We start from the raw sequence: 57,671 nt of genomic DNA, 5'->3' as shown, positions 1-57,671 counted from the left end.
CGGCGAACTGGGCCTCGCGAATGGTCTCCTCGGCATGGGCGAGCTGCTCCTGCTCGCGCTCCAGGGTCGCCAGCTCGTCGTCCCCCAGGGCCAGGGCGTCCAGCTCTTCGACCTGATAGCGCAGCAGCTGCCGCCGGGCCTGCACTTCGTCGCCGCTCTCGGCCAGCCGCTTGAGCCGGCGGCGGGCGGCCTGCCAGCTGCGGAAGGTCTCGGCCAGCTCGGTCACCGCCGTGCGCTGGCCGGCGAAGTCGTCGAGCAGGCGCAGGTGAGTCTCCTCCCGCAACAGCGCCTGATGGGCGTGCTGGCCGTGAATCTCCACCAGGTGCTCGCCCAGGGCCTTGAGGTCGACGATGGTCGCCGGCTGACCGTTGATCCATGCCTTGGAGCGGCCGGCCGCGGTCACCACGCGGCGCAGCAGGCAATCGTCGGCGGGCAGTTCGCGTTCCGTGAGCCAGGCGCGGGCGGCCGGCAGTGCGGCGATATCGAAGCGGGCGCTGAGGTCGGCACGCTCGCAACCGTGGCGAATGCTGCCGGCATCGGCGCGTTCGCCCAGGCACAGCCCCAGGGCGCCGAGCAGGATCGACTTGCCGGCCCCGGTCTCGCCGGTAATGGCGGTCATGCCGCCGGCAAGCTCCAGGTCGAGGCGTTCGACGATGGCATAGTCTCGAATGGCAAGCTGAGTCAGCATCTTTCCCTCCCGGCGCCTTGGCTCTCGACTGCTCGTTGAGACAGTTCATTGCAGACAGTTCATTGCAGATGGCTCGTCACGACAGCTGGTCTGAGCAGCAGGCTGGATATTCATACACCTTTAGTGAGTTTTTATACAGTAGACCACCGGCTCTCTCAATGCACATGTCAATTCCTTGGGTGTTTTTTCTTGAGATTTTCGTCGTGGCCCCCATATAGGCGGCAGATTGCGATGCTATCGCCAACCCGAATCATGTTCGGCCCGCGGGGCCGATTCACCGTTTCAGGAGATGTTCATGGCTAAAGAACCCCAGACCCCGCTGGACGACGAGCTGGCAAGGCGCGAGGAAGAGGCCGAACCGCAGCCCGTGGAGGGTGAGCTCGAAGGCGAGGCCATCGAGGCGGCCGACGAGGCCGAGGCGCTGGCCGAGCAGGCCGAAGCGGGCGACAACCCCGAGGCCGAGATGCTGGCCGCCCAGGTCGCGGAGCTCGAGGAGAGCCTGGCCGAGGCCAAGGACCAGGTGTTGCGCACGGCAGCCGAGGCGCAGAACGTGCGTCGTCGCGCCGAGCAGGAGGCCGAGAAGGCGCGCAAGTTCGCCCTCGAGCGCTTCGTCAAGGAGCTGCTGCCGGTGGTCGACAGCCTGGAGAAGGCGCTGGAGGCCATGGGCGAGGACGCCAGCGAGGCCCACCGCGAGGGCGTGGCCATGACCCTGAAGATGCAGCACGACGTGCTGGGCAAGTTCGGCGTAGAGGCGGTCGACCCGCAGGGCGAGCCCTTCGACCCCCAGTACCACGAGGCCATGGCCATGGTGCCCAACCCCGAGCTCGAGCCCAACAGCGTGATGGAAGTGATGCAGAAGGGCTACGTGCTCAACGGACGCCTGGTGCGCCCGGCCATGGTGGTGGTCAGCCAGGCTGCCGGTTGAGTTAGCACATCGGAAACGGGGGCAGGACTTGAAAAAGCAGACACTGCCCCCCAGATAGACGACAACCCCGCGGCAAGCGCCGCAGAGACGAATTCAAGCAACGACTTTTCGAGGATTTCCTATGGGACGCATCATCGGTATTGACCTGGGGACCACCAACTCCTGTGTGGCCGTGCTCGACGGCGACAGCGCCAAGGTGATCGAGAACGCCGAAGGTACTCGCACCACGCCTTCCATCATCGCCTACACCGATGATGGCGAGATCCTGGTGGGGCAGTCGGCCAAGCGCCAGGCGGTCACCAACCCCGAGAATACCCTGTACGCCATCAAGCGCCTGATCGGCCGTCGCTTCAAGGACGACGTCGTCCAGAAGGACATCAAGATGGTGCCCTACGGCATCGTCGAGGCCGACAACGGCGACGCCTGGGTGGAAGTGAAGGGCAAGAAGCTGGCACCGCCGCAGGTCAGCGCCGAAGTGCTGAAGAAGATGAAGAAGACCGCGGAAGACTACCTGGGTGAGGAAGTCACCGAGGCGGTCATCACCGTGCCGGCCTACTTCAACGACAGCCAGCGCCAGGCCACCAAGGATGCCGGCCGCATCGCCGGCCTCGAGGTCAAGCGCATCATCAACGAGCCCACGGCGGCGGCGCTGGCCTACGGCATGGACAAGTCGCGTGGCGACAAGACCATCGCGGTCTACGACCTGGGCGGCGGTACCTTCGATATCTCCATCATCGAAGTGGCCGACGTCGACGGCGAGACCCAGTTCGAGGTGCTGGCCACCAACGGCGACACCTTCCTGGGTGGCGAAGACTTCGACATGCACCTGATCAACTACCTGGTGGATCAGTTCAAGTCCGACAGCGGTATCGACCTCTCCGGTGACAACCTGGCCATGCAGCGCCTCAAGGAAGCCGCCGAGAAGGCCAAGATCGAGCTCTCCAGCGCCCAGCAGACCGACGTCAACCTGCCCTACATCACCGCTGACAACACCGGTCCCAAGCACCTCAACGTCAAGGTGACCCGGGCCAAGCTCGAGTCGCTGGTAGAAGATCTGGTGCAGCGCTCCATGGGCCCGTGCAAGACCGCCCTGGCCGATGCCGGCCTGTCCGCTTCCGAGATCGACGACGTGATCCTGGTCGGCGGTCAGACCCGCATGCCCATGGTGCAGAAGAAGGTCGCCGACTTCTTCGGCAAGGAAGCCCGCAAGGACGTCAACCCGGACGAGGCCGTGGCTGTTGGCGCGGCGATCCAGGGCGGCGTACTGGGCGGCGACGTCAAGGACGTGCTGCTGCTCGACGTCACCCCGCTGACGCTCGGCATCGAGACCCTGGGCGGCGTGATGACCCCGCTGATCGAGAAGAACACCACCATCCCGACCAAGAAGACCCAGACCTTCTCGACCGCGGATGACAACCAGACCGCCGTGACCATCCACGTGCTGCAGGGTGAGCGCAAGCAGGCGGGCGGCAACAAGTCGCTGGGCCGCTTCGACCTGGCCGATATTCCGCCGGCGCCGCGTGGCGTGCCGCAGATCGAGGTCGCCTTCGACCTGGACGCCAACGGCATCCTCAACGTGTCCGCCAAGGACAAGGCCACCGGCAAGGAGCAGTCGATCGTGATCAAGGCCTCCAGCGGCTTGACCGACGACGAGATCGAGCAGATGGTGCGCGACGCCGAGGCCCATGCCGACGAGGACAAGAAGTTCGAGGAGCTGGTGGCGCTGCGCAACCAGGCCGACGGCATGGTCCACGCCTCGCGCAAGACCCTGGAAGAGGCCGGCGACAAGGCCAGCGACGAAGAGAAGCAGGCCATCGAGACCGCCATCGGCGACCTGGAAGAGGCGCTGAAGGGCGACGACAAGGACGACATCCAGGCCAAGCTGGACAAGCTGACCGAAGCCTCCGGCAACCTGGCCCAGAAGATGTACGCCGAGCAGGCCGAGGCAGCCCAGCAGGGCGGTGGTGACGGCGGCGAAGATGCCGGCAAGCCGGACGAGGACGTGGTCGACGCCGAGTACGAAGAAGTCAACGACGACCAGAAGAAGCCGTAATCGTCGAAGGTATGCCACGGCCGACGGCAGCGCGGGGGGATGACTCCCGCGTTGCCGTTTCCGCGGATCAGGCGATAACTGCCTAGACCAGGAGGCGCATGGACCCATGTCCAAACGCGATTATTACGAAGTGCTCGGCGTCGAGCGCGGGGCCGACACGAAAGATATCAAGAAGGCCTACCGACGCCTGGCACAGAAATACCATCCGGACCGCAATCCGGATGACGAAAGCTCGGCCGAGCGGTTTCGGGAAGTCTCCGAAGCCTACGAGATCCTGAGCGACGGCGAGAAGCGTGCCGCCTACGACCAGTTCGGCCATGCCGGCGTCGACGGCCAGGCCGGCGGCTTCGGTGCCGGTGGTTTCGGCGGCGGCGCGGGAGCCGGCGGCTTCAGCGATATCTTCGGCGACGTGTTCGGCGACATCTTCGGCGGTGGCGGCGGCCGGCGCAGCCCCCATGCGCCGCAGCGGGGCAGCGACCTGCGCTACAACCTGGAGCTGGACCTGGAGAGCGCGGTTTCCGGCACCACCGTCGATATCCGCGTGCCGCGCCACGTGGAGTGCGACCGCTGCGACGGCCAAGGTGCCGAGCCGGGCTCCAGCAAGGAGACCTGCCCCACCTGTAACGGCCACGGCCAGGTGCGCATGCAGCAGGGCTTCTTCGCCGTGCAGCAGACCTGCCCCACCTGCCACGGCAGCGGCGTGCACATCAAGGTGCCCTGCCACAAGTGCCACGGCGAAGGCCGCGTGCGCGAGACCCGCACCCTGTCGGTGAAGATCCCGGCCGGCGTGGATACCGGCGATCGCATCCGGCTCAACGGCGAGGGTGAGTCCGGCGTCAACGGCGGGCCCCCGGGCGATCTCTACGTGCAGGTGGCGATCAAGCCGCACCATATCTTCCAGCGCGACGGCAAGCACCTGCACTGCGACGTGCCGATCAACTTCATCGACGCCGCCCTCGGCGGCGAGCTGGAAGTGCCGACGCTGGACGGCCGGGTGAAGCTCAAGATCCCCGCCGAGACCCAGACCGGCCGGCTGTTCCGCCTGCGCGGCAAGGGCGTCAAGCCGGTACGCGGCGGCCCTCCCGGCGACCTGCTGTGCAAGGTGGTGGTCGAGACACCGGTCAACCTCAACGATGAGCAGAAGGACCTGCTGCGCCAGCTCCAGGAGAGCCTGGGGGGCACCAACAGCGCCCACCACTCGCCCAAGAAGAGCGGCTTCTTCGACGGCGTGAAGAAGTTCTTCGAGGACATGAAGCCGTAAGGCTTCCGGCTACAGCTCGGCAGACCAGGCCCCGGCCTCCGCAAGGAGCCGGGGTCTTGTTTTTCCAGCAGGCTCATCGAGTGGGGGCGTCGAGTCGATGCTCCATTTTGTGGAACACTGCGTTCGCCAGGCTCGGGGCTGGCATTGCCTACCCGGATCGTCCTAGTCTAGGCGTTCAATCGAAAACGAATGGAGGTCGTCATGCCGATGTCGCGAACGGAGATCGCTACCGAGTCAGCTGCGAAGCTGATGAACCGGCTGTGCAAGCACTGGGCGCACAAGCTGGAGGTGGAGCAGGGCGAGACCGAGAGCCGGGTGGTCTTCGAGGAGGGCTCCTGCCTGATGCAGGCCGAGCCGGGCAAGCTGGTGGTGGCCCTCGAGGCGCTGGAAGAGGAGAGCCTCGATCGCCTGGAGGGCGTGCTGGATGCCCACCTTCAGCGCATGGCGGGTGATGAGGAGCTGGTCATCGTCTGGGAAAATTGAACGTCCCGGTGTCGCCCCGGGCCGCCCACCTGGGCATGCTGCTGTGGGCGGTGCTGGTGGGGCTGTCGTTTCCCGCCGTCGAGCTGATGAGCCAGCTACCGCCGCTGTCGCTGACCGCGCTGCGCTTCGCCATCGCCTGCGCGGGGCTCTGGTGGCTGGCGCGTCGTGCGGCCGATTTCCTGCCCTCCTGGCGGCTACTGCCCCTCTACAGCCTGATGGGCCTCTGCCTGGCCGGCTTCTTCGGCGCCATGTTCTGGGCGGCGCATCATGCCACGGCGCTCTCCATGTCGACGCTCTACGTCACCGTGCCGCTGCTGGCCTTCCTGCTGGGGCTGGGCTTTCGCGTCGAACGGCTGACCTGGCAGCTGCCGGCGATCCTTGCGCTGGGCGCCATGGGGGCGCTGGGGCTGGCCGTTGCCGAGTCGATGGGGCATGGCGAAGGGCTCCAGTTCGGCATCGGCGAGGCGGTGTTCTTCCTCGGCTGTGTCTCCTCGGCACTCTACCCGGTGCTGAGCAAGTGGGGGCTCGGCCATGGCTGGCTGCCGGAAGCGGCCTCGGTGCGCACCTTCTGGAGCCTGGGAATGGGCGGGGTATGGATCGGCCTGCTGGGGCTGGTCATCGAGCCCGCCGCCGAGCTCATGTCGATGCGCTGGCAGGATCTGCTGCTGGTGACCTACCTGGGGCTCTTCTCCAGTGCCCTGACCTTCTGGCTGATGCAGCGCGCCACCTCGGCGTTGACCCCCGGTGCCGTCACCGCCTACGGCTACCTGGTGCCCTTCGTCTCCATGTTGCTGCTGTTCGTCACCGTACCCGAGCAGATCGGCTGGCAGTGGCTGCCGGGCAGTGCCCTGGTGCTTGCCGCCATCGGCATGCTGTTGCGCCAGAATGGCCCGCGCGACACTGGCTAGTCGCCGTCTTCCTCGCCTTCGTCCCACGGCCCAGGCTCGCTGCCGGGAGTGGCGGCCAGGCGCGGGAAGTGCCGGCGAATCTCTTTGTAGAGCTCGCCCACGTCGTCGACGTGACGGCGCGAAAAGTGAAATGGCACCAACTGGCCAACCTCGGCTGCGGCGGCGATCTCGCCGCAGGCGCGGGCGGTCAGGTGGCCGGTGCGTTGGGCCTGTTCTCGCTGCTCCTCACGGAACGAGGCCTCGCAGAACAGTACCCCGGCGCCGCGGGCAAGGCGCAGCAGGCGCTCGCGATTATCGGGCGTGTCGCCGAAGTCGGTGGCATAGACCAGGCGCTGGCCCGGCTGCGAGAACAATAGCTGTTCGGCAAGCTCGGGGGCCGGGCGGCGGCTACCATCGGGCAGGACGATTTCGCTCTCATCGTCGCTGGTCAGTACGCGCTGCTTGAGTTCGCCGAGCCACGGGCCGGGCGACCAGCCGTGCGCTTCCAGGCGCTCCTTGCGTACCTTGACCTGCACGTCCGGCTCGTAAGCGAAGGCCAGCACCGGCGTGCCGTGGTCCAGCGTGACGGCGCGCACGCGAAACCCTGGCTCCGCGTGGAGCACGCCATCTTCGACGTCCCTGGGGGAGAGCGCCTTCATCGACTGGCCGGCTGCCAGGCGATAGTGGGCCAGGCGCTCGCCGTGCAGCTCGTAGACCTCGAAGCGGGGCGCCTTTTCCTCGACCCGATCCCACAGTATGCCTCGCATCAACCCGTCCAGGTGGCCGGCGAGCCCGGGTGGCCCATACATCCGGCACGGTGGATAGTCGCCAATGCGCGAGCGCAGCAGCCACAGGAAGCCGCCGATGTGGTCGAAGTGGGCGTGGCTGATGAAGACATCGCTGACCTGGTGGGCCAGCCGTGCCGGCAGCCGGCCGGGGTCGCCCAGGTCGAACAGCAGACTGCGCTTGCGATGACGCAGGCGCAGATGCAGTAGCGGGTCGCCGAACACGCCGTTGACCAGGGTCGCGCGTACCCCATCGAGGCGCAGAGTCGGCCGCGGGCCGTCGACGGCTTCCTGTAAAGGCAGCCTCAAGGATGGCTCGTCGGGTGTTGCTGGGTAAGAGGCACGATAGGGGCGCGCCGTGCCGAGATGGCCCTCGGGGTAGCGCATGGCGTCACGTATCACCAGGGTGCGCGGGGTGTCGCCCAGTGGCGGAGTCAGCAACTTGAGCCGTTTACCTTCCAGCGCAAGCAATTCACCCATGGCCAGGGTGCGGCCGGTAGCGTCGAGCAGGCCGACCTGGCGCCTGTGCCAGGCGGCGGCGACGTCGTGCGGTGGCGGTGTGCCGACGATGGCCAGGCCGACAAGATCGATTTCCTGAGCAGTGGCAGCGGCCAAATAGGTGTCCCATGCCTCGGTACGCCGCTGGGTGCGAAGCTGGCGCCCCGGATGGCGCGCCAGCGGGGCGGCAGACAACCCCAGCGTTTCCAGGCCCAGCGCCATGCGTTCCGGCGCGTAAGGATCGGGCTCGTTTCCCGGCGCCAGCCGCACCAAGGCACTGGCGTGGCTGGCGCTGACGAGTGCTGCAAGCAGCTCGGCGCCGCCGATGCCGCGTTCCACACCCGGCGTATCGACGATCAGCAGGCCGGTCTCGACGCGCCCGGCCAGCCGGCGTACCGCCTCGGCCAGCGGCAGGCGGAAGCGCGCGCTGTCCAGGGAGGCCAGTGCCTCGATGGCCTCCAGGTGCCAGTCGCCGCCTACGCCAAGCTGCGGGTCCCAGCGCCCAAGGCACACGGCGCCGGGTGGGCCGAAGCCGGGTAGTCCGGGGTCGGCGCTGAGGCAATGACACACCTCGCCGCGCTCGACCAGGCGGGCGGCCACGGACCGGGCAAGGGTCGTCTTGCCGCTGCCGGACGGGCCGGTCAGCAGTATGCAGGGGTGGCGGCGCAGCAGGTCGAGCAGGGCGGTTTCATTGGCGGAGCCGGGCGGTATCGGGGTCGGCATGGTGTTCCTTGCATCGTATCGTCATGTCCAGTGTGGGCGATCCTGCCGCCGCTACCCAAGCATCGGTCCAGGCGGGGCATGCTCTGGTATACTCCCTGTCATCTTCAACTTACCGATTTCGCAGGAGTCCGCATGACCCGTATCGCCATCGTCGGCGTCGCCGGCCGCATGGGCCGCACCCTGGTCAACGCCGTGCAGCAGGATGCCGGAGCCACCCTGGCCGGCGGTATCGTCGAGCCGGGCAGTTCGCTGGCCGGTGCCGATATCGGCGAGCTGGCGGGCGTCGGCAGGCTGGGGGTGACGGCGGTGGACTCCCTCGAGGCCATCGTCGATGAATTCGACGTGCTGATCGACTTCACCAGCCCGCAGGTGACGCTGGCCAACCTGGCGTTCTGCGCCAAGCACGGCAAGCGGATCGTCATCGGCACCACCGGGCTCTCCGACGAGGAGCTGGCCGCGCTCGACGCCTACCGTGACAGGCTCCCGCTGGTCTTCGCGCCCAACATGAGCGTCGGGGTCAACCTGACGCTGAAGCTGCTGGAAACTGCGGCCCGGGCACTGGGCGACGAGGGCTACGACATCGAGGTGATCGAGGCGCACCATCGCCACAAGGTGGATTCCCCCTCGGGCACCGCGCTGAAGATGGGCGAGGTGGTGGCCGAGAGCCTCGGCCGCACGCTCAAGGAGCACGGCGTCTTCGCCCGCGAGGGCCAGTGCGGGCCGCGCACGGACAAGGAAATCGGCTTCGCCACGGTGCGTGCCGGGGATATCGTCGGCGAGCACACGGTGATGTTCGCCACCGAGGGCGAGCGCATCGAGATCACCCACAAGGCGTCGAGCCGCATGACCTTCGCCAAGGGTGCGGTACGCGCGGCGCGCTGGGTGGCCGACCGGCCCAATGGGCGGTATGACATGCAGGATGTGTTGGGGCTCTGAGTTGCCTCGGGGCTTTCCCGAGGGCAGGCCTGCGAGGAGGCGCTGTGAACCCATCCTTGGGCGCTACCGATGCCATCCATGGCATCGGACCTCCTCTCCAGCCTGCCCTCGGCGACCCTGAGGTGCGGCGGCATACAACACTTTTGGGGCAGTAAGGGGTGGTCGAAGTGAGGAGAATCCTGTAATATCCCCAAAATTTTGGCCGGGCGCCTGAAAATAGCAGTCACCACTGCGCGCTTGTTGCGTTTGCCAGCCCCCGAAGAATATGACAACAAGCGGGATGAAACCGGTTCTTTTATCGGCTTCGTCCCGCTTTTTTACGAGCCGAATCTGTCGCAGCGACGATAGCCGCGGAGCCTGCGCCCCTCAGGCTCCCACAGCATGGGAGGACCTTGTCTTGAACAGCCCCGCATTGAACAAACCCGCGATACTGGCCCTGGAAGATGGCAGTCTCTTTCACGGCACGGCCATCGGTGCCGATGGACAGACCAGCGGTGAGGTGGTGTTCAATACGGCCATGACCGGCTATCAGGAAATCCTCACCGATCCCTCCTATACCCGGCAGATCGTCACCCTCACCTATCCCCACATCGGCAATACCGGCGTCAACGCCGAGGATGTGGAGTCCGGCGCCATCGCCGCGGCGGGCCTGGTGATCCGCGACCTGCCGCTGATCGCCAGCAATTTCCGCTCCGAACAGTCGCTCTCCGACTACCTGAAGAGCCAGAACGTGCTGGGCATCGCCGATATCGATACCCGGCGGTTGACCCGCATCCTGCGCGACAAGGGCGCCCAGAACGGGGCGATCCTGGCCGGCGACCTGGCCTCCGGCGAAGACGCCGTCGAGCGCGCCCTGGCGGCGGCCCGGGAGTTTCCCGGCCTCAAGGGCATGGACCTGGCCAAGGTGGTTTCCTGCCAGGCTCCCTACGAGTGGACCGAGGGCGAATGGACCCTGGGCGAAGGCTATGCCGATACCGCCGCCTCCGAGGGAAGAGCCGAGCGGCCCTTCCACGTGGTCGCCTACGACTACGGGGTGAAGCGCAACATCCTGCGCATGCTGGCCAGCCGCGGCTGCCGCCTGACCGTGGTGCCGGCCCAGACCCCCGCCGCCGAGGTGCTGGCCATGAACCCGGACGGTGTCTTCCTGGCCAACGGCCCCGGTGACCCCGAGCCCTGCGACTACGCCATCAAGGCGATCGGCGAGATCCTCGAGACCGATATCCCGGTATTCGGCATCTGCCTGGGCCATCAGCTGCTGGCGCTGGCCAGCGGAGCGAAGACGGTGAAGATGGGGCTCGGCCACCATGGCGCCAACCATCCGGTGCAGGACCTCGACACCGGCCATGTGATGATCACCAGCCAGAACCACGGCTTCGCCGCCGAGGAGTCGACCCTGCCGGCCAACCTGCGTGCCACCCACCGTTCGCTGTTCGACGGTTCGCTGCAGGGCATCGAGCGCACCGACCGCCCGGCCTTCAGCTTCCAGGGCCACCCCGAGGCGAGCCCCGGCCCCAAGGACGTGTCGCCGCTGTTCGACCGTTTCGTCGCCATGATGAAGGAGCGCCTCGCCACGCGCTGAATGAATCTGCCCGGTCAGGCCCCAGGGCCCCGCCGGGCATCGAACGCTTCAGCGGACTCTGCGAGAGCCGCCTCACTCGTTAGCCATCAATTTTCGCGGGAACCGTCATGCCCAAACGTACCGACATACAGAGCATCCTCATCATCGGCGCCGGCCCCATCGTCATCGGCCAGGCGTGCGAGTTCGACTATTCCGGCGCCCAGGCCTGCAAGGCGCTGCGCGAGGAGGGCTACCGGGTCATCCTGGTCAACTCCAACCCGGCCACCATCATGACCGACCCGGCCATGGCCGATGCCACCTATATCGAGCCGATCACCTGGCAGACGGTGGAGAAGATCATCGCCGCCGAGCGCCCCGATGCCCTGCTGCCGACCATGGGTGGCCAGACGGCGCTCAACTGTGCGCTGCAGCTCGACGAGCACGGTGTGCTCGAGAAGTATGGCGTGGAGATGATCGGTGCCAACGCCGACGCCATCAACAAGGCCGAGGACCGCGACCTCTTCGACAAGGCGATGAAGAACATCGGCCTGGCGTGCCCCAAGGCCAAGGTGGCGCACTCCATGGCAGAGGCCTGGGAGATCCAGGCCGAGCTGGGCTTTCCCACCATCATCCGCCCCTCCTACACCATGGGCGGCTCCGGCGGTGGCGTGGCCTACAACAAGGAGGAGTTCGAGGAGATCTGCACCCGCGGCTTCGAGCTCTCCAACAACCATGAGCTGCTGATCGACGAGTCGTTGCTGGGGTGGAAGGAGTACGAGATGGAGGTCGTTCGGGACAAGAACGACAACTGCATCATCGTCTGCGCCATCGAGAACTTCGACCCCATGGGCGTGCACACCGGTGACTCCATCACCGTGGCCCCGGCCCAGACGCTGACCGACAAGGAATACCAGATCATGCGCGACGCATCGCTTGCGGTGCTGCGCGAGATCGGCGTCGAGACCGGCGGCTCCAACGTGCAGTTCGGCGTCGACCCCAGGACCGGGCGCATGGTGATCATCGAGATGAACCCGCGGGTGTCGCGCTCCTCGGCGCTGGCCTCCAAGGCCACCGGCTTCCCGATCGCCAAGATCGCCGCCAAGCTGGCCGTCGGCTATACTCTGGACGAGCTGCAGAACGACATCACCGGCGGGCGCACCCCGGCCTCCTTCGAGCCGGCCATCGATTATGTCGTCACCAAGATTCCGCGCTTCACCTTCGAGAAGTTCCCCCAGGCCAACGACCGCCTGACCACGCAGATGAAGTCGGTGGGCGAGGTCATGGCCATCGGTCGCACCTTCCAGGAGTCGCTGCAGAAGGCACTGCGTGGCCTGGAGACCGGCAATGACGGGCTCGATCCCAAGTTTCCTGAGTGCAAGGCCGGCGAGTTCACCGACGATGCCATGGCGCATATCAAGGGCGAGCTGCAGGCCGCCGGCGCCGAGCGCATCTTCTTCATCGCCGACGCCATGCGCGCCGGCATGAGTGTCGACGAGATCTTCACCCTGACCAATATCGATCCCTGGTTCCTGGTGCAGATCGAGGAGCTGGTTCGCATCGAGCAGGAGGTGAGCAAGCGTTCACTGTCCGACTTCACCCCCCGCGAGCTGTTCGGCCTCAAGCGCAAGGGCTTCAGTGATGCCCGCCTGGCGAGCCTGCTGGGCGTCGCCGAGAAGGAGTTCCGCAAGACCCGCCAGAAGGCCGGCATCCGCCCGGTCTACAAGCGGGTGGACACCTGTTCGGCGGAGTTCGTCTCGGACACCGCCTACATGTACTCCACCTACGAGGAGGAGTGCGAGGCCGAGGTTTCGGATCGCCAGAAGATCATGGTGCTGGGCGGCGGGCCCAACCGTATCGGCCAGGGCATCGAGTTCGACTACTGCTGCGTCCACGCCGCCTTCGCCATGCATGACGACGGCTATGAGACCATCATGGTCAACTGCAACCCGGAGACCGTCTCCACCGACTACGACACCTCCGACCGCCTCTACTTCGAGCCGGTGACCCTGGAGGACGTGCTGGAGATCGCCGACAAGGAGAAGCCGGTCGGGGTGATCGTGCAGTTCGGCGGCCAGACACCGCTCAAGCTGGCCCGTGAGCTCGAGGCCGCCGGGGTGCCGATCATCGGCACCACGCCTGACGCCATCGACCGTGCCGAGGACCGCGAGCGCTTCCAGCAGATGATCGAGAAGCTGGGCCTCAAGCAGCCGCCCAACGCCACCGCGCGCAGCTTCGACGAGGCCTTCGCCAAGGCCGAGGCGATCGGCTACCCGCTGGTGGTGCGCCCCAGCTACGTGCTGGGCGGCCGGGCCATGGAGATCGTCTACGACGCCTCCGAGCTCGAGAACTACATGACCCACGCGGTGAAGGTCTCCAACGACTCGCCGGTGCTGCTCGATCACTTCCTCAATGCCGCCATCGAGATCGATATCGACGCCGTCTCCGACGGCCACCAGGTGGTGATCGGCGGCATCATGCAGCACATCGAGCAGGCCGGCGTGCACTCCGGCGACTCCGCCTGCGCGCTGCCCCCCTACTCGCTGCCCGCCGAGGTGCAGGACGAGATGCGCGAGCAGGTCAAGAAGATGGCCGTGGAGCTCGGCGTGGTGGGCCTGATGAACGTGCAGCTTGCCTGGCAGGACGGCGAGATCTACGTCATCGAGGTCAACCCCCGCGCCTCGCGTACCGTGCCCTTCGTCTCCAAGTGCATCGGCATCTCCCTGGCGCAGATCGCCGCCCGCTGCATGGCCGGCAAGACCCTGGCCGAACAGGGCTTCGAGCGCGAGATCGTGCCGCACTTCTATAGCGTCAAGGAGGCGGTGTTCCCGTTCAACAAGTTCCCCGGTGTCGACCCCATCCTGTCGCCGGAGATGAAGTCCACCGGCGAGGTGATGGGCAGTGGCGATACCTTCGCCGAGGCCTTCTACAAGGCGCAGCTGGGCGCCGGCGAAGCGATTCCCGCCCTCACGGGGGAGCGCAAGGCGTTCCTCTCGGTGCGCGATCCGGACAAGTCGGGTGTTATCGAGGTGGCGCGTTCTCTGCTAGCATTAGGGTTCGGCCTGGTCGCCACTCGTGGCACCGCTGCGGCACTCGAAGCGGCAGGCCTCCCGTTCGACATCGTCAACAAGGTCTATGAAGGCCGGCCGCATATCGTCGATCTGCTCAAGAACGACGAAATCGCCTATATCGTCAATACCACCGAGGGCCGTCAGGCGATCAATGACTCCTCGGTGATCCGTCGTACCGCGCTCGCTCGCAAGGTGCCCTATGCCACGACCCTGGCAGGGGCCAGTGCCGTTTGCATGGCGCTCGAATATGGCGATGGCATTACGGTACGTCGGTTACAGGAACTGCATGCAGGAGCTACGCAATGAACAAGGTCCCCATGACCGTTGCCGGCGAGGCACGCCTGCGCAAGGAGCTGGAGTATCTCAAGGGCGAGGCGCGTCCCAAGGTGATCGCCGATATCGCCGATGCCCGCGAGCATGGCGATCTCAAGGAAAATGCCGAATACCACGCCGCCCGCGAGCAGCAGGGCTTCATCGAGGGACGCATCAAGGAGATCGAGAGCAAGCTCTCGGCGGCCCAGGTGATCGATGTCATGAAGCTGCCGCAGACCGGCAAGGTGATCTTCGGCGTCACCGTCGAGCTGATCAACCTCAACAATGACGAGACGGTGACCTACCAGATCGTTGGCGAGGACGAGGCCGAGATCAAGGCCGGCAAGATCTCGGTGACCTCACCCATTGCCCGTGCCCTGATCGGCAAGGAGGAGGGCGACGTGGTGGTGGTGAACACCCCGGGTGGCGAAGTGGAATACGAGATTGCCGGCGTCGAGCACCGCTGAGCCGGCGAAAAGCGAACAACCCCCGGCGACGCGGGTCGCGGGGGTTGTCAAGGGCTGCTGGTTGCAGCCCTGCATGCGGCTCGGCTTCAGTGACGGCCGTGGTGGCCCTCGAAGCGCTTGACGTTGGAGAGCTTGGGGTTGCCCTTGGGGTTGGCCCGATAGAGCAGCGCCATCTTGCCGATGGTCTGGACCCGCTCGGCACGACTCGCCGCGAGCAGCGCCTCCAGCGCGGCGGCGCGATCGTCGCGTTCGGCCAGGGCCAGCTTGACCTTGATCAGCTCGTGGTCGCTGAGCGCGCGATCGAGTTCGGCCAGCAGCCCCTCGGATACGCCGTTCTCGGATACCGTTACCACCGGGGTGAGGTGGTGGCCGATACTGCGAAATGCTTTCTTTTGTGCCTGTGACAAGCTCATGGTATGTTGCGTCTTCCCGGTTGCGCTCAGCGCACCATGGTACGGTGAAACGCGCCTCGACGAAAGCAATCAAGCGCTTCTCGGCGGCCCACCGACTCGCTTCGCACCTTGCCGATTCAGGCATGGGCCTGCTGGCTTTACAGATTCCTACTTCAAACGATGTCTCAAGGTGATGCCGTGGCTCGTTCCACTTCCTCCTCGCGTGGCAACGCGCCCAGCGCCAATGGCGGCGACAAGCGTGCTCCGGGCAAGACCGGTGGTGCCAGCAGGACCAGCAAGGGCTGGCTGAAGGAGCACTTCGACGATCGTTTCGTCCAGCAGAGCTGGCAGGATGGCTACCGCAGCCGGGCCAGCTACAAGTTGCTGGCGCTGAACGAGAAGGATCGTCTGTTCAGGCCGGGCATGGCGGTGATCGACCTGGGTGCGGCACCGGGCGGTTGGAGCCAGGTGGCCGCCGAGAAGGTGGGCCCCGAAGGCGTGGTGATCGCCTCGGACATCCTGGAGATGGACGCCCTTGCCGGCGTCGACTTCATTCAGGGCGATTTCACCGAGGAATCGGTGCTCGAGGCGATACTCGCGACCCTGGGCGATCGTCCGGTGGACCTTGTGATGTCCGACATGGCCCCCAATATGAGTGGTATGGCGGCCATCGATCAGCCCCAGGCCATGTACCTGGTCGAGCTGGCGCTCGACCTGGCTCGGCAGACGCTGAAGCCCCAGGGGCGTTTCCTGGCCAAGGTGTTCCAGGGCGAAGGCTTCGACGCCTATCTCAAGGAGCTGCGCAGCAGCTTCGGCCGGGTGGTGACACGCAAGCCAGAGGCCTCGCGCGCTCGTTCGCGGGAGGTGTACCTGCTGGCGGAAGGATTTCGCGGCTGAGCCCCGGCTCGGTCACAATGATAGTCAAAGACTAACGGCGCAATGGCCGGACAGGGCTGCTCAACTATGTCACAGTATGGGCAGACATAGCCCCCACGGCTGGGCGGAACACGCCCCGCAGTGCGTGGTCTTACAAACAGGCGTTTCGGCCGACAGATGCTTGCAACGAGGGTAGGCCCTTGAACGATATGGCAAAGAACCTGATTCTGTGGTTGGTTATCGCCGCAGTATTACTGACGGTATTCAACAACTTCACCGTCGATACCGCACCACAGACGATGAACTACTCTCAGTTCGTCCAACAGGTGCAGAACCAGCAGGTCCGTAGCGTGACCATCGATGGTCACACGATCACCGGTGAGCGCCAGGATGGTTCTGAATTCCAGACCATTCGCCCCTCGGCGGAAGACCCGCGGCTGATGGACGACCTGTTGTCCAACAACGTCACCGTGGTGGGCAAGGAGCCGCAGCAGCAGAGCCTGTGGACGCGGCTGCTGATCGCCAGCTTCCCGATTCTGCTGATACTCGCCATCTTCATGTTCTTCATGCGTCAGATGCAGGGTGGCGGCGGCGGCAAGGGCGGGCCGATGAGCTTCGGCAAGTCCAAGGCCAAGCTGCTTTCCCAGGATCAGATCAAGACCACCTTCGCCGATGTGGCCGGGTGCGACGAGGCCAAGGAGGAGGTCGAGGAGCTGGTCGACTTCCTGCGCGACCCCTCCAAGTTCCAGCGCCTGGGCGGCACCATTCCCCGTGGCGTGCTGATGGTCGGCCCACCGGGTACCGGTAAGACGCTGCTCGCCAAGTCCATCGCCGGCGAGGCCAAGGTGCCGTTCTTCTCCATCTCCGGCTCCGACTTCGTCGAGATGTTCGTCGGCGTGGGTGCGTCCCGCGTACGCGACATGTTCGAGCAGGCCAAGAAGCAGGCGCCCTGCATCATCTTCATCGACGAGATCGATGCCGTGGGTCGTTCGCGCGGCGCCGGCATGGGCGGTGGTAACGACGAGCGCGAGCAGACCCTGAACCAGCTGCTGGTGGAAATGGACGGCTTCGAGGCCAACGAGGGCGTCATCGTCATCGCCGCCACCAACCGCCCCGACGTGCTCGACCCGGCGCTGCTGCGCCCGGGGCGCTTCGACCGCCAGGTGGTGGTGGGGCTGCCGGACATTCGCGGCCGCGAGCATATCCTCAACGTACACCTGCGCAAGGTGCCGCTGGGCGACGACGTCAAGCCGTCGCTGATCGCCCGTGGCACGCCCGGCTTCTCCGGCGCCGACCTGGCCAACCTGGTCAACGAGGCGGCACTGTTCGCCGCGCGCCGCAACAAGCGCCTGGTGAGCATGGAAGAGCTGGAGCTGGCGAAGGACAAGATCATGATGGGCGCCGAGCGCAAGTCCATGGTCATGACCGACAAGGAGAAGCTCAACACCGCCTATCACGAGTCGGGCCACGCCATCATCGGCCTGGTGATGCCGGAGCACGACCCGGTCTACAAGGTCACCATCATCCCCCGCGGCCGAGCGCTTGGCGTGACCATGTTCCTGCCCGAGGCGGATCGCTACAGCCTGTCGCGCCAGCAGATCCTCAGCCAGATCTGCTCGCTGTTCGGCGGCCGTATCGCCGAGGAGATGACGCTGGGCCCCAACGGCGTGACCACCGGGGCGTCCAACGACATCAAGCGCGCCACCGAGCTGGCCCACAACATGGTGGCCAAGTGGGGTCTCTCCGAGGAGATGGGCCCGATCATGTACGACGAGGACGAGTCCCACCAGTTCCTCGGCGGCCCCGGCCAGGGCGGCAAGCTCAAGTCCGGCGAGACCACCTCGCGCCTCGACAAGGAGGTGCGCAAGATCATCGACGAGTGCTACGCCAAGGCGCAGCAGATCCTCGAGGAGAATCGCGACAAGCTCGACGCCATGGCCGATGCGCTGATGCTCTACGAGACCATCGATGCCGACCAGCTCCGCGATATCATGGAAGGCCGCGCGCCGAGGCCGCCCAAGGACTGGGAGGATGGCGATTCCGGTACCGGTGCGCCGGTAACCGGCGAGACGCCGCCCCGCAGCGAAGAGCCGGAGTCCGAGGCGGTCGGGCCCACCGATGGTGGCAGCGGTGGCGACAGCAGTGGTGATGGTGGCGACAGTGGCGATGAGGATGAGGACGACGAGCCGCGTCGTCGCCCCTCCGACCCGCTGGGTGGCCCGGCCGGGTCCTGATATCGACCCATCGCAGGCAGGCGCCCCTCCGGGGCGCCTTTGCCATGCGGGGCAACCGTTTTGTCAGCATGCCGCCACAGGACCGACTGCATGATGGAAACCGTTTCACCGACCTGGCTGCCCTGCGGGCGTCATCGTCTCGACCTCTCCTACCCCCGCGTCATGGGGATTCTCAATGTCACTCCCGACTCCTTCTCCGACGGCGGCCAGCACACCGTCATCGACGATGCCGTGCGGCATGCCGAGCGTATGCTGGCGGAGGGGGCGGCGATCATCGACGTGGGCGGCGAGTCCACCCGCCCGGGCTCCCAGGCGGTCTCCACCCAGCAGGAACTGGACCGGGTAATGCCGGTGGTCGAGCGGCTGGTCCGCGAACTCGACGCCCTGGTGTCGGTGGATACCAGCAGCCCCGAGGTGATGCGCGAGACCGCCGCCCTGGGTGCCGGCATGATCAACGATGTGCGCGCCCTGCAGCGTGAGGGCGCCATCGAGGCGGCCCTGGGCACCGGCCTGCCGGTCTGTCTCATGCACATGCAGGGCGAGCCGCGGGACATGCAGCACTCCCCTCGCTATGATGTGGCGGTGGAGGCGTCGGTCGGCGATTTCCTGGCGTCGCGCATCGCCGCCTGCGAAGCGGCCGGGCTGCGCCGTGAGCGCCTGCTGCTCGACCCGGGATTCGGCTTCGGCAAGAGCGTCGAGCACAACCTGCGCCTGCTCAACCGCTTGGAGACGCTGACGAAGCAGGGGCTCCCGCTGATGGTGGGGATGTCGCGCAAGAGCATGATTGGCAAGGTGCTTGGCCGGCCGGTGGAGGAGCGCCTGTCGGGCGGCCTGGCGCTGGCGTCAATGGCCGTCGAGCGCGGCGCAAGTATTCTGCGTGTCCATGACGTTGGCCCAGTCCTGGATGCGGTAAACATGACATGGGCCGTGCTTAGGGAAGGCTGCGAGCATGACTAGACGCTATTTTGGTACCGACGGGATTCGGGGCACGGTGGGTGAATATCCGATAACCGCCGACTTCATGCTGAAACTGGGATGGGCCATGGGGCGCGTGCTGGCCCGGGACAACGGGCGCGCTCGCGTGCTGATCGGCAAGGACACCCGTATCTCGGGTTACATGTTCGAGTCGGCGCTGGAGGCGGGGCTTTCGGCGGCGGGTGTCGACGTGGCCCTGCTCGGTCCGATGCCCACGCCGGGGATCGCCTATCTGACACGGACCTTCCGGGCCGATGCCGGTATCGTGATTTCGGCGTCGCACAATCCCTTTGCCGACAACGGCATCAAGTTCTTCTCCACCGAAGGCACCAAGCTGGCCGACGACATCGAGGAGCGCATCGAGGCGATGCTCGACGAGCCGCTCACCACCGTGGCAGCCGACCGCCTGGGCAAGGCCGTGCGCATCGACGATGCCGCCGGCCGCTATATCGAGTTCTGCAAGTCCACGATTCCCCACCGGGTCAGCCTGCATGGGCTGAAGATCGTGCTGGACTGCGCCCATGGGGCGACCTATCACATTGCCCCCAGCGTCTTCCGTGAGCTGGGTGCCGAGATCAGCCTGGTGGGGGCGAGCCCCGACGGGCTCAATATCAACCGCGACGTGGGTTCCACTTACCCGGCCACGCTGCGTGCCGCGGTGATCCAGCAGGGCGCCGACCTGGGCATCGCCTTCGATGGCGACGGCGACCGGGTGTTGATGGTCGATGCCGACGGGCGCGAGATCGATGGCGACGACATCCTCTACCTGATCGCCCGGGACCGGCATGAGCGCGGGCAGCTCAACGGGGGCGTGGTGGGTACCCTGATGACCAACTTCGGGCTGGCCATGTCGCTGGAGGCGATGGGCGTTCCCTTCGAGCGCGCCAAGGTGGGCGACCGCTACGTGGTGGAGCGTCTGGTTGCCAACGGCTGGCATCTGGGCGGGGAGTCGTCCGGCCATATCGTCTGTGCCGACGTGCAGAGCACCGGTGACGGCATCGTGTCGGCGTTGCAGGTGCTGGCGATCATGGTCTGCGAGGACAAGCCGCTCAAGAGCCTGCTGTCGGGGCTGGAGAAGGTGCCCCAGGTGCTGGTCAATGTGCGCCTGACGCCGGGCAGCGATGCCAAGGCGCTGATGGCGAGTTCGGCGGTCAAGGATGCGGTGGCCGCCATGGAGGCGGAGCTGGGCGACGAGGGGCGTGTATTGCTGCGTCCGTCGGGCACCGAGCCGCTGATTCGCGTGATGGTCGAAGGCCGAGCGCATCTCGATGTAGAGGGCATGGCTCGGCGCCTGGCCGCCGACGTCGAGCAGCAGCTGGGTTGACCAGTGCGCCTGGTGGTTGTCTTGGCTCGACGCCTCCTATACCATTTCGCACCACTTTGAAAGAGGACGCAGCATGCGAACGCCGCTGATCGCCGGGAACTGGAAGATGAACGGTTCGGCCTCTCTGGTCGAGGATTTCGGCCGGGCCTTTCCCCGTACCGTGCTCCCGGCGTCGCTGGATGTGGTCATACTGCCGCCCTTCCCCTATCTGGACATGGCGCAGCGGGCCTTTGCCGATACCTCGCTCGAGCTGGGTGCACAGACCCTCAACCCCCTGCATTCCGGTGCTCGTACGGGCGAGGTGAGTGGTCAGATGCTGCGGGAGTTCGGCGTGAAGTACGCGCTGGTGGGGCACTCCGAGCGTCGCCAGCTCTATCGCGAGAACGACGAGGCCGTGCATGACCGGTTGCTGGCGGCGCTGAGCGTCGACATTACCCCGATCCTCTGCGTGGGCGAGAGCCTCGAGGAGCGGGACGCGGGTCGCACCATGGATGTGGTGCTGGGCCAGGTGGGCTACGTGATGGCGCGCCTCGAGCCCGAGCAGCGTCCTCGGGTGGTCATCGCCTATGAGCCCGTCTGGGCGATCGGCACCGGACGCACGGCGACGCCCGGGCAGGCCCAGGAGGTGATGGCCGGGATTCGCCAGTATCAGGCCAGCTTCGATCGCGAGCTGGCGACAGGTATGCGATTGCTCTACGGCGGCAGCATGAACGCAAGCAACGCGGCTGAGCTGCTGGCCCAGCCCGACATCGACGGCGGCCTGGTGGGCGGTGCTTCGCTCAAGGTCGACGATTTTCTAGCCATTTGTCAGTCAGCAGGTTGAATCCATGCAAGTTGCCATTCTCATGATCCATGTGGTGATCGCCATCGCCCTGGTCGTCCTCATCCTGCTACAGCAGGGCAAGGGCGCCGAAGCCGGTGCCGCCTTCGGTGGCGGTGCCTCCCAGACCGTATTCGGCTCGCGGGGCAGCGGCGGCTTCCTGTCGCGTGCCACGGCCGTGCTGGCGTTCACCTTCTTCGCCACCTCGCTGGCCCTGGCCTGGTACGCGACACAGGCCCAGGCGCCGGAAGTCGGCATTCCCGATTCTCGCCTGATCGAGCAGCAGAACGGCGTGCCGACCCTTGACGACGACGCCCGTGACGTGGATAATACCGCGCCAGTGCTGGAAGAAAGCAACGACTAAGGTTGAGGCTCCAGTCATCAAGAAAGCCGAAGTGGTGGAATTGGTAGACACGCTATCTTGAGGGGGTAGTGACCGTAAGGTCGTGCGGGTTCAAGTCCCGCCTTCGGCACCATCTGAAACGCCGTGATCCAAGTAAGCAGCAGGGGATTGCGAAACGACAGAAGCAGGATTGGCACCAGGAAGGTTGTAAGAAGGAGGGTTGTAAGCGCCATTGCAGCTTGACTCAAGCGCATCAGGCACCTACAATCGCCGACCTGGAATGTTGCGGGGTGGAGCAGTCTGGTAGCTCGTCGGGCTCATAACCCGAAGGTCATCGGTTCAAATCCGGTCCCCGCTACCATCTTCCGGTCAGCTGTCTTGCGAGGCAGTCATGAGCGCCGAAGTGGTACTACAGGTTTCTTGTGAAAGGCCCCTTCCTGTGAAGGGGCTTTTTGTTAGCAGCTTACTGTCGGTCCAGGCCGACCGCGCTTATCCGAGCAACGCCAATCAGCCACCTAGCTTTCCTGTTTACTCCCGGCCAGGTGCCTGATGCAACGGCTGTAGGAGCTTTCTCTGTGGCACTCAAGGACGCTGCGCTGTATGCGCTGATCGAGCCGGTGGTCACCGCCATGGGATTCGAGCTCTGGGGTATCGACTATCGCCCCCAGGGCAAGCATTCCCGTCTTGTGATCTACATTGATCATGCCGAGGGTGTGAGCGTGGGCAACTGCGCTGATATCAGTCGCCAGATCAGCGCCGTACTCGACGTGGAAGATCCCATACCGGGTGAATATAGCCTGGAGGTGTCGTCGCCGGGAATGGACCGGCCGCTCTTCACCCTCGACCACTTCGCTCGCTATGCGGGGCACCAGGTGGCGCTGAAGCTGCGGATACCCTTCGATGGGCGACGCAAGTTCCAGGGGCTGCTGGCCGGCATCGAGGAGGATGAGGTGCTGTTGCAGCAGGACGGCGAAGAGTATTGCTTTCCCATCGAAAGCATCGACCAGGCACGAGTGGTGCCCCGGTTCGAAGACTGAGGTCGATGCATATGGACAGGTTTTCTGGCGAGGCAAAGGCATGAGTAAAGAAATTCTGACGGTCGTCGATGCGATCTCCAATGAAAAAGGCGTGCCCCGCGACGTGATCTTCGAGGCCGTCGAGGCGGCCCTGGCCAGTGCATCCCGCAAGCGCTTCGAGGGCCGGGAAGTCAACGTGCGCGTTCATATCGACCGCTACACTGGCGAGTACGAGACGTTTCGACGCTGGGAAGTGGTGGAAGACGACGAGTTCGAGAATCCCGACGCCGAGATCAAGGAGTCCTTCGCCGAGCGTCGCGACCCGCCGCTCAAGCGGGGTGACGTGGTCGAGGAGCAGATCGAGAATGCCGCCTTCGGTCGTATCGCCGCCCAGACCGCCAAGCAGGTCATCGTGCAGAAGGTGCGCGAGGCCGAGCGTGCCGAAGTGGTGCGCCAATACGCCGAGCGCGAGGGCGAGCTGGTCGCCGGCATCGTCAAGAAGACCACCCGCGACGGCCTGATCATCGACCTGGGCGACAACGCCGAGGCGTTCCTGCCGCGTGGCGAGATGATCCCCGGCGAGCGCTACCGCATGAACGATCGGGTGCGGGCACTGCTGACCAAGGTCGATGCCGATGCGCGTGGCGCCCAGCTGATCCTGTCGCGGACCTGCCCCGAGCTGATCATCGAACTGTTCAAGATCGAGGTGCCGGAGATCGCCGAGCAGCTCATCGAGATCAAGGGTGCTGCCCGCGATCCCGGCTCCCGGGCCAAGATCGCGGTCAAGACCAACGACCGGCGCATCGACCCGGTGGGTGCCTGCGTCGGCATGCGCGGCTCGAGGGTGCAGGCGGTGTCCAGCGAGCTGCAGAACGAGCGGGTCGACATCATCCTGTGGGATGACAACCCCGCTCAGCTGGTCATCAACGCCATGGCGCCGGCGGATGTCGGCTCGATCCTGGTCGACGAAGACGCCCACGCCATGGACGTGGCGGTCGCCGAGGACAACCTGGCCCAGGCCATCGGCCGTAGCGGCCAGAACGTGCGCCTGGCCTCGGAGCTCACCGGATGGCGAATCAACGTCATGACCGAGGGCGAGGCCGAAGATAAGCGAGAGCAGGAGATCGATAGCCTGGTCGAGCATTTCATTCAGCATCTGGATATCGAGGATGACCTCGCCCGGCTGCTGGTGGAGGAAGGTTTCACCACGCTGGAAGAGATCGCCTACGTGCCCCTCGAGGAAATTCTCGAGATCGAGGAGCTCGATGAGGAATTGGTGGAAGATCTGCGCGCGCGTGCCAAGGATGAACTGCTGAACCTGGCCATCGCCTCCGAAGAGGAGCTGGACGGTGCTCAGCCGGCCGACGACCTGCTGGAAATGGAGGGCATGGAGCGTCATCTGGCCTTCATTCTGGCTAGCCGCGGCATTGTCACCATGGAGGACCTCGCCGAGCAGTCCGTCGACGATTTGATGGACATCGAGGGCATGGACGAGGAGCGCGCTGCATCACTGATCATGACTGCCCGTGCGCCCTGGTTCGAGAACGAACAGTAAACGGGTCACGGGCTGAGGAGGGTCAACATGTCAGAAATGACCGTTAAAGATTTTGCAGTGAAGGTAGGGCGCGACGTCCCCCGCCTGCTGGAACAGATGAAAGAAGCCGGGCTCGAGCACAAGGCCGAGTCTGATGCGGTGTCCGAGGAGGACAAGCGTCAGCTGCTCGACTATCTCACCAAGAGCCATGGTGGCGAGGGTGCTGCGGGGGCCAAGAATCGCATTACCTTGACCCGCAAGACCAGGAGCCGCATCAAGACCGGTGAGCGGGGCAAGACCATCGAGGTGCAGGTGCGCAAGAAGCGGACCTACGTCAAGCGTGCCGAGGATGAGGCGCCGCCCCCCGAGCCGGCGGAAGATGCCGGTCCGCGGCAGCTGGTAGGCGACATGGCGGATTCACGGGCCAAGCGCGAAGCGCAGGACGCCGAGGACGCCAGGGAGCGTGCCGTCGAGCGGCAAGCCCGCGAGGAGGCCGCCAAGGCCGAGGCGGCTGCACCGGCTCCCGCCGAGCAGCCAGCCCCAGCCAAGGTTGCCGAGGTGCCGCAGATTCCGGTCCCCGAGCTGGATCAGTCGGAGCCCTCGGCAGAGCCACCGGCTCCGCCCAAGGAGGGCCGCAGCGACCGCCGCACGGCGCCGCCGAAGAAGACGGCTGCCAAGAAGGGGCGTGGTCGTGACGACGAGGATCGCGGCGATCGCGAGGAGCGTCGTCGCGGTGGCGCCGCCAAGAAGGCCAAGCGCTCCGAGCGTCGCGGCAGCCGCCGCGGTGGTTCCCAGGGCGGCGGCCAGCACGGCTTCCAGAAGCCGACGCAGCCGATCGTGCGCGAAGTCTCCATTCCCGAGTCGATCAGCGTCGCTGAGCTTGCCGACAAGATGTCGATCAAGGCCAACGAGGTCATCAAGGCGATGTTCACCATGGGTGCGGCGGTGACCATCAACCAGACCATCGACCAGGACACCGCGGCCATCGTGGTCGAGGAGATGGGCCACAAGCCCAAGCTGGTCAAGGACGATGCGCTGGAAACCGAAGTGCTGTCCGGCATCTCCTACGAGGGCGACGAGATCACCCGTTCGCCGGTGGTCACGGTCATGGGTCACGTCGACCACGGCAAGACCTCGCTGCTCGACTATATCCGCAAGGCCAAGGTGGCCACCGGTGAGGCTGGCGGTATCACCCAGCACATCGGCGCCTACCACGTGGAAGACAAGCACGGCGGCGTGACCTTCCTCGATACCCCGGGTCACGCGGCGTTCACCGCCATGCGTGCTCGTGGTGCCAAGGCCACCGACGTGGTCATCCTGGTGGTGGCCGCCGACGACGGCGTCATGCCCCAGACGATCGAGGCGATCGAGCACTCCAAGGCAGCGGAAGTGCCGATGGTGGTGGCGGTCAACAAGATCGACAAGGAAGGCGCGGACTTCGACCGTATCCGCAACGAGCTTTCCCAGCACGGCGTCATTTCCGAGGAGTGGGGCGGCGATACGCAGTTCGTCCACGTCTCGGCCAAGACAGGCGAAGGCATCGATGCGCTGCTCGAGGCGATACTGCTCGTCTCCGAAGTGCTCGAGCTCAAGGCGGTACCCGAGGCACCCGGCAAGGGTGTGGTGGTCGAGTCGCGCCTCGACAAGGGACGCGGCCCGGTGGCCACCGTACTGGTTCAGAACGGCACCCTGCGCAAGGGCGACATCGTCCTGGCCGGCCTGCACTACGGCCGCGTACGTGCGCTGACCAACGAGCTCGGCCAGCAGGTCGACGCCGTGGGCCCGGCGATGCCGGTGGAGATCCAGGGCCTCGACGGTACCCCGGATGCCGGTGACGACTTCATGGTGGTGGCCGACGAGAAGAAGGCACGCGAAGTCGCCAACTTCCGCCAGGGCAAGTACCGCGAGGTGCGTCTGGCGCGTCAGCAGAAGGCCAAGCTGGAGAACATGTTCAGCCAGATGGGCCAGGACGAGGTGGCCAAGGTCAACATCGTGCTGAAGGCCGATGTGCAGGGCTCGCTGGAAGCCATCAAGGGCGCCCTGGAAGAGCTCTCCACCGGCGAAGTCGAAGTGGCCGTGGTCTCCTCCGGCGTGGGCGGCATCACCGGTACCGATGCCAACCTGGCGCTGGCCTCCGAAGCCATCGTGGTCGGCTTCAACGTCCGTGCCGATGCGGCCGCGCGTGAGATCATCGAGCGTGAAGGTCTGGATCTGCGCTACTACAGCGTGATCTATCAGCTGATCGACGAGGTCAAGCAGGCCATGAGCGGCATGCTGGCACCGGAGTGGAAGGAAGAGATCGTCGGCGTGGCCGAGGTTCGTGACGTCTTCCGCGCACCGAAGATCGGCGCCGTGGCGGGCTGCATGGTTGTCGAGGGCAGCGTGCATCGCAACAAGAAGATCCGCGTGCTGCGCGACAACGTGGTCATCTACGAAGGCGAGCTCGAGTCCCTGCGCCGCTTCAAGGACGACGTCAACGAAGTGCGTAACGGCATGGAGTGTGGCATCGGCGTGAAGAACTACAATGACGTCCAGGTTGGCGACAAGATCGAAGTCTTCGATCAGGTCAAGGTCGAGCGGACGCTCTAACCGGCCGAGGAGTCGAGCATGCGCGAATTCAAGCGTACCGACCGTGTCGGCGATCAGCTGCAGAAGGAGCTGGCGGTACTGATCCAGCGCGAGGTCAAGGACCCGCGCCTGGGGATGGTCACCGTCAGCGGCGTCGAGGTCAGTCGTGACCTCGGCTATGCGGACGTCCACGTGACCCTGCTGGGCGAGGAGGATCCCGAACGCATCCGGGAGAATCTCAAGGTGCTCAAGCAGGCCGCGGGTTTCCTGCGCAGCCAGGTCGCCCGGCGCATCAAGCTTCGCCACGTGCCGGAGCTGCGCTTTCATTACGATGAGAGCGTGGTGCGTGGTCAGCGGCTATCGTCGCTGATCGACGAGGCGGTCTCACGCGATCGTGCCCGTAACGAGGCGGAGGACGGCGAGGCTGCTGGCAATCAAGACGGCGACGTCGCTGACGGCCAGGCGCGTAGCGGCAACGAGGACGAGAGGGACTGATGGCGCGTCGCCGCCGCGGTCTGCCGGTGAACGGGGTGCTGCTGCTCGACAAGCCCCAGGGTGCGTCGAGCAACCATGCCCTGCAGCGTGCCCGGCGCCTGTTCCAGGCGCAGAAGGCGGGCCATACCGGTACGCTCGATCCCATGGCGACCGGGCTGTTGCCGGTCTGCTTCGGCGAGGCGACCAAGTTTTCCTCGTTCCTGCTGGAGGCCGACAAGGTCTATCGTACCCGCATCCAGTTGGGTGTGGTGACCGATACCGGTGACGCCGAGGGCGAGGTGATCGAGCGCCATGGAGTCCCGGTGCTGGCCGAGACGGACCTGGAGAGGGTGCTGGCGCGGTTTCGCGGCGAGATCGAACAGGTTCCACCGATGTACTCGGCGCTCAAGCATCAGGGGCGCAAGCTCTACGAGCTGGCCCGCGAGGGCAAGACGGTGGAGCGTGCAGCCCGTCGCGTGACGGTGTATGATGCGCGCCTTCTGGCCCATGATGGCGATGCCTTCACGCTGGAAGTGCGCTGCAGCAAGGGTACCTACATTCGCACCCTGGCCGAGGACATCGGCCGGGCGCTCGGATGCGGCGCCCATATCACGGCGCTGCGGCGGCTCAAGACCGGGCCCTTCGACGCCAGCGACATGGTCGCCTTCGAGGGGCTGGAGGCCCAGCCGGGCCAGGCCGACCTCGAGGCAAGGCTGCTGCCGGTGGATGTGCTGGTCGCGCATCTGCCGGCGCTCGACCTCGACGCCGAGGCCGCCGCGCGATTGCAGCACGGGCAGCCGGCGGTCGTCGCGTCCAGGGCCCTGGCGCCGGAAGCGACGACAAGACTCTATCACGACGGGATCTTTATCGGTCTCGGCGTGGTCAGGGTGGCAGGGGAAATCGTTCCCCGCCGCCTGCTGAGTACCGTCACGGCGGACTCGGCGTAAGACCAGCGCCTTCGGGCGCAGGCGTGGAGACTGCAAATATGCGTGGTCTCCGACATTCATTACTCAGGCATATTGCTTACTGGAGAGAAAGATGGCACTTACCGCCGAAAAGAAGGCTGAAATCGTTAGTGAATTCAGTCGTGGTGACAACGACACCGGTTCCCCCGAAGTGCAGGTAGCCCTGCTCAGCGCCAACATCGACGGCCTGCAGGATCACTTCAAGACCAACAAGCAGGATCACCACTCACGTCGTGGCCTGATCCGCATGGTCAACCAGCGCCGCAAGCTGCTTGACTACCTGAAGCGCAAGGATTTCGAGCGTTATCAGGCACTGATCCAGCGTCTGGGCCTGCGTCGTTAATCGACGTTTTCCAGCGCCATAATGAACGGGCAGCCCTTGGGCTGCCCGTTTCGCGTTTATGGGGCGGAAATGTCGCTAACCGGTGGCCCTGACGCGCGTCAACCCCTAAAATAGTCGCCGAGTCAAAACGACCCAAACACAGAAAAGTAACGTTGAAGGAAGTCGCCGTGAATCCGGTCAAGAAAACATTTCAGTACGGTCGCAGCACCGTCACCCTGGAAACCGGGCGCATCGCCCGCCAGGCCAGCGGTGCCGTGTTGGTCACCATGGACGACACCGTGGTGCTGTGCACCGTTGTCGCCAAGAAAGAGCTCAAGCCAGGGCAGGACTTCTTCCCCCTGGCGGTGTTCTATCAAGAGAAAACCTACGCGGTCGGCAAGATCCCCGGCGGCTTCTTCAAGCGCGAGGGGCGTCCCACCGAGAAGGAGACCCTCACCTCTCGCCTGATCGATCGCCCGATCCGCCCGCTGTTCCCCAAGGGCTTCATGAACGAGGTACAGGTGATCTGTACCGTGCTCTCCACCGACCGCAACCATGACCCGGACATCGCCGCCATGCTCGGTACCTCAGCGGCGCTGTGCATCGCCGGTGTGCCGTTCAACGGTCCCCTGGGTGCCGCGCGGGTGGGCTTCGACGAGGAGAAGGGCTACTTCCTCAACCCCACCGTGGAAGAGCTTGCCAACTCCGAGCTGAACATGGTCGTCGCCGGTACCGAGAAAGCGGTGCTGATGGTGGAGTCCGAGGCCAAGGAGCTGCTCGAGGACGAAATGCTGGGCGCCGTGCTCTATGGCCACCAGGAGATGCAGGTCGCCATCGAGGCTATCAAGGAGCTGACCGCCGAGGCCGGCAAGCCGAAGTGGGACTGGCAGCCGCCCGCCGAGAACACGCCCCTCAAGGAGGCCATTGCCCAGGGTTTCGAAGCCAAGGTGGGCGAGGCCTATCGTGTCACCGACAAGATGGCTCGGCAGGACGCCCTGTCGGCACTCAAGGCCGAGGCCGTCGAGCAGCTGGCCGGTGAAGAGGAAGGCAAGTTCGATGCCGACGAGGTCAAGGGCGCCTTCGCCGCGCTGGAGAAGCGTGTGGTGCGCTCTCGCGTCGTCAAGGGCGAGCCGCGTATCGACGGCCGCGACCAGAAGACCGTGCGTCCGTTGAATATCGAAGTGGGTAGCCTGCCCAAGACCCACGGCTCGTCGATCTTCACCCGCGGCGAGACCCAGGCCATCGTCATCGCCACCCTGGGCACCCTGCGCGATGCCCAGCTGATCGAGTCGCTGGAAGGGGAGCGCAAGGATCGCTTCATGCTGCACTACAACTTCCCTCCCTATTGCGTCGGTGAGGCCGGCTTCATGGGCGGGCCCAAGCGTCGCGAAATCGGCCACGGTCGCCTGGCGCGTCGCAGTATCGAGGCGATGCTACCCACGTCCGAGGACTTCCCCTATACCATCCGGGTGGTATCGGAGATCACCGAGTCCAACGGCTCGAGCTCAATGGCGTCCGTGTGTGGCTCCTCGCTGGCGCTGATGGACGCCGGCGTGCCGATGAAGGCACCGGTGGCGGGTATCGCCATGGGCCTGGTCAAGGATGCCGACGGCTTCGCTGTGCTGACCGATATCCTGGGCGATGAGGATCACCTCGGCGACATGGACTTCAAGGTGGCCGGTAGCGCCGAGGGTGTGACCGCCCTGCAGATGGACATCAAGATCGAGGGCATCAACGAGGAGATCATGGAGGTGGCCCTGCAGCAGGCCAACCAGGCTCGCCTGCATATCCTCCAGCAGATGAACGACGTGATCGCCCAGAGCCGTGCCGAGGTGTCCGAGAACGCCCCCTCCATGGCGACCATCAAGATCGATCCGGACAAGATCCGCGACGTCATCGGCAAGGGCGGTGCCACCATTCGCAAGATCTGCGAAGACACCGGTGCCTCCATCGATCTCGACGACGACGGTACCGTGCGCATCTACGCCGAGGACAAGGCGGCGGCCAAGAAGGCCATCGATACCGTACTGGCGATCACCGCCGAAGCGGAAATCGGCAGGCTCTACCGCGGCAAGGTGGTGCGCATCGCCGACTTCGGTGCCTTCGTCAACATCATGCCCGGTACCGACGGCCTGGTGCACATCTCGCAGATCGTGCCCGAGCGGGTCAACGACGTGCGCGACTTCCTCAACGAGGGCGACGAGGTCATCGTCAAGGTGCTCGACATCGACAACCGCAACCGGGTGAAGCTCTCCATCAAGGAGATCACCCCGGAAGAGAAGGCCGCCTTCGAAGCGGCGGAAGCCGAACCTGTCGCCTGAGACAGCCAGGGTTCCAACGAAAACCGCCCCCATGGCCTGGCCATGGGGGCGGTTTCGTTTAGTTGCTGCGGCTTGCCAGGTGACAGATCATCGCGGAGGCGCTGTGAACCCCTCCCTGGGCGCTACCGATGCCATCCATGGCATCCGATCTCCGCTGAGGCCTGTCCCCGAGCCGTGCCCTTATCTTTCAATCGCAAGTGCCACGCCTTGCCCGCCGCCGATACATAGGGTCGCCAGGCCCTTCTTGGCGTCGCGGGCGATCATCTCGTGCAGCAGGGTCACAAACACGCGGCAGCCGGAGGCGCCAATCGGGTGGCCAAGGGCAATGGCGCCGCCGTTGACGTTGACCTTGGAGACATCCCAGCCCAGCTCCTTGTTGACCGAGAGGGCCTGGGCGGCGAAGGCTTCGTTGGCCTCGACCAGGTCGAGGTCATCCAGCGACCAGCCGGCCTTCTCCAGGCAGCGGCGGGTGGCCGGTGCCGGGCCGATGCCCATGATGGCCGGGTCGACGCCGGCGTTGGCGTAGGCGGCGATGCGGGCGAGCGGCTCCAGGCCCAGCTGCTTGGCTTTCTCGGCGGAGCAGATCATCACCACGGCGGCACCGTCGTTGAGCGAGGAGGCGTTGCCGGCGGTGATGGTGCCATCCTTCTTGAAGGCCGGGCGCATGCCGCCGAGCTTGTCGGCGCTCACTTCGCGCGGATTCTCGTCGGTGTCGAAGACCACCGGATCGCCCTTGCGCTGGGGAATTTCCACCGGCACGATCTGGCTCTTGAACTTGCCCTCACGAATGGCGGCAGCGGCCTTCTGCTGGGAAGCCGCGGCGAACTCGTCCATCTGCTCGCGGGTGATCTCGTACTTCTCGGCCAGGTTCTCGGCGGTGATACCCATGTGATAGTTGTTGAAGGCATCCCACAGGCCGTCGTGAACCATGGTGTCGATGGCCTTCCAGTCGCCCATGCGCTGGCCGTTGCGCGAATTGGGCAGCACGTGCGGGGATGCCGACATGTTCTCCTGGCCGCCGGCGAGGATCAGCTCGGCGTCGCCGCAGCGGATCGCCTGGGTGGCGAGGTGCAGGGCCTTGAGTCCCGAGCCGCAGACCTTGTTGATGGTCATGGCGGGTACGGTGTCGGGCAGGCCGGCCTTGATGGCGGCCTGACGGGCGGGGTTCTGGCCCACGCCGGCGGTCAGGACCTGACCCAGGAGCACTTCATCGACCTGGTCGCCGGAAACGCCGGTGCTGGCGAGGATGTCCTTGATCACCAGGGCGCCCAGGTCACTGGCGGGAATGCCGGCCAGAGAGCCACCGAAGGCCCCCACGGCGGTACGGCGGGCGGCAACGATCACCACATCTTGCATAGTAAACTCTCCTGAAGTCAGTCGCGGACGATAGCTCTGTCAGCATAGGCGACGCTTGTGCGCTGCGGCAATGCCTCAATGGGGTGAAATTCGTCAGCGATCACCCCCTGGCCCGTGCCGATCCCCACGGAAGCGTGGCCGATGGGCAGGCCGCGGAGGGCACGGGGGCCCCTCAGGCGAGCTGAACGGGTATGGCGTTGCTGGTGTGGCTGACGTCGTTGCCTTCCTTCAGATAGACCAGAGCTGGCTGGTGATTGTCCAGCTCGGCATCGCTGTAGTGGGCGTAGCTGCAGATGATCACCCGGTCGCCGGGGCCGGCCAGGTGGGCGGCGGCACCGTTGATGGAGATCACCTGGGAGCCTTCCTCGGCGCGAATGGCGTAGGTGGTGAAGCGCTGGCCGTTCTCCACGTTGTAGATCTGGATCTGCTCGTTCTCGCGTATGCCGGACAGGTCCAGCAGGTCGCCGTCGATGGCACAGGAGCCTTCATAGTTGAGCACGGCATGGGTGACGCGGGCCATGTGGAGCTTGGCCTTGAGCATGATGGTGTACATGGAAGCAGCTTCCTCCGGAATACGATAGGCACAGGGTGCGCGTGGAGTGCCGCGTCAGCGCGGCAGGGTCAGGGTCAGGTTGTCGATCAAGCGGGTCGGGCCCAGCCGGGCGGCGGCCAGCAGCACGGCGTCGCGGGTGGTGGCGGTGACCGGTGTCAGGTCGAGGGCGCGCAGCTCCAGGTAGTCCGGCTCGAAGCCGCCCTCCCGCAGCCGGGCCGGCCCCGTCTCCAGGGCTGCGGCGATCGGTTCGCCGGCCTCCAGGGCGTCGCGCAGCTCGCAGAGCGTCCGGTATAGCCGGGGTGCGGCGGCGCGCTGGTCGGGATCCAGGTAGCCGTTGCGCGAGGAGAGCGCCAAACCATCCTCGGCGCGCACGATGGGCACGCCGAGGATCTCGATGGGGAAATGCAGGTCTTCCACCAGCTTGCGAATCACCGCCAGCTGCTGGAAGTCCTTTTCACCGAAGCAGGCCGTGTCGGGCTGCACCAGGTTGAACAGGATGCTCACCACGGTGGAGACGCCGTCGAAGTGACCGGGCCTTGTGCCGCCACAGAGTCCCTCGCTGACGATAGGCACGCAGACCCGGGTCTGCTCGTCCAGGCCGCGGGGATAGAGCATTGCCGTATCGGGGGCAAAAAGCAGGTCGCAGCCTGCCTCCTCGAGCCTGGCCTGGTCGTCGACCAGGGTGCGAGGGTAGGCATCCAGGTCCTCGCTGGGCCCGAACTGAAGCGGGTTGACGAAGATCGTCGCCACCACCACGTCCGCGTGGCGGCGCGCGGTCTCCACCAGGGCAAGGTGCCCGGCGTGAAGGTTGCCCATGGTCGGTACCAGGGCGATACGCTGGCCGCGTCGGCGGTACGCACCGAGGGTCTCGCGCAGCGCAGGGATGTCTCTCAGGGTACGCATCAGGGGCTCCAGGGTGTCACGAGGGAACCAGGCTTTGTACGAAAACTGCCTGCGCTCGGCCATGCGGCGTTAAAAATTGGCTCAAAATGCTCATTTACACCCCGTAAACTCCACTTTTTCGCCGATTTTTGCCTTGCCTGACCTTCGCTCGCCGACTTTTCGAACATAGCCTAGAAACCATGTTCCTCGGCCGGGAAGCGTCGCGCCTTGACGTCTTCGTGATAACGACGGAAGGCGCCCGGGATGTCGTCGGCCTCCGCCATGAAGTTCTTGACGAAGCGTGGCACACGGCCGTGGGTCACGCCCAGCACGTCATGCATCACCAGTATCTGGCCGTCGGTGTCGGGACCGGCACCGATACCGATCACCGGGACGTCCAGTGCCTCGGTAATGGCACGGCCGAGGCTGGCCGGAACGCATTCCAGCAGTATCACCGAGGCGCCGGCTGCCACGAGGGTGCGGGCATCCTCGAGAATCTGGGTGGCGCGCTCGGCGTCGCGGCCCTGCACCTTGTAGCCGCCGAGCTGATAGACGGTCTGTGGCGTCAGCCCCAGGTGGGCGCAGACGGGCACCCCCCGTCGTGTCAGCTCGCGAATGCCGTCGGCCATCCACGCCTCGCCTTCCACCTTGACCAGCTCGGCACCGGCACGCATCAGCGCACCGGCGTCCTGCAGCAGGCGCTCCTGGCTGGAGTTGCTCATGAAAGGCAGGTCGACCATCAGCAGGCTTCTACCCTTGCCACGTGCCACGCAGCGGGTGTGGTAGCAGATGTCGTCCAGGGTGACCGGGAGGGTGCTGGCATGGCCCTGCAGGACCATGCCCAGGGAATCACCGACCAGCAGCACCTCGATGCCGGCCTCGGACGCGCTCCGGGCAAAGGAGGCGTCATAGGCCGTCAGGCAACTGAAGGTTTCGCCTGCGCGCTTGTGGGCCTGCAGCGTGCTCAGGGTGACGGTTTTCATGGCGTGCTCTCGTGTTGTTCTCGGGTCGGCCGGCAATCGCCGCGCCGCCTTACACTGCGCGTGATTGTTACCAGAATACGACGGTGGTGTCGATAGGTAACACCTACCTGGGGCGTTCGGGTAACACTCTGATCAGGTCCGGTGACGCCAGCGTCTCGGCCAAGGCGCTGACGCCGCGGCCATCGGGCAGGCTCAGCGCTGGTGCCAGCTCGGCGAGGGGAGCCATGACGAAGGCCCGCGCGCTCATCTCGGGGTGGGGCACGCGCAGCCGCGGTGTCGCGATGACCTGTTTTCCGAACAATAGCAGGTCCAGGTCCAGGGTGCGGGGGCCCCAGTGGCGTTGGCGAACGCGGCGATGGCGCTGTTCCAGCGCCTGCAACTGATCGAGCAGCGCCAGCGGCGAGAGCCGGGTTGCCAGGTGGGCCACGGCATTGACGAAATCGGGCTGGTCCTGAGGACCAAGGGGGCGGCTGACATAGAGGCTCGATGCGCCGAGTCGGCGGGTCAGCGGCAGTTCGCCGAGTGCTACCAGGGCCTGGGCAACTTGCGCTTCGGGGTCGTCGAGGTTGCTGCCGAGCCCCACGTAGACGTCGACCGGCGGTATCACGGGGTATCGGGAGGCGAGCTGCGCCGACGGCGCTTGCGGGGTCTGCGGCGCTTGGGGCGGTCGCCCGGTGTGGCGTTGCCGCCGGCCTTCTCCAGCAACCGCTGTTGCTCGTGCTCGTCGCCTTCCTGATAGGCGGTCCACCAGGCGCCGAGCCCGGGCTCGAGCTCGCCAGCCTCTTCCCGCAGCAGCAGGAAGTCGTAGGCGGCGCGAAAGCGCGGGTGCTCTCGGGTCTGCAGTGCGCGCTTGCCGCGACGCTGGGGCAGGCGTTGCTGCAGGTCCCAGATGTCGCGCATCGGCATGCTGAAGCGCTTGGGGATCGAGATGTGCTTCAGCTGGCGCGAGAGCACCTGCTGAGACGCCAGCTGCAGTGCGGGGATGGGTGGCATCCCATCCTCCTCCAGCGTCGCCTGGCGCAGCTGTACGGGCCCCCACAGCAGTGCCGCGAACAGGAAGGCCGGCGTCACCGGGCGCTCCTCACGGATACGCTTGTCGGTGCTGGCCAGGGCTGCCTCGATCAGGCCTTCGGTCCAGGGCAGCGTGGCCATGGCTTCGTCCGTCTCGGGGAACAGCATGGGAAACAGGCCGTAGTGGCGCAGCATGCGGAAGGTTTCGACGCCATGGCCGGCCATGAACAGCTTGAGTATCTCGTCGAACAGCCGGGCGGGGGGGATCTGCAGCAGCAGGTGGGCCTGCTCGTGGATCGGCGCCTCGGAGCCTGGTGCGATATGGAAATCCAGCTTGGCGGCGAAGCGGATGGCGCGCAGCATGCGCACCGGGTCCTCGCGGTAGCGTGTCGCCGGGTCGCCGATCATGCGCAGGGTGCGGGACTCGATGTCGCGGGCACCGTTGGCGAAGTCGTGAATCGAGAAGTCGGCGATGCTGTAGTAGAGCGCATTGATGGTGAAATCGCGGCGCACGGCATCTTCCTGGATATTGCCCCAGACATTGTCGCGCAGCAGCAGGCCGTGCTCGGACTGCTGGGCGAGATGATCGCCATGGTCGTCGTTGGGTCTGCCCCGGAAGGTGGTGACCTCGATCACTTCACGGCCGAAGCGCACGTGGACGATGCGAAAGCGGCGGCCGATGATCCGCGAGTTGCGGAACAGCTCGCGGACCTGCTCCGGCGTGGCATCGGTGGCGACGTCGAAGTCCTTGGGCATCCTGCCGAGGAGGGAGTCACGAATGCAGCCGCCGACCAGGTAGGCTTCATAGCCGGCATTGTGCAGGCGGTAGAGTACCTTGAGCGCCGATTCACTGAAGTGCTGGCGCGATACGGGGTGCTCGCTACGGGGAATGATCCGCGGGCCGGCCAGTTCGCCGGCGGCGGTATCCTCGGGGCCGAAGAGTGACCTGAGGTGCTCGCCAGGGCTCTGCAGAAAGCGGGTAAATCCTTTGAACATGCGGCGATATCGACTCGCAGTTTGCGAAAGTTGTTGAGTGTAGTCGACCAGCGACACCTTGCAAAGCGCTGCGCTGATTCGCTGTACAGCCCAAACAGCAAAAGAGGAGGCCGATTGGCCTCCTCTGACAAGCTGAAAATGCTGCGTCCATGCGGCTGTTTCTTCTTCGTGATGGCACATCGCCTTGAATACGCACCACAGTCACCAAGAGTTCACAGGCAAGCAATGTTGTTGTGATTGTTGACGTTCCTGGTTGCGACCGCCTCGTATTCAAAACAATAATCCAACCACGACGGCATCGTGGATATGCCTACCTTCGGCTTGTTGCTGTTGTTGCCGAAGGTGCGCTTCTCTGGCCCTTGTTCTTGTTGGCAGCCGTGTGAGCGCGTCGCGTCCTGGGATCCGGTGCTTCGAGCACATATTGTTGCTGTTGTTGATGGCATCGAAGGGCGGAGCATGTCGGGTCAGGTTATTTTTGTTGCACCCGCTTCCGCATCTTTCCACAGCCCGCCTTGTTGTTCTTGTTGTTGGTGGTGCGGGCTCTGTCTCGCCTGGCCGCCTTGTTGTTGTTGTTGTTGTTGGCGCGGGTGACAGCCGGATGTTGTTTTTCTTACCGGAGGATGTTGCACGCCACATGCCATGACGTTTATCGGCGTTGAAAAACAACAGTTTACGCAGGGTCGGAATGAGAGGGGCGCCAAGTGGGCTCCAGGGTGTTACCCATCTTGGGCCATGTCGGGGCAGATTCTGGGTGGGAAGGTAACACCTGGTGCAAAACCCCGGCAAAATCATGAAAAAAGCGTCGTTGGCCCGTGCCAACGACGCTTGGACAATAGTCGTAGACGCCCCTCGAGCATCCATCGGTGACGGGCGGCCTGATCTCAGGGGCTGGCTCAGGCGCTGTTGCGCCTGGCCTGCTTCTTGCGCGGGATACCCAGGCGCTGGCGGCGCTCCCACAGGCACTTGCGGCTGATGCCCAGCTTCTGGGCAAGCTCCGTCTCGCTCATCTGATCCTGGTGTTCGAGCACGAAGTGCTGGAAGTAATCCTCCAGGGAAAGATCGTCGACGCTCTCGTCCTGTTCGCTTTCGACCGGCTCGATGGCTCGTTGCATCGCTTCGGGGGGAAGGCGGGATGAGACCGGCCGGACCGGATTGAGACCCAGGTCATCGGGGTGGATCAGGTGGCCCTCGGCAAGGATCACGCCGCGCTCCAGGGCGTTCTCCAGTTCGCGGACATTACCCGGCCAGGGGTAGTCGCTGATTTCCCGCAGTGCCGCACGGGAAAGACGGAGGCCGCCACGCTGATGCCGGCGACACGCCTTCTCCAGCAGGACATCGGCGATGGTCAGGACGTCCTCGTCCCGATCGCGCAGCGGCGGCAGGTCGATCTGCATCACGTTGAGGCGATAGTAGAGGTCGAGGCGGAATTCGCCGGTCTTCGACAGGGCCCGCAGGTCGCGATGGGTGGCGGCGATCAGGCGCACATCGACATGGCGGGTCTCCACCGAGCCGATACGGCGGATCTCGCCTTCCTGCAGCACGCGCAGCAGGCGTGCCTGGGCATCCAGGGGCAGTTCGCCGATCTCGTCGAGAAACAGGGTGCCGCCGTCGGCGGCCTCCACCAGCCCGGTGCGGGCGGCGCTGGCGCCGGTGAAAGCCCCTTTCTCATGGCCGAACAGCTCGGATTCGATCAGCGTCTCGGGAATGGCGGCGCAGTTGACGCAGATCAGCGCCGCCGCGGCGCGCTTGCTCTGCTGGTGAATGGCCCGGGCCACCAGCTCCTTGCCGGTCCCCGACTCACCCTGGATCAGCACGGTGACGTCTGCCGGGGCCGTCTTGCGGATGCGGGTGTAGACGGCCTGCATCGCCTGGCATTCGCCGATCATCTGCTGGCGGGAGCCGCCTGCATCGGTGATGTCGGGTGGCGGGGAGCGGTGCGAGGACTGCTGGTGCAGCACCCGGGAGACGGTCTCGAGCAGTTCGTCATGATCGAAGGGCTTGGCCACGTAGTCGATGGCGCCTTCCTTCAGGGCCTCGACCGCCGAGCGCATGCTGGCGTAGCTGGTCATGATCAGCACGGGAACCGGTGCGGCGCTGGCGATGAGGGCGGTTCCGGGCTCGCCGGGCAGCCGCAGGTCGCTGATCACCAGGTCGAAGTGCCGGGGCTCCAGGGCGAGCGCCTCATCGACCGAACCGGCTTCGCTGACACGGTAGTCATGGCGCTCCAGCAGCCGGCGCAGTGCGGTGCGAATGATGGCCTCGTCTTCAACGATCAGAATCCTGCTCATTCGTCTCTTCACCATCCTGTCGTTCGGTGGGCAGCCACAGGCAGATGCGGGTGCCGCGTTCATGCCCGGGGGGCGGTGACTCGATCTCGATTCTGCCATGATGCTCGGCAATGATGCTGTAGACCAGCGGTAGCCCCAGGCCGGTCCCTTCTCCGGGCGGCTTGGTGGTCGTGAAGGGCTCGAACAGGTGATCGCGGACCCTGGCATCGAGCCCTTCGCCCTCGTCGGTGACGGTCACCTTCAGCAGGCTGCCTTCCGGCTCCGCGGCGATGATGATGTTGCCGCCCGGCTCGCTGGCGTCGCGGGCATTGCTCAACAGGTTGATCATCACCTGCTGTAGCCGCTGGGCATCGCCGATCGTCTCCAGCTCGGCAGGGCAGAGGTTATGGTACCTCACATCCTCACCCGAGCGTGCCAGCTGTAGCAAGTGCAAGGCCTCGTCGGTAACGGCCGCGATGGAGACCGGCGCGAAGCCGCTGCCGCCGATATGCCGGCCGCCATGGGCAAAGCCCACCAGCGAGCCGACGATACGGGAGACGCGGTCGGTCAGCTGCTGTATCTGGGCGGCGGTTTCCAGTACCTGGGGGTCGCTGGTGTCGTAGCGCAGGTTCTGGGCCAGCGACGAGATGCCGGTGATGGGGTTGCCGATCTCATGGGCCACTCCGGCGGCAAGCTGCCCGATGGAGGCGAGGCGCGCCGCATGGACCAGCTCGTCCTCTAGCCACTTCATCTCGCTGTGGTCCTCGATCAGGATGACGGTGCCGCCGCGGACGTCGTCGTCCGCCTTGAGTTCGGCCCGGTGCAGGGTCAGATACCGGGTGTGGCCATCCAGTGTCACCGCCTGCTTATAGAGCTGGTCTTCCTGCTCGGCTCGGCTCAGGAGGTCTCCCCAGGGAGCGGGGAGACCATCACGGCGGGCACCTATCACGCTATTGCCGTCGATGCCGGAGAGCTCGGCCAGGGCGTCGTTCCACATCAGCAGCTCGTCGTCGACGCCGAAGGCGCACAGCCCCACCGGTAGCCGGGTCAGGATGCGGCGGTGGTAGCGGCGCAGCCCATCCAGCTCCCTGGCCAGCCCGGTCAGTCGCGAACGATAGGCCTCCAGGCGGCTCTCGACGAAGTGAATGTCGTCGGTGGGCTCCTCGCCGCCACGCCGGTAGGGCAAGTAGCGGTCGACGATATCCTGGGCCACCGAGGGTCCCATGAGGCCGGAGAGATTGGCCTGGATCCGGTCGCGTAGCCGGCGCAGTGCATAGGGACGGCCGTCCAGGGGGGAAAGGCCCAGGTCGGTCAGGGCTCGCTCCACTTCCCGTTCGGCGGCTTCGTCACCGAGCGCCCGAGCGAGCGGCTGCTTGAACTCCTCGCCCGTGGCGGCCAGCAGGGGAAGGCGCTTGGGGCGGATCACGGCGTCCACCGAGCAGGCCTCGGCGGCGGCACGCTCGCCGGGAGAGGTGCGGGTGGCCAGTGACACGATGATGAAGGTCAGGATGTTGACGGCCAGCGAGACCAGGGTCACGACGTACCAGTCCGGCTCGCCGGCGAGCATCTCCAGCCCTGGAGGTATCAGCACCAGGGCGGGCAGGTCGGTGAGCAGCGGTAGCCATAGCCCGACCAGCCAGATCAGGGTGCCCATGGCCAGCCCCGATACCATGCCCTTGCGATTGGCCCCCGGCCAGTAGAGCAGGGCGAGCAGCCCCGGCAGGCACTGTGCCATGCCGGCAAAGGCGGCGAGCCCCAGGGTGGTCAGGTCATGGTTGACCCCGACGGTACGGTAGAAGAGCCATCCGCTCAGGATCACCGTGGCGATCAGCCCGCGGCGCAGCCAGCTCAGCCAGCGATAGAGGTTGGGCTGGGCTTCGGGGGGGTGAGCGACCAGCAGCACATGGTTGAGGATCATCCCCGACAGCGCCAGGGCGATGATCACCATGGTCGCGCTGGTGGCGGCCAGGCCGGCGATGAAGGCCAGCGCCTGCACCCAGAACGCATCCGATAGCCCGAAGGCCAGATAGGCGGAGCCGATCAGCTGGTCGCTCCCCAGCCGCTGGCCGGCCCATAGAATCAGCGGCACCGGTAGCGCCATCAGCAGCAGAAACAGCGGCAGGGACCAGCTGGCCTGGAGCAGGGTATGGCGCGAGAGCGTCTCGGCAAAGGTGATGTGGAAGATATGCGGCATCAGCAGCGCGGCGGCGAAGAACAGCAGCAGCAGGGTGCGCCAGTGGGCCGGGTCGGGCTGCGCCACGCCCGCCTGGTAGGCCTGGCCGGGGCCATCCAGCCAGAGCTGCAGGTCGGCAGGACCATCGAAGACCACGAACAGGGCAATGCCGCCCAGTGCCAGCATGGCGCCGAGCTTGATGACCGAGGTGAAGGCGATGACGGTGAGCAGCGTGTCGTGGCGTGCGTGCTTGTGCCTATGGCGTGTGCCGAAGAGCATGGCGAACAGGGCGATCAGGGCACTGAAGGCCAGCGCCAGCAGGGCAGGCGAGGCGGCGCCGGTCATCAGGTAGATGGCATCGCCCAGGGTCTGGACCTGCAGTGCCAGCAGGGGAAGTACCGCCAGCAGGCTGATGACCGTTACCAGGGTACCAACCCAGCGCGAGCGAAAGCGAAAGGCAAAGAGGTCGGCCAGGGAGGAGAGCTGGTAGGTGTGGGTCATGCGCTGGATGGGTACCAGCAGGACCGGTGCCAGCAGGAAGGCGCCGGCCACGCCCAGGTAGTAGGCGAGATAGCCATACCCTTCGCTGGCGGCGAACTCCAGGCTGCCGTAGATCGCCCAGGCGCTGGCATACACCCCCAGCGCCAGGGTATAGACGGCGGGGTGGCGGGTAATGCGTGGGCCGATCCAGCCGCGTTCCACGGCCAGGGCACACAGGAACATCAGCAGCAGATAGCTGGTGCCCAGGGCGAAGACGCTGGCCAGGCTACTGTTCATCCAGCTTCCTCTTCTGCTCCAGCCACAGCGTCAGCGCGATCAGGATTCCCCAGATGACGAAGGGGCGGTACCAGGCCACCCCCGGGCTGGACCAGCCACTCATCAGCAGCGGTGACAGCAGGTAGCCCCCGAACACCAGCAGCAGCATGATGCGATAGACGTACACGGCGTGCTCCTCGCTCAGGGTGGGTGGGTGGCGGCCATGTCGGCATCAGACGCTTGCCGGGTGGCCTCGGGTCGGATGCGCTTCACGTCCCAGTGGGCAATGGCCCAGGCGAGCTGTTCGGTAGCCGGTGCCAGGGCCAGTGCATCGGGCGGTGCCTGGTCCAGGGCTGCCAGGGCACGATGCAGCAGCGGCCGTATCGCCTGCTCCTCCACGGGGAGCGCCGGCGCCAGGTTCTGCTTGGAGAGCTTCTGGCCGTCGCGGTTCATGATCAGTGGCAGATGCAGGTAGCGTGGCTCGGCCAGGCCCAGGGCGTGCTGCAGCTGGCGCTGCCAGGGCGTATTGTCGAGCAGGTCGAAACCACGGACCACATCGGTGATGCCCTGGTCGGCATCATCGACCACCACGGCGAGCTGGTAGGCCCAAAGGTCATCCTTGCGCTTGAGCACCACGTCACCGAGCTCGACCGGATCGAAGCGCTGGGTCCCGAACAGCCTATCCTGCCACGTGACCGGACGCAGCCCCTTGTCACTGCGCAGCCGCCATGCCAGCGGCTTGCCGGGCTCCCTCACGCCGTGGCGACACCAGCCGGGGTAGATCGTGAAGTCGCGCCACTGCTTGCGTGAGCAGCTGCAGGGGTAGGCGAGGCCCTGTGACGTCAGGTTCTCCAGGGCGGCGGCGTAGGCCTCGTTGCGGTCGCTCTGCCAGCGGATCGGGCCGTCCCAGTGCAGGCCGAAGGCCTCGAGCTGACGCAGGATGGTATCGGCGGCCCCGGGGGGGCAGCGTGGCGGATCGATGTCTTCGATGCGCAGCAACCACAGGCCGCCCGCCCGGCGGGCATCGAGAAAGCTGGCCAGGGCGGCGATCAGTGAGCCGAAGTGCAGCGCGCCGGATGGGGTGGGGGCGAAGCGGCCGCGATAAGGGGTCATGGGTGACTCCCGATGAGGGCGGTCGTCAAGCAAACGGGCACCCTGGGGTGCCCGTCGCGACAGCTGGAGCAGCCCGGCGATTCAGCCGCCGAGCTGTTTTTCCTTGAGTTCGGCAAGGGTCTTGCAATCCACGCACAGTGTTGCGGTGGGGCGAGCTTCAAGGCGGCGGATACCGATCTCGACACCGCAGGCCTCACAGAAGCCATAGTCGTCCTCGTCGATCTTGTCGAGGGTCTCATTGATCTTCTTGAGCAGCTTGCGCTCCCGGTCCCGCGTGCGCAGTTCGAGACTGAAGCCCTCTTCCTGAGTGGCACGATCGGCCGGATCGGCGTAGTTGTTCGCCTCTTCCTGTAGATGGCGCACGGTGCGATCCACCTCTTCCATGAGCTCCTGTTTCCAGCCCAGCAGGATCTGTCGGAAGTGCTCCAGCTGTTGCTCGTTCATATACTCTTCACCCGATGCCGGCTCGTACGGGGTGAATTTCTTGGGCGCTTCCGTTCTCTTGTCTGCTACTGGCATGGGATTGCCTCTTTAACTTTAGTGACTGCTGATCAATACCCGCTCCGATGCATTGCAAGGTATCTCACGCCAAAGGCATGCTTGTTTAGCGGAAAAACGCCGCCTTTGCAATAGCGACCTTCGCAACGCCGGCGAGGGAGCGGCCTGCGCGACGGTCATGAAAAAAGATAGAATCTACCTTGGAAAGCCTGGCGGCGAAAGGTTCCCCGCCCAGGCCCGATAATGTCATTGGGAGTCTGCCATGCCGTGGAATGCGCGGGTCGATCGTGTTGCCCCTTTTCGTGTGATGAGCCTGTTGGAAATCGCTCAGGCTCGCGAGGCAGCCGGGCACGATGTCATTCACCTGGAGGTGGGTGAGCCCGACTTTGCCACGCCGGAGCCGGTGCTCGCCGCCGGGCAGCAGGCGCTGGCGGCGGGGCATACCCGCTATACCCCGGCAGCGGGTCTGCCGGCGCTGCGCGAAGCGATCGCCGGGCACTACGCCGAGCACTTCGGGGCCTCGGTCGACCCGTCTCGAATTCTGGTCACGCCGGGAGCGTCGGGGGCGCTCCTGCTGGCCAGCCAGTTGCTGGCAGGGCCCGGCGACCGGGTGCTGATGGCCGACCCCAACTATCCCTGCAATCGCCACTTCATGGCCCTGGCCGGCGCCGAGGTGGACGCCGTGCCGGTGGGGCCCGAAAGCGGCTGGCAGCTGGATGCGGCGCTGGTCGATCGGCACTGGCGCGACGACACCCGCCTGGCGATGCTGGCCACGCCTTCCAACCCCACCGGCCACATGCTCGATGGGGCACAGCTTTCTTCGGTTGCCGATAGCGTGGCGGCCCGGGGTGGCGAACTGCTGGTGGACGAGATCTACCAGGGGCTCTGCTACGACATCGCGCCGCTGTCGGTGGCCGCGATCACCCCCGATGCCTTCGTGGTCAACAGCTTCTCCAAGTACTTCGGCATGACCGGCTGGCGCCTGGGCTGGCTGCTGGCGCCCGAAGCGGCAGTGGAGCCGCTCACCCGGCTGGCCCAGAACGTGTTCCTGGCGGCTTCCACCCCGGCCCAGCACGCGGCGCTGGCCGCCTTCACCCCCGAGTGTCGCGATATCCTCGAGACGCGCCGGGCCGAGCTGGGGCAGCGCCGCGATGCGCTGCTGGCAGGGCTTGCCCGGCTGGGGCTGGCGCCCTCGCTGCCGCCCCAGGGTGCCTTCTACCTGTGGCTGGATATCTCCCGCTATAGTCGCGACAGCCAGGCCTTCTGCCGACAGCTGCTCGAGGAGGAGAACGTGGCGATCACGCCGGGCATCGATTTCGCGCTGACGGGGGGCGAGCATCACGTGCGCATCGCCTTCACCACCGGCATCGCACGCCTCGAGGAGGCCGTGGCCCGGCTCGAGCGCTTCCTGGCGCGCCAAGCGTAGCGGGCGCAGCAATGAATCGGAGGTTTTTCCATGGAGTATCCTCGGCTGGTGCCCGGCACCCTGCTGCGCCGCTATAAACGTTTCCTGGCCGATGTGCGCCTCGCCGACGGGCGCGACGTGGTCGCGCACTGTCCCAATACCGGCTCCATGCGGGCGGTGAACGTGCCGGGCTGCCGCGTCTGGCTGGCACCCAGCGACAACCCGGCGCGCAAGCTGGCCTGGACCTGGGAGCTGATCGAGCTGCCCCAGCCTGACGGTAGCCTGGCGTTCGCGTCGGTGCATACCGGGCGGACCAACCGTATCGTCGAAGAGGCGTTGCGCGGGGGGCAGGTGGCGTCCCTGGCGGGCTATGCCACGCTGAAGCGAGAGGCGAAGGTGGCGGCGGAAACGGGGACAGGCGCCAGCCGGCTCGATTTCCGCCTGGACGATCCGCTGCGGGGAACCGCCTATGTCGAGGTCAAGCAGGTCACCCTCAAGGAGAGCGATGGCCATGGCTACTTCCCCGATGCGGTGAGCGAGCGAGGGCGGCGCCATCTGGGCGTGCTGGGCGACCTGGCGGCGCAGGGCCATCGGGCGGTGCTGCTGTTCTGTGTGGCCCATAGCGGCATCGTTGACGTGGCTGCGGCCGCACACCTCGACCCCGCCTATGCGATGGCACTGGGCGAGGCGTCGGAGCGCGGGGTCGAGATACTGGCCCATGGCTGCCGGGTGGACTGCCACGAGGGGGTGCCGCAGGCGATTCGGCTCACCGAGGCGCTGCCCGTTTCACTCACCCGCCAGCTGGATATTGCCCTCGGCGTCGACTGATACCGCTACCGGCTCCAGGTGGCGCCCCTGGCAGGGGCCGAAGACGCACTCGCCGGTGTCGGGCAGGAACAGGGCGCCGTGCATGGCGCACTGGATCAGCTCCCCACCCGCTTCGAGAAAGACGTTCGGTTCCGCCTGCAGCATGACCCCCTGATGGGGGCAGCGATTGACGAAGGCGCTGATGCACCCGTGGACCTTTACCAGCAGCACGTCGCGGCCATCGGGCAGGCGTAAACCCAGTGCCGAGGTGGCGTCGAGTTCGGTCCGGTGGGCCAGCCGGAGGCGGCTCATCGATCGATGGTGAAGCGCTGGATGAAGCCGACCTCGGCGGGTGCCTGGTTGCGGTCGTGGCGGACCTCGAGGTCGAAGCGCATGGGTTCGTCTTCGATGATCCGGAAGAGCGCAATCTGCGACACGCTGTCGCCGGTGCGCAGCGAGCGGAAGGAGAGGGACGCAGGCGAGCTGCCGCCGACCGTGCCGACCTTGCCGCTGACCGGGGCGTTTACCGCCCGCATGGTGCCATCCTCGAGCTCTTGGAGCACGCTGACATTGACCAGCGCCATGGCCGGGCTGCGCTGGATGCCATGCTCGGCGGCCACGTCCGCGCTGAGGAAGCTGGTGCTGACGGCGCTGTAGTGCACTTGATAGTCGCCCACCTGCTCGTACTGCTGGGCCTGCAAGGGGAGCGCCAGGCAGAGAAGCAGCAGCACAGGCAGGTGTGTCAGAGCGGTTCGATATGTCATCGTGATTCCCTCTTGTCTTAACCTTGCCGCCGGCTGATGCGGAAGATGGCGATCTCGCCGAACAGGTTGGGCCAAAGCCGCGAGGCCCAGTGGCCCTCATGGTCGCGTATTCCCACGGCCCGGTCGGTGATCGTCAGGTCCTTCTCGCGACACAGGTGCTCGAAGTCGTTGAAGGTCGACAGATGAATGTTGGGCGTATCGTACCAGGCGTGGGGCAGTGTCTTGGAGACCGGCATGTAGCCGCGAATGCCCAGGTGCACCCGGTGCCGCCAGTAGGCGAAGTTGGGGAAGGTGATGATGCACTCGTCGGCGACCCGCAGCATCTCGTCGAGCATCCGGTCGGGGCGGCGCAGCGCCTGCAGCGCCTGGGTCATGACCACCAGATCGTAGGTGTCATCCTCGAAGTTGACCAGGCCCTCGTCGAGATTCTGCTCGATGACGTTGACGCCTTTCTCGATGCAGGCGGTAATGCCCTCCGGATCGATCTCCAGGCCATAGCCGCTGACGCCCTTGTCCCGGGCCAGCGCCTCGAGCAGGGTGCCGTCGCCGCAGGCCAGGTCGAGGATGTGCGCTCCCTGGGGAATCCAGCGGTGAATCAGTTCCAGGTCGGCTCGCATCATGAGCGCTCCTCCAGGCCCAGTTCCCGGGCCGCACGGGACATGAAGGCGGCGAAGACGGCCTGATAGCGTGGCTCCGGCAGGAGAAAGGCATCATGGCCGTGGGGGGAGTCGATGTTCACGTAGCTCACCGACTTGCCGGCGCGGATCAGGGCGTTGGCCAGCTCCTGGGAGCGGGAGGGGGGGAAGCGCCAGTCACTGGTGAAGCTGACCACCAGGAAGGGGCACTGCGCCGGTTTCACCGCCTTGGCCAGGACGCCGCCGTGCACCGCCGCCGGGTCGAAATAGTCGAGGGCCTTGGTCATCAGCAGATAGGTGTTGGCATCGAAGGAGCTCGAGAAGGTATCGCCTTGATGGCGCAGGTAAGACTCCACCTGGAACTCCACGCCGTAGCCGAAGTTGAGATCCTCGCTGCGCAGGTCGCGGCCGAACTTGCTGCCCATGGCGTCTTCCGACAGGTAGGTGATATGCCCCACCATGCGCGCCAGCTTGAGGCCGCGGCGCGGGACCTTGCCGTGCTCGTTGTACCAGCCGTCGTGGAAGTCGGGGTCGGAACGGATGGCCTGGCGCGCCACTTCGTTGAAGGCGATGTTCTGGGCCGACAGTTTCGGCGTGGCGGCAATGACGACGCCATTGGCGATGCGTTCGGGGTAGGCCAGGCTCCATTGCAGCACCTGCATCCCACCCAGGCTGCCGCCGATCACGGCGGCGAAGCGCTCGATGCCCAGGCGATCGGCCAGGCGGGCCTGGCTGTGGACCCAGTCGCCCACCGTCATCATCGGGAAGTCCGGCCCCCACTGGCGGCCGGTCTGCGGATTGACGCTGACGGGGCCGGTGCTGCCGTGGCAGCCTCCCAGGTTGTTCAGTGATACCACGAAGAAACGATCGGTATCGATGGATTTCCCGGGCCCGATGTGGGCATCCCACCAGCCCGGCTTGCGCTCATCGGCAGCGTGGAATCCCGCGGCATGGTGGTGGCCCGAGAGCGCATGGCAGATCAGCACGGCATTGGTTCGCTCGGCGTTGAGCGTGCCGTAGGTTTCATAGACGAGATCATAGGCCGGCAGCGTCTTGCCGCAGGCCAGGTCCAGGGGATCGTCGAAGTGCGCCGTCTGTGGCGTCACCAGGCCGACCGAGTCGGCGGGAAGCTCGGGCATTGGTGGTTCGGCGTCCTGTCGTTGAGATCCGGTACGAGTCGACATGGGCTTACAGGCCTACCAGGGCTCCGGCGATGCCGGCGGCACGGGTCAGGGCGCCAACCACGATACCATCGATGATGCTGATGGCGATGAATACCACGATGGGCGACAGGTCGATCATGCCCAGCGGCGGGATGACCTTGCGCACCGGTGCCATGATCGGCTCCACCAGCTGCATGACCAGCAGCGCGCCGGGGTGGCTGGCGTTGGGGGCCACCCAGCTGAGGATGATCATCACGATCAGGGCGAAGAAGTAGATCTTGAGGATCGCATTGGCGATGGCGGCCGCCGCGCCGATGGCGACGTTGGCTATCGGCGGCATGCCGAAGCCGGCGATCTGCAGGATCACCACGATGCTGATCGCCTTGAGCACGAAGGCGGCGGCCAGGGTCGCCAGGTCGAAGCGGCCCATTACCGGGCCCAGGAAGCTCTGGAAGGGGCGCACCACCGGCTGGGTGATCTTCACCACCGACTGGCTGATGGGGTTGTAGTAGTCGGCCTGTGATGCCTGCAGCAGAAAGCGCAGCATCATCAGAAACAGGTAGATATTGATCAGGGTGTTGACCAGCAACAGGCCAGCATTTCCCATGTTCGGCTCCTTTCTCTCGTGTCGGGGGAGGCCGCCGCGAGTTGCGGTCGGCCTCTAAGCGCTAGCGCTGTGCGAATTCGTCGCCCATGTCGCGGGCGCGCTTGGCGCAGGCGTCCATGGCGTCGATCATCATGGTGCGCAGGCCTGCCTGCTCGAGGTGCTCCACGGCACGCTCGGTGGTGCCGCCGGGCGACATGACGTTGCGCTTGAGCCGGGCCGGAGTGAGTTCGCTCTCCTGGGCCATACGGGCGGCACCCAGTGCGGTCTGGATCGCCAGGCGGCGAGCGGTCTCGGCGGGCAGCCCCAGTTTCACGCCGGCCTCCTCCATGGCCTCGAACATCAGGAAGAAATAGGCGGGGCCACTGCCGGAAACGGCCGTGACCGCATCCAGCAGCGACTCTTCCTCCACCCACTCGACCAGCCCGACGGCGCCCAGCAGCTCACTGGCCTGGGTACGCTGTTCGGCGGTGACTTCGGGCGTGGCGTACAGCCCGGCGGCACCGACACCGACAAGGGAGGGCGTGTTGGGCATGCAGCGGACAAGCGCCGTGCCGCCACCCATCCAGGCCTGCAGGGTAGCGGCGTCGATGCCGGCGGCCACCGAGACGATCAACGGGCGCTGCCGCTGCAGGGTGTCGCGCAACCCCTCGCAGACTTCCCGCATGACCTGGGGTTTGACGGCCAGCACCACCACGTCAGCGTCGCGTACCGCAGCGGCATTATCGGTATTGGTACGGATGCCGTAGCGCTCATGGATCGGCGCCAGGAAGGCATCGCTGGGTGAGGTGGCGGTAATGCCGGTGGCCGGGTGCCCACTGTCGATCATCCCGCCAATGATGGCGCTGGCCATGTTGCCGGCGCCGATGAAGGTGACTCTGCTGGCCATTGCGATCTGTCCTTTTTTCGTCATGAAGCGACCGGCTCAAGGCCGGTACGCACTAGTCTCGTGTTCAGGATGCGCGGTCCCGCTCGCCAAAGATGGCGGTTCCCAATCGTACCAGGGTGGCGCCTTCCGCCACGGCGGCTTCCAGGTCGGCGCTCATGCCCATCGACAGGGTATCCAGCGGTGCATCGGGGAAGCGTTTGCGCAGCCTGTCCAGTGCCTGACGTAGTCGAGCGTAGGGCTCACGCTGGGCCGACGACTCCTCTGCCGGGGCGGGAATGGCCATCAGCCCGCGTAGCCTTAGGGCTGGCATCGCCAGTACCGCTGCGGCCAGGTCCGGAAGCTCCTCTAGCATGACCCCGGATTTGCTCGGCTCGGCACTGATATTGACCTGCAGGCAGATATCCAGCGGCCCGAGCTCGGCGGGGCGTTGATCGTTCAGGCGCCGGGCAATCTTCTCACGGTCCACGCTGTGTACCCAGGCAAAGTGCTCGGCCACCTCTCGGGTCTTGTTGGATTGCAGGGGCCCGATGAAATGCCAGACGATACCCTCCAGATCCTTGAGTTCGCCCTGCTTGGCGAGTGCTTCCTGGACGTAATTCTCGCCGAAGTCTCGCTGCCCCTGCTGCCAGGCTTCCCGGATCATGGCGGCCGGCTTGGTCTTGCTGACCGCCAGCAGGCGCGCGTCTTCGGCCGGGCGCCCGGCTGCTGCCAGGGCATCGGCCAGCCGTGCTCGGGCTGCGGCCAGGGACTCACCGAGAATGAGATTCGTGGTATTACTCACCTGAAGTCCTTCATGTCAAAAGGTCTGGCATACTGAAGAGAACCTTACCTGGGAGCAGGGGAACCGCATGGATATTACCGAACTGCTGGCGTTCTCGGCAAAGCAGAACGCTTCCGATCTGCATCTGTCGGCCGGTCTGCCGCCCATGATCCGTGTCGATGGCGACATTCGCCGGCTCAATGTGCCGGCGATGGAGGACCGGGAAGTCCGCAAGTTGATCTATGACATCATGGGCGACCGCCAGCGCCGCGACTACGAGGAATTCTTCGAGACCGACTTCTCCTTCGAAGTGCCGGGCGTGGCTCGCTTTCGTGTCAACGCCTTCAACCAGGCGCGGGGCGCCGGCGCGGTCTTCCGCACCATTCCCAGTGAAGTGCTGACCATGGACGACCTGGGGCTGGGGGACGTCTTCCGCCGCCTGGCGCTGCTTCCCCGCGGCCTGGTGCTGGTGACCGGCCCCACCGGCTCGGGCAAGAGCACGACGCTTGCGGCGATGATCGACTATATCAACGATAACCGCTATGACCACATTCTCACGATCGAAGACCCGGTGGAATTCGTGCACCGGAGCAAGCGCTGCCTGATCAATCAGCGCGAGGTGCATCGCGATACCCACGGCTTCACCCAGGCCTTGCGCAGCGCCCTGCGCGAGGATCCCGACGTGATCCTGGTCGGCGAGCTGCGCGACCTGGAAACCATCCGGCTGGCGCTGACCGCCGCCGAGACCGGTCACCTGGTGTTCGGCACCCTGCATACCACCTCCGCCGCCAAGACCATCGACCGTATCATCGACGTCTTCCCCGGCGAGGAGAAATCGATGGTGCGCTCGATGCTCTCGGAGTCACTCCAGGCGGTGATATCCCAGACCCTGCTCAAGCGGCAGAGCGGCGGGCGTGTGGCTGCCCACGAGATCCTCATCGCCAACGCGGCGGTACGCAACCTGATTCGCGAGGACAAGGTGGCCCAGATCTACTCGGCGATCCAGACCAGTGGCAACCTGGGCATGCAGACCCTGGATGCGTCCCTGGCCAAGCTCATCACCGACAATGTCGTGACCCGCGAAGAGGCTCAGGCCCGGGCCAAGGGTATGCTGACGTAGTACCCGCTGGCGCAGGGGCAGGCGTTGCTGGCTCAGGGCCATTGATTGAAAGTGCGAAAAAAGACACAGGCAAGGGAGCAGGGACATGACAGCACAAGAATGGTTGGAGCAGCTGCTGGGCATCATGGCCCAGAAGGAAGCATCGGACCTGTTGATCTCGGTACAGGCTCCCCCCACCATCAAGATCGCCGGCAAGTTGACCGCGCTGGGCGACCAGCGCCTCTCATTGGCCCAGGTCCGTGAGCTGGTCAATACGGCGGTGCCCGAAGGTCTGAGGGAGCGCTTCCGGATCGACCGGGAAGCCAACTTCGCCCTGAGCCTGTCCGGGCTCGGCCGCTTCCGGGTCAGTGCTTTCCAGCAGCGCAGTCAGTTGGCCATGGTGATCCGGCGGATCGCCTTCGACATCCCCCATCTCGAGGAGCTCTCCCTGCCGCCACAGCTGGGTGAGCTGGCCAATCTCAAGCGTGGCCTGGTGTTCGTGGTCGGGGGGACCGGTACCGGCAAGTCGACCACCCTGGCGTCGATGATCCAGCAGCGCAACGAGACGGTGGGCGGCCATATCATCAGCGTCGAGGATCCCATCGAGTACGTTCATCCCCACAAGAAGGCGATTATCAACCAGCGCGAGGTGGGGATCGATACCGAGTCCTTCGAGGTGGCACTGAAGAATACGCTGCGCCAGGCGCCGGATGTGGTCCTGATCGGCGAGGTGCGCACCCGCGAAACCATGGAGCATGCGCTGACCTTCGCCGAGACCGGGCACCTGTGCCTGGCCACGCTGCACGCCAATAACGCCAACCAGGCGCTGGATCGCATCATTCACTTCTTTCCCCATGAGCGGCACGAACAGATCTGGCTCGACCTGTCGCTCAACCTGCACGCCATCGTCGCCCAGCAACTGCTGCCGACCCGTGACGGCGGGCGCTGCCCGGCCATCGAGATACTGCTGCGTTCGCCACTGATTGCCGACCTGATCCGCAAGGGCGACGTCGGCGAGATCAAGAACGTCATGGCCCGTTCCCGGGATCTCGGCATGCAGACCTTCGACCAGGCGCTCTACGAGCTCTACACGGCTGGGCAGATCACCGAGGAAGTGGCGCTGGTGCACGCCGACTCGGCCAACAACCTGCGCATGATGATCAAGTACGAGGATGAAGGCAGCGACGTGCTGGCCAAGGCGCAGGATTCGGCGCAGCGGCTCTCCCTGCGTGACGAGGATGACTTTTAAGGAAGCACTCAATCATTGCCTGCACGGCTGAATCGCTGTGTCGCTTCAGCGCTGCCTTGCTATGGAGCGTAGACGCCGCCGAGTACCCGTGGGCCGGCGGCGCCGGTGACGCTGGGCAGGTTGCCGGGCAGGCCCTGCAGGCGTCGCCAGGCGAGCCAGGCGAAGGCGCCCGCCTCCAGCCAATCGGCCGGCCAGCCCCAGTCGCTGCTGGGTACCAGGGGAGTCTCCGGCAGATGCCGGGCCAGGCGAGTTAGCAGGTCCGGGTTGTGGGCGCCGCCGCCGCAGGGAATCAGGGCCGCTGCCGGCGGTGCCTGGAGCCGCTCCCGGGCCATCTCTATTCCGAGGGCGACACTGGTGGCGGTGAGCTCCGACAAGGTGGCCTGCACATCTTCAGGTGCTTCCCTTCCCGTCAAATGACCTTCCAGCCAGTCGAGATGAAAGACTTCTCGGCCGGTGCTGCGCGGCGGCGGTCGATGGAAGAAGGGCTCGGCCAGCAAGCGTTCCAGCAGGGCTTCGTCGACGCGTCCCGAGGCGGCCCAGGCACCATCCGGGTCGAAGCGGCCACCGCGGTGTCGTCCATGCCAGCCATCCATCAGGGCATTGGCGGGGCCGGTGTCGAAGCCGATGACCTCGGCATCGCTTTCGGCCGGCGGCAGCAGCGTCAGGTTGGCGAAGCCGCCCAGGTTGAGCACCAACAGCCACGCTCCCGGCCGACGAAACAGGGCCTCATGAAAGGCGGGGGCCAGCGGCGCCGCCTGCCCGCCGGCGGCCAGGTCGCGGCGGCGGAAGTCCGCCACTACCGTGCAACCGCTCAGCTCGGCCAGCAAGCTGGGGTTGTCCAGCTGCAGGGTATAGGCAGGCGCCTCCTCATGCCCCCTGCCATGCCCCCAGGGGGCATGCTCGATGGTCTGGCCGTGGCTGCCGATGGCGGCGATAGCCTCGGGCGGCGTGTCGTTGGCAGCCAGCAGCCGTTTCACGGCTGTCGCTTGCAGGTGGCAGAACGCGTGCTCGGCCGAGGCCAGCTCGGCAAACGCCACGCGTTCGGCCTGGCAGAGTGCCAGCAACGATTCGCGCAGGCTGTTTGGCATGGGCTCGGCGTGGGTGGCGAGCAGGTGCGCCTTGCCGTGGTCGTCGATTTCGACCAGGGCGGCATCGACGCCGTCGAGACTGGTGCCGGACATCAGGCCGATGAACAGTGTCATTCCTCTACTCCAGTTGCTGAGCCCCCTCCGCGAGGCGCCAAGTCATGCTAACATTCTGCCCCATTCAATGGACCCTGCGGGCAGGGCCTGGCAACCGTATTGTGTGGAGTCGGAGACGATGACCGATGTCGCGAGCGCGCTGGCGCTTCTGAAGCGTGGCACCCACGAGATCCTGATCGAGGACGAGCTGGTCAAGAAGCTCGAGTCCGGTCGCAAGCTGCGTATCAAGGCGGGTTTCGATCCAACCGCCCCTGACCTGCACCTCGGCCATAGCGTGCTTTTGACCAAGATGCGACTGTTTCAGGAACTCGGGCATGAGGTCATCTTCCTCATCGGTGACTTCACCGGGCGCATCGGCGATCCCACCGGCAAGAATGTCACGCGCAAGCCGCTTACCGAGGAGGAGGTCCGCGCCAACGCCCAGACCTACAAGGAGCAGGTGTTCAAGATCCTCGATCCCGAGAAGACCGAGGTGCGCTTCAACTCGGAGTGGTTCTCCGCCATGACCGCTGCCGACATGATCGAGCTGGCCGGCCAGAGTACCGTGGCACGCATGCTCGAGCGAGACGACTTCGACAAGCGCTACAAGTCCAGCCAGCCGATCTCCATTCATGAGTTTCTCTATCCGCTGGTGCAGGGCTATGACTCCGTGGCGCTGAAGGCCGACGTGGAGATGGGCGGTACGGACCAGACGTTCAACTTGCTGATGGGGCGAGAGATCCAGAAACACTTCGGTATGGAGCCCCAGGTCGTCATCACCATGCCGCTGCTCGAGGGCCTCGACGGCGTGCAGAAGATGTCCAAGTCGCTGGGCAACTATGTCGGCGTGGATGAGGCGCCCGGCTCCATGTTCAACAAGCTGGTTTCCATGCCCGACAGCCTGATGTGGCGTTACTTCGAGCTGCTCTCGCTGAAGAGCAACGAAGAGATCGAAAGCCTCAAGCGCGATGCCGAGCAGGGTGCCAACCCGCGTGATATCAAGATGATCCTGGCTCGTGAACTGATCGCTCGCTATCACGGCGAAGAGGCCGCGGCCAATGCGCACCGGTCTGCCGGCAACCAGTTGGCCGAGGGAGAGCTGCCCGAGGACCTGCCTGAGATCGAGGTCGACTTCGAAGGCAGTGCCCAGGCGCCCATCGCCGCGGTGCTCAATCGCTCGGGTCTGGCCAACAACAGTGCCCAGGCCAAGGACATGCTGGGCAACGGTCGGGTCAAGGTCGATGGCGAGGTGGTCGCCAAGGACCATATGCTCGATACCGGCAAGAGCTACGTCATCCAGGCAGGCAAGAAGCGCTATGCGCGGGTAACGCTCTGCTAAGGAGCTTATCCTTTCCCTGGAGCGACTGATTACAAGTCAGTGGCTCTACCAGCGCCCGCCATGTGCGGGCGTTGTCGTCTCTGGGCTGGGCATTCCATCCACAGGCACTTGGCCCAACGGCCTGTGGAAAGCACCTGTAAAAACGCCTGTGGATAGTGTGGCTGCTCATCGTTCTGTCATTGACCGGTCATCTTCCTGAAATTTTTTTACAAGGCCCCTTGCAGGGGGGCAGGGAAAGCCGTAAAGTACGCATCCGCTGCCGGCAACGGGCAAACGTTACCGGCGGTGGAAGTGGAGAAAGTGCTTGTTTCTGTTTGGTTTTTTTTGAATCGGCTAGAGCGATTCGCGATTGACAGAAGCGCCGGAGACGGTAGAATGCACGCCACACTGAAGGCAGCCGGCACGAGCGGCGCTTCGCGGCAGGATCACCCCGGTGACGGCAGCGAAGGGAGTTGACAAACTCAGCCACTTCAGTAGAATACGCCTTCCTCGCAGGGCGCTGGCGAGGCCGCCGACAGAGTCGGTCGCCACGACAGCAAGCGAGACGCTCCGCTCTTCATGTTGTGTTTTGAAGAGAGTTTGGAGCCGCTCTTTAACAATCGATCAGGTAATTCATGTGGGCGCTTGTCGATGAGGTGGTGAGAAGTCACACCATTTCAAGGCAAGCGACTCGTCGAAGACCTTCGGGTCTTTTTGAGAAGCTTTGACCTTGAGCCAAGATTGGTTCGCTTTCAGCTGTTGTCTTCGGGTGGTGGCTGAGCAAGAACCGCAATGATTTGAAACTGAAGAGTTTGATCATGGCTCAGATTGAACGCTGGCGGCAGGCTTAACACATGCAAGTCGAGCGGTAACAGGTCCAGCTTGCTGGATGCTGACGAGCGGCGGACGGGTGAGTAATGCATAGGAATCTGCCCGGTAGTGGGGGATAACCTGGGGAAACCCAGGCTAATACCGCATACGCCCTACGGGGGAAAGCAGGGGCTCTTCGGACCTTGCGCTATCGGATGAGCCTATGTCGGATTAGCTAGTTGGTAGGGTAAAGGCCTACCAAGGCGACGATCCGTAGCTGGTCTGAGAGGATGATCAGCCACATCGGGACTGAGACACGGCCCGAACTCCTACGGGAGGCAGCAGTGGGGAATATTGGACAATGGGGGCAACCCTGATCCAGCCATGCCGCGTGTGTGAAGAAGGCCTTCGGGTTGTAAAGCACTTTCAGCGAGGAAGAAGGCCTGGTGGCCAATACCCACCAGGAAGGACATCACTCGCAGAAGAAGCACCGGCTAACTCCGTGCCAGCAGCCGCGGTAATACGGAGGGTGCGAGCGTTAATCGGAATTACTGGGCGTAAAGCGCGCGTAGGTGGCTTGATAAGCCGGTTGTGAAAGCCCTGGGCTCAACCTGGGAACGGCATCCGGAACTGTCAGGCTAGAGTGCAGGAGAGGAAGGTAGAATTCCCGGTGTAGCGGTGAAATGCGTAGAGATCGGGAGGAATACCAGTGGCGAAGGCGGCCTTCTGGACTGACACTGACACTGAGGTGCGAAAGCGTGGGTAGCAAACAGGATTAGATACCCTGGTAGTCCACGCCGTAAACGATGTCGACTAGCCGTTGGGTCCCTCGCGGACTTTGTGGCGCAGTTAACGCGATAAGTCGACCGCCTGGGGAGTACGGCCGCAAGGTTAAAACTCAAATGAATTGACGGGGGCCCGCACAAGCGGTGGAGCATGTGGTTTAATTCGATGCAACGCGAAGAACCTTACCTACCCTTGACATCCTGCGAACTTGGTAGAGATACCTTGGTGCCTTCGGGAGCGCAGAGACAGGTGCTGCATGGCTGTCGTCAGCTCGTGTTGTGAAATGTTGGGTTAAGTCCCGTAACGAGCGCAACCCTTGTCCTTATTTGCCAGCGAGTAATGTCGGGAACTCTAAGGAGACTGCCGGTGACAAACCGGAGGAAGGTGGGGACGACGTCAAGTCATCATGGCCCTTACGGGTAGGGCTACACACGTGCTACAATGGTCAGTACAAAGGGTTGCCAACTCGCGAGAGTGCGCTAATCCCATAAAGCTGATCTCAGTCCGGATCGGAGTCTGCAACTCGACTCCGTGAAGTCGGAATCGCTAGTAATCGTGAATCAGAATGTCACGGTGAATACGTTCCCGGGCCTTGTACACACCGCCCGTCACACCATGGGAGTGGACTGCACCAGAAGTGGTTAGCCTAACCTTCGGGAGGGCGATCACCACGGTGTGGTTCATGACTGGGGTGAAGTCGTAACAAGGTAGCCGTAGGGGAACCTGCGGCTGGATCACCTCCTTAAACGACGTATCACGCCTCGCGGCAAGTGCTCACAATGAATTACCTGATCGACCAGAGCAA

49 protein-coding genes, 2 tRNA genes and 1 rRNA gene (1 of these 52 running past the window's edge) are annotated in these 57,671 nt (G+C 65.1%); 30 read left to right on the top strand and 22 right to left on the bottom strand.

The genetic code is table 11. The features are described 5' to 3' along the window. Positions 1-688: the start of a DNA repair protein RecN gene (gene recN / locus LY622_RS15630; RefSeq protein ID WP_234291744.1), read on the bottom strand. The gene continues 989 nt to the left of window position 1, outside the view; 688 of the gene's 1,677 nt are visible here — the first part of the coding sequence; it begins with the start codon at positions 686-688; its stop codon lies off the left edge, out of view. Positions 689-983: 295 nt separating this feature from the next. Here recN and grpE point away from each other — a divergent pair, with 295 nt between their 5' ends. The 5 genes from grpE (at position 984) to LY622_RS15605 (ending at position 6,318) form a co-directional block, all read left to right on the top strand. Further along, entirely contained in the window at positions 984-1,613 is a 630-nt protein-coding gene (gene grpE, locus LY622_RS15625) for a nucleotide exchange factor GrpE (RefSeq protein WP_234291743.1), read from the top strand. 121 nt (positions 1,614-1,734) lie between these two features. Beyond that, a complete protein-coding gene (dnaK, locus tag LY622_RS15620; RefSeq protein WP_234279259.1) occupies positions 1,735-3,666 on the top strand; it encodes a molecular chaperone DnaK in 1,932 nt (643 codons plus the stop codon). Between the two features lie 106 nt (positions 3,667-3,772). Next, positions 3,773-4,927: a molecular chaperone DnaJ gene (gene dnaJ, locus LY622_RS15615; protein WP_234291742.1), complete on the top strand. Its 1,155-nt coding sequence runs from the start codon at positions 3,773-3,775 to the stop codon at positions 4,925-4,927. Between the two features lie 201 nt (positions 4,928-5,128). After that, on the top strand, positions 5,129-5,410 hold the full coding sequence (locus LY622_RS15610) for a DUF2218 domain-containing protein (RefSeq protein ID WP_234279257.1): 282 nt from the start codon (positions 5,129-5,131) through the stop codon (positions 5,408-5,410). Positions 5,411-5,418: 8 nt separating this feature from the next. Beyond that, positions 5,419-6,318, top strand: a complete 900-nt coding sequence (locus LY622_RS15605) for a DMT family transporter (protein ID WP_234291741.1) — start codon at positions 5,419-5,421, stop codon at positions 6,316-6,318. On the opposite strand, the gene LY622_RS15600 is transcribed toward LY622_RS15605, so the two are convergent. Continuing rightward, positions 6,315-8,303 (bottom strand): MBL fold metallo-hydrolase, encoded by a 1,989-nt coding sequence (locus LY622_RS15600; protein WP_234291740.1) that lies wholly within the window; start codon positions 8,301-8,303, stop codon positions 6,315-6,317. The two genes, LY622_RS15605 and LY622_RS15600, sit on opposite strands and share 4 nt — an antisense overlap. 132 nt (positions 8,304-8,435) lie before the next feature. Here LY622_RS15600 and dapB point away from each other — a divergent pair, with 132 nt between their 5' ends. From dapB to greA, 4 genes are all read left to right on the top strand, one after another. Continuing rightward, complete coding sequence (gene dapB, locus LY622_RS15595; RefSeq protein WP_234291739.1) at positions 8,436-9,239, top strand: 4-hydroxy-tetrahydrodipicolinate reductase; 804 nt, start codon at positions 8,436-8,438, stop codon at positions 9,237-9,239. A 412-nt stretch (positions 9,240-9,651) separates the two neighbouring features. Continuing rightward, positions 9,652-10,818, top strand: coding sequence for a glutamine-hydrolyzing carbamoyl-phosphate synthase small subunit (gene carA, locus LY622_RS15590; protein WP_234279306.1), 1,167 nt, complete (start codon positions 9,652-9,654; stop codon positions 10,816-10,818). Between the two features lie 107 nt (positions 10,819-10,925). Then, positions 10,926-14,171 (top strand): carbamoyl-phosphate synthase large subunit, encoded by a 3,246-nt coding sequence (carB, locus tag LY622_RS15585; protein ID WP_234279251.1) that lies wholly within the window; start codon positions 10,926-10,928, stop codon positions 14,169-14,171. Next, on the top strand, positions 14,168-14,644 hold the full coding sequence (gene greA, locus LY622_RS15580) for a transcription elongation factor GreA (protein WP_043514605.1): 477 nt from the start codon (positions 14,168-14,170) through the stop codon (positions 14,642-14,644). Before carB ends, greA begins: the two co-directional genes overlap by 4 nt. Positions 14,645-14,730: 86 nt before the next feature. Here greA and yhbY read toward each other — a convergent pair whose 3' ends face one another. Then, positions 14,731-15,057: a ribosome assembly RNA-binding protein YhbY gene (gene yhbY / locus LY622_RS15575; protein WP_234279250.1), complete on the bottom strand. Its 327-nt coding sequence runs from the start codon at positions 15,055-15,057 to the stop codon at positions 14,731-14,733. Between the two features lie 177 nt (positions 15,058-15,234). Here yhbY and rlmE point away from each other — a divergent pair, with 177 nt between their 5' ends. From rlmE to pnp, 15 genes are all read left to right on the top strand, one after another. Continuing rightward, positions 15,235-15,933 carry a 23S rRNA (uridine(2552)-2'-O)-methyltransferase RlmE gene (gene rlmE, locus LY622_RS15570; protein WP_369413794.1) on the top strand — a complete coding sequence of 233 codons (699 nt, stop codon included), beginning with the start codon at positions 15,235-15,237 and terminating at the stop codon, positions 15,931-15,933. 179 nt (positions 15,934-16,112) lie between these two features. Continuing rightward, the gene (ftsH, locus tag LY622_RS15565) at positions 16,113-18,146 is read left to right on the top strand and encodes an ATP-dependent zinc metalloprotease FtsH (RefSeq protein WP_234291738.1); all 2,034 of its coding nucleotides are present in this window, start codon (positions 16,113-16,115) and stop codon (positions 18,144-18,146) included. A 90-nt stretch (positions 18,147-18,236) separates the two neighbouring features. Next, positions 18,237-19,103 (top strand): dihydropteroate synthase, encoded by an 867-nt coding sequence (gene folP, locus LY622_RS15560; RefSeq protein ID WP_439649594.1) that lies wholly within the window; start codon positions 18,237-18,239, stop codon positions 19,101-19,103. After that, positions 19,096-20,445, top strand: coding sequence for a phosphoglucosamine mutase (gene glmM / locus LY622_RS15555; RefSeq protein ID WP_234291737.1), 1,350 nt, complete (start codon positions 19,096-19,098; stop codon positions 20,443-20,445). The genes folP and glmM overlap by 8 nt, the downstream gene beginning before the upstream one ends. Before the next feature lie 73 nt (positions 20,446-20,518). After that, positions 20,519-21,268, top strand: coding sequence for a triose-phosphate isomerase (gene tpiA, locus LY622_RS15550; protein WP_234291736.1), 750 nt, complete (start codon positions 20,519-20,521; stop codon positions 21,266-21,268). Between the two features lie 4 nt (positions 21,269-21,272). Then, positions 21,273-21,629, top strand: coding sequence for a preprotein translocase subunit SecG (gene secG, locus LY622_RS15545; protein ID WP_234279246.1), 357 nt, complete (start codon positions 21,273-21,275; stop codon positions 21,627-21,629). 25 nt (positions 21,630-21,654) lie between these two features. Continuing rightward, positions 21,655-21,741 (top strand) — tRNA-Leu (locus LY622_RS15540). A gap of 151 nt (positions 21,742-21,892) precedes the next feature. Next, positions 21,893-21,969: transfer RNA gene (locus tag LY622_RS15535), tRNA-Met, on the top strand. Positions 21,970-22,183: 214 nt separating this feature from the next. After that, positions 22,184-22,645 (top strand): ribosome maturation factor RimP, encoded by a 462-nt coding sequence (rimP, locus tag LY622_RS15530; protein WP_234279245.1) that lies wholly within the window; start codon positions 22,184-22,186, stop codon positions 22,643-22,645. Positions 22,646-22,685: 40 nt separating this feature from the next. Continuing rightward, entirely contained in the window at positions 22,686-24,179 is a 1,494-nt protein-coding gene (nusA, locus tag LY622_RS15525; protein WP_234291735.1) for a transcription termination factor NusA, read from the top strand. A gap of 27 nt (positions 24,180-24,206) precedes the next feature. Next, positions 24,207-26,747 carry a translation initiation factor IF-2 gene (gene infB / locus LY622_RS15520; protein WP_234291734.1) on the top strand — a complete coding sequence of 847 codons (2,541 nt, stop codon included), beginning with the start codon at positions 24,207-24,209 and terminating at the stop codon, positions 26,745-26,747. Between the two features lie 18 nt (positions 26,748-26,765). Beyond that, positions 26,766-27,221 (top strand): 30S ribosome-binding factor RbfA, encoded by a 456-nt coding sequence (gene rbfA / locus LY622_RS15515; protein ID WP_234291733.1) that lies wholly within the window; start codon positions 26,766-26,768, stop codon positions 27,219-27,221. After that, positions 27,221-28,147 (top strand): tRNA pseudouridine(55) synthase TruB, encoded by a 927-nt coding sequence (gene truB, locus LY622_RS15510; protein WP_234291732.1) that lies wholly within the window; start codon positions 27,221-27,223, stop codon positions 28,145-28,147. Before rbfA ends, truB begins: the two co-directional genes overlap by 1 nt. A gap of 91 nt (positions 28,148-28,238) precedes the next feature. Next, the gene (gene rpsO, locus LY622_RS15505) at positions 28,239-28,508 is read left to right on the top strand and encodes a 30S ribosomal protein S15 (RefSeq protein ID WP_114478001.1); all 270 of its coding nucleotides are present in this window, start codon (positions 28,239-28,241) and stop codon (positions 28,506-28,508) included. Between the two features lie 167 nt (positions 28,509-28,675). Further along, positions 28,676-30,808, top strand: coding sequence for a polyribonucleotide nucleotidyltransferase (pnp, locus tag LY622_RS15500; protein ID WP_234291731.1), 2,133 nt, complete (start codon positions 28,676-28,678; stop codon positions 30,806-30,808). Positions 30,809-30,988: 180 nt separating this feature from the next. Here the strand turns inward: pnp and LY622_RS15495 are convergent, their stop codons facing one another. The 11 genes from LY622_RS15495 to dksA form a co-directional block, all read right to left on the bottom strand. After that, on the bottom strand, positions 30,989-32,164 hold the full coding sequence (locus tag LY622_RS15495; RefSeq protein WP_114477999.1) for an acetyl-CoA C-acetyltransferase: 1,176 nt from the start codon (positions 32,162-32,164) through the stop codon (positions 30,989-30,991). A 172-nt stretch (positions 32,165-32,336) separates the two neighbouring features. Next, a complete protein-coding gene (gene panD, locus LY622_RS15490; protein WP_234279238.1) occupies positions 32,337-32,717 on the bottom strand; it encodes an aspartate 1-decarboxylase in 381 nt (126 codons plus the stop codon). 54 nt (positions 32,718-32,771) lie between these two features. Further along, on the bottom strand, positions 32,772-33,620 hold the full coding sequence (gene panC, locus LY622_RS15485; RefSeq protein ID WP_234291730.1) for a pantoate--beta-alanine ligase: 849 nt from the start codon (positions 33,618-33,620) through the stop codon (positions 32,772-32,774). A gap of 170 nt (positions 33,621-33,790) precedes the next feature. Next, positions 33,791-34,582, bottom strand: coding sequence for a 3-methyl-2-oxobutanoate hydroxymethyltransferase (gene panB / locus LY622_RS15480; RefSeq protein ID WP_234291729.1), 792 nt, complete (start codon positions 34,580-34,582; stop codon positions 33,791-33,793). Positions 34,583-34,685: 103 nt separating this feature from the next. Next, positions 34,686-35,189: a 2-amino-4-hydroxy-6-hydroxymethyldihydropteridine diphosphokinase gene (gene folK / locus LY622_RS15475; protein WP_234279235.1), complete on the bottom strand. Its 504-nt coding sequence runs from the start codon at positions 35,187-35,189 to the stop codon at positions 34,686-34,688. Next, a complete protein-coding gene (gene pcnB, locus LY622_RS15470; RefSeq protein ID WP_234291728.1) occupies positions 35,186-36,589 on the bottom strand; it encodes a polynucleotide adenylyltransferase PcnB in 1,404 nt (467 codons plus the stop codon). The genes folK and pcnB overlap by 4 nt, the downstream gene beginning before the upstream one ends. A gap of 893 nt (positions 36,590-37,482) precedes the next feature. Further along, positions 37,483-38,877, bottom strand: a complete 1,395-nt coding sequence (locus tag LY622_RS15465) for a sigma-54-dependent transcriptional regulator (RefSeq protein ID WP_234291727.1) — start codon at positions 38,875-38,877, stop codon at positions 37,483-37,485. Further along, positions 38,855-41,806 carry an ATP-binding protein gene (locus LY622_RS15460; protein ID WP_234291726.1) on the bottom strand — a complete coding sequence of 984 codons (2,952 nt, stop codon included), beginning with the start codon at positions 41,804-41,806 and terminating at the stop codon, positions 38,855-38,857. The genes LY622_RS15465 and LY622_RS15460 overlap by 23 nt, the downstream gene beginning before the upstream one ends. Continuing rightward, a complete protein-coding gene (locus LY622_RS15455; protein WP_043517015.1) occupies positions 41,796-41,972 on the bottom strand; it encodes a hypothetical protein in 177 nt (58 codons plus the stop codon). The genes LY622_RS15460 and LY622_RS15455 overlap by 11 nt, the downstream gene beginning before the upstream one ends. 14 nt (positions 41,973-41,986) lie before the next feature. Beyond that, a complete protein-coding gene (gene gluQRS / locus LY622_RS15450; RefSeq protein WP_234291725.1) occupies positions 41,987-42,898 on the bottom strand; it encodes a tRNA glutamyl-Q(34) synthetase GluQRS in 912 nt (303 codons plus the stop codon). A gap of 81 nt (positions 42,899-42,979) precedes the next feature. Further along, positions 42,980-43,417: an RNA polymerase-binding protein DksA gene (dksA, locus tag LY622_RS15445; protein WP_114477990.1), complete on the bottom strand. Its 438-nt coding sequence runs from the start codon at positions 43,415-43,417 to the stop codon at positions 42,980-42,982. Positions 43,418-43,658: 241 nt separating this feature from the next. Here dksA and LY622_RS15440 point away from each other — a divergent pair, with 241 nt between their 5' ends. Together LY622_RS15440 and sfsA are read left to right on the top strand one after the other, a co-directional pair. Further along, positions 43,659-44,822 (top strand): pyridoxal phosphate-dependent aminotransferase, encoded by a 1,164-nt coding sequence (locus LY622_RS15440; protein ID WP_234291724.1) that lies wholly within the window; start codon positions 43,659-43,661, stop codon positions 44,820-44,822. Between the two features lie 30 nt (positions 44,823-44,852). Further along, positions 44,853-45,629: a DNA/RNA nuclease SfsA gene (gene sfsA / locus LY622_RS15435; RefSeq protein WP_234291723.1), complete on the top strand. Its 777-nt coding sequence runs from the start codon at positions 44,853-44,855 to the stop codon at positions 45,627-45,629. On the opposite strand, the gene LY622_RS15430 is transcribed toward sfsA, so the two are convergent. From LY622_RS15430 to LY622_RS15400, 7 genes are all read right to left on the bottom strand, one after another. After that, a complete protein-coding gene (locus LY622_RS15430; protein WP_234291722.1) occupies positions 45,588-45,920 on the bottom strand; it encodes a Rieske (2Fe-2S) protein in 333 nt (110 codons plus the stop codon). The genes sfsA and LY622_RS15430 overlap by 42 nt on opposite strands. After that, positions 45,917-46,372 (bottom strand): DUF4426 domain-containing protein, encoded by a 456-nt coding sequence (locus LY622_RS15425; RefSeq protein WP_234291721.1) that lies wholly within the window; start codon positions 46,370-46,372, stop codon positions 45,917-45,919. The genes LY622_RS15430 and LY622_RS15425 overlap by 4 nt, the downstream gene beginning before the upstream one ends. Before the next feature lie 17 nt (positions 46,373-46,389). Then, on the bottom strand, positions 46,390-46,989 hold the full coding sequence (gene metW, locus LY622_RS15420) for a methionine biosynthesis protein MetW (RefSeq protein WP_234291783.1): 600 nt from the start codon (positions 46,987-46,989) through the stop codon (positions 46,390-46,392). Further along, the gene (gene metX / locus LY622_RS15415; RefSeq protein WP_234291720.1) at positions 46,989-48,146 is read right to left on the bottom strand and encodes a homoserine O-succinyltransferase MetX; all 1,158 of its coding nucleotides are present in this window, start codon (positions 48,144-48,146) and stop codon (positions 46,989-46,991) included. Before metX ends, metW begins: the two co-directional genes overlap by 1 nt. A 49-nt stretch (positions 48,147-48,195) precedes the next feature. Continuing rightward, the gene (locus tag LY622_RS15410) at positions 48,196-48,777 is read right to left on the bottom strand and encodes a YggT family protein (RefSeq protein WP_234291719.1); all 582 of its coding nucleotides are present in this window, start codon (positions 48,775-48,777) and stop codon (positions 48,196-48,198) included. 61 nt (positions 48,778-48,838) lie between these two features. Continuing rightward, positions 48,839-49,663 (bottom strand): pyrroline-5-carboxylate reductase, encoded by an 825-nt coding sequence (proC, locus tag LY622_RS15405; RefSeq protein WP_234291718.1) that lies wholly within the window; start codon positions 49,661-49,663, stop codon positions 48,839-48,841. Between the two features lie 64 nt (positions 49,664-49,727). Continuing rightward, a complete protein-coding gene (locus tag LY622_RS15400; protein ID WP_234291717.1) occupies positions 49,728-50,444 on the bottom strand; it encodes a YggS family pyridoxal phosphate-dependent enzyme in 717 nt (238 codons plus the stop codon). A 67-nt stretch (positions 50,445-50,511) separates the two neighbouring features. Between LY622_RS15400 and LY622_RS15395 the strand changes: the two genes are divergently transcribed. Both LY622_RS15395 and LY622_RS15390 read left to right on the top strand, forming a co-directional pair. Further along, positions 50,512-51,543, top strand: a complete 1,032-nt coding sequence (locus LY622_RS15395; RefSeq protein WP_234291716.1) for a type IV pilus twitching motility protein PilT — start codon at positions 50,512-50,514, stop codon at positions 51,541-51,543. A gap of 85 nt (positions 51,544-51,628) precedes the next feature. Then, positions 51,629-52,771, top strand: a complete 1,143-nt coding sequence (locus LY622_RS15390) for a PilT/PilU family type 4a pilus ATPase (protein WP_234291715.1) — start codon at positions 51,629-51,631, stop codon at positions 52,769-52,771. Between the two features lie 59 nt (positions 52,772-52,830). Here LY622_RS15390 and LY622_RS15385 read toward each other — a convergent pair whose 3' ends face one another. Further along, entirely contained in the window at positions 52,831-53,973 is a 1,143-nt protein-coding gene (locus LY622_RS15385; protein WP_234291714.1) for an anhydro-N-acetylmuramic acid kinase, read from the bottom strand. Between the two features lie 118 nt (positions 53,974-54,091). On the opposite strand from LY622_RS15385, the gene tyrS reads away from it, so the two are divergent. Together tyrS and LY622_RS15375 are read left to right on the top strand one after the other, a co-directional pair. Beyond that, positions 54,092-55,291 (top strand): tyrosine--tRNA ligase, encoded by a 1,200-nt coding sequence (gene tyrS / locus LY622_RS15380; RefSeq protein ID WP_234291713.1) that lies wholly within the window; start codon positions 54,092-54,094, stop codon positions 55,289-55,291. Between the two features lie 779 nt (positions 55,292-56,070). Further along, a 16S ribosomal RNA gene (locus LY622_RS15375) occupies positions 56,071-57,611 on the top strand. The last annotated feature ends 60 nt before the right edge of the window (positions 57,612-57,671 follow it).

Source organism: Halomonas alkalisoli (assembly GCF_021412585.1).
GTDB lineage: Bacteria > Pseudomonadota > Gammaproteobacteria > Pseudomonadales > Halomonadaceae > Halomonas > Halomonas alkalisoli.
The sequence above is the reverse complement of the archived record's forward strand: the minus strand, read 5'-3'. Positions and strand labels throughout refer to the sequence as shown.

Excerpts from the sequence above, each read along its gene's own strand:
- rpsO (WP_114478001.1), top strand. The coding sequence starts at position 28,239 with ATGGCACTTACCGCCGAAAAGAAGGCTGAAATCGTTAGTGAATTCAGT.
- sfsA (WP_234291723.1), top strand. The coding sequence starts at position 44,853 with ATGGAGTATCCTCGGCTGGTGCCCGGCACCCTGCTGCGCCGCTATAAA.
- dnaJ (WP_234291742.1), top strand. The coding sequence starts at position 3,773 with ATGTCCAAACGCGATTATTACGAAGTGCTCGGCGTCGAGCGCGGGGCC.
- glmM (WP_234291737.1), top strand. The coding sequence starts at position 19,096 with ATGACTAGACGCTATTTTGGTACCGACGGGATTCGGGGCACGGTGGGT.
- panD (WP_234279238.1), bottom strand. The coding sequence starts at position 32,717 with ATGTACACCATCATGCTCAAGGCCAAGCTCCACATGGCCCGCGTCACC.
- tyrS (WP_234291713.1), top strand. The coding sequence starts at position 54,092 with ATGACCGATGTCGCGAGCGCGCTGGCGCTTCTGAAGCGTGGCACCCAC.
- folP (WP_439649594.1), top strand. The coding sequence starts at position 18,237 with ATGATGGAAACCGTTTCACCGACCTGGCTGCCCTGCGGGCGTCATCGT.
- dapB (WP_234291739.1), top strand. The coding sequence starts at position 8,436 with ATGACCCGTATCGCCATCGTCGGCGTCGCCGGCCGCATGGGCCGCACC.
- gluQRS (WP_234291725.1), bottom strand. The coding sequence starts at position 42,898 with ATGACCCCTTATCGCGGCCGCTTCGCCCCCACCCCATCCGGCGCGCTG.
- rbfA (WP_234291733.1), top strand. The coding sequence starts at position 26,766 with ATGCGCGAATTCAAGCGTACCGACCGTGTCGGCGATCAGCTGCAGAAG.
- LY622_RS15495 (WP_114477999.1), bottom strand. The coding sequence starts at position 32,164 with ATGCAAGATGTGGTGATCGTTGCCGCCCGCCGTACCGCCGTGGGGGCC.
- nusA (WP_234291735.1), top strand. The coding sequence starts at position 22,686 with ATGAGTAAAGAAATTCTGACGGTCGTCGATGCGATCTCCAATGAAAAA.
- panC (WP_234291730.1), bottom strand. The coding sequence starts at position 33,620 with ATGCGTACCCTGAGAGACATCCCTGCGCTGCGCGAGACCCTCGGTGCG.
- LY622_RS15390 (WP_234291715.1), top strand. The coding sequence starts at position 51,629 with ATGACAGCACAAGAATGGTTGGAGCAGCTGCTGGGCATCATGGCCCAG.
- dnaK (WP_234279259.1), top strand. The coding sequence starts at position 1,735 with ATGGGACGCATCATCGGTATTGACCTGGGGACCACCAACTCCTGTGTG.
- greA (WP_043514605.1), top strand. The coding sequence starts at position 14,168 with ATGAACAAGGTCCCCATGACCGTTGCCGGCGAGGCACGCCTGCGCAAG.
- grpE (WP_234291743.1), top strand. The coding sequence starts at position 984 with ATGGCTAAAGAACCCCAGACCCCGCTGGACGACGAGCTGGCAAGGCGC.
- LY622_RS15425 (WP_234291721.1), bottom strand. The coding sequence starts at position 46,372 with ATGACATATCGAACCGCTCTGACACACCTGCCTGTGCTGCTGCTTCTC.
- LY622_RS15600 (WP_234291740.1), bottom strand. The coding sequence starts at position 8,303 with ATGCCGACCCCGATACCGCCCGGCTCCGCCAATGAAACCGCCCTGCTC.
- LY622_RS15610 (WP_234279257.1), top strand. The coding sequence starts at position 5,129 with ATGCCGATGTCGCGAACGGAGATCGCTACCGAGTCAGCTGCGAAGCTG.
- pcnB (WP_234291728.1), bottom strand. The coding sequence starts at position 36,589 with ATGTTCAAAGGATTTACCCGCTTTCTGCAGAGCCCTGGCGAGCACCTC.
- secG (WP_234279246.1), top strand. The coding sequence starts at position 21,273 with ATGCAAGTTGCCATTCTCATGATCCATGTGGTGATCGCCATCGCCCTG.
- metW (WP_234291783.1), bottom strand. The coding sequence starts at position 46,989 with ATGCGAGCCGACCTGGAACTGATTCACCGCTGGATTCCCCAGGGAGCG.
- tpiA (WP_234291736.1), top strand. The coding sequence starts at position 20,519 with ATGCGAACGCCGCTGATCGCCGGGAACTGGAAGATGAACGGTTCGGCC.
- panB (WP_234291729.1), bottom strand. The coding sequence starts at position 34,582 with ATGAAAACCGTCACCCTGAGCACGCTGCAGGCCCACAAGCGCGCAGGC.
- LY622_RS15430 (WP_234291722.1), bottom strand. The coding sequence starts at position 45,920 with ATGAGCCGCCTCCGGCTGGCCCACCGGACCGAACTCGACGCCACCTCG.
- truB (WP_234291732.1), top strand. The coding sequence starts at position 27,221 with ATGGCGCGTCGCCGCCGCGGTCTGCCGGTGAACGGGGTGCTGCTGCTC.
- LY622_RS15395 (WP_234291716.1), top strand. The coding sequence starts at position 50,512 with ATGGATATTACCGAACTGCTGGCGTTCTCGGCAAAGCAGAACGCTTCC.
- LY622_RS15465 (WP_234291727.1), bottom strand. The coding sequence starts at position 38,877 with ATGAGCAGGATTCTGATCGTTGAAGACGAGGCCATCATTCGCACCGCA.
- infB (WP_234291734.1), top strand. The coding sequence starts at position 24,207 with ATGTCAGAAATGACCGTTAAAGATTTTGCAGTGAAGGTAGGGCGCGAC.
- carB (WP_234279251.1), top strand. The coding sequence starts at position 10,926 with ATGCCCAAACGTACCGACATACAGAGCATCCTCATCATCGGCGCCGGC.
- proC (WP_234291718.1), bottom strand. The coding sequence starts at position 49,663 with ATGGCCAGCAGAGTCACCTTCATCGGCGCCGGCAACATGGCCAGCGCC.
- dksA (WP_114477990.1), bottom strand. The coding sequence starts at position 43,417 with ATGCCAGTAGCAGACAAGAGAACGGAAGCGCCCAAGAAATTCACCCCG.
- metX (WP_234291720.1), bottom strand. The coding sequence starts at position 48,146 with ATGCCCGAGCTTCCCGCCGACTCGGTCGGCCTGGTGACGCCACAGACG.
- yhbY (WP_234279250.1), bottom strand. The coding sequence starts at position 15,057 with ATGAGCTTGTCACAGGCACAAAAGAAAGCATTTCGCAGTATCGGCCAC.
- LY622_RS15440 (WP_234291724.1), top strand. The coding sequence starts at position 43,659 with ATGCCGTGGAATGCGCGGGTCGATCGTGTTGCCCCTTTTCGTGTGATG.
- LY622_RS15385 (WP_234291714.1), bottom strand. The coding sequence starts at position 53,973 with ATGACACTGTTCATCGGCCTGATGTCCGGCACCAGTCTCGACGGCGTC.
- LY622_RS15460 (WP_234291726.1), bottom strand. The coding sequence starts at position 41,806 with ATGAACAGTAGCCTGGCCAGCGTCTTCGCCCTGGGCACCAGCTATCTG.
- LY622_RS15410 (WP_234291719.1), bottom strand. The coding sequence starts at position 48,777 with ATGGGAAATGCTGGCCTGTTGCTGGTCAACACCCTGATCAATATCTAC.